The organism is Candidatus Mesenet endosymbiont of Phosphuga atrata (assembly GCF_964020175.1).
Taxonomy (GTDB): Bacteria; Pseudomonadota; Alphaproteobacteria; order Rickettsiales; family Anaplasmataceae; genus Mesenet.
This window is the reverse complement of the sequence record NZ_OZ026541.1, coordinates 1,211,100-1,268,770: the sequence shown is the minus strand read 5'-3', so window position 1 is coordinate 1,268,770 and position 57,671 is coordinate 1,211,100. Positions and strand designations below refer to the sequence as shown.

Below are 57,671 nucleotides of genomic sequence, written 5' to 3'. Positions count from 1 at the left end.
TTGCAGAACTGAAATATAAAGTCCAGATTTTAGATGACAATATAGTTGATCTTTTAAGCCAAAATTTTTTAGTATCATATAATGAAAAATTTAGTAATTTGTTACAACTTGATATAGAGCAAAATTTAGCGAGTAGAATTGTTGGTTTAAAATTTTTAACTTCTGGATTAGATATAATATCTATTTCTGATCAAACGAAAGTACCTCTACTAGAAGTAGGAAAGTTGTATTTTGAATTAAAATCTTGTTTGCATTTCGATCGTATTAAAGATATGGCAAAGCAATCGGAGGTCAATCCTTCATATTGGCAACATATTTCAATCAATAGCCTTCTTGATGATTTGAATATCTATTATCATAAACTAACACTAGAAATAATAAATAATGCAACAAATGTGATAGATAATCACAAAAGATTAGTTGAAGAGTGGTTTAATGAGAATAAAGCTGCTGTGGATTGTTATACAGCTTTCCTGAACAATATAAGTGCTTATAAACTTGATTTAGGTAAATTAGTCCTTATAATTAAACGCTTTGAAGCGCTATTTTGTTGTGGGGAGGTGTAGATGTTTGGCATTGGGCTTTCAGAAGTTTTAACAGTACTCTTAGTTGGATTAATTCTCTGTAAACCTAAAAACTTTCCTCTTGTAATAAAGTATATTAGGTTGTACTATGCTAGTTTTGTAAAAATAAGATATAAAATTACACAGTTATTGGAAGATATCAATATTAATGAAATTTGCAGCAATTCACCTGAAAAAAAACCAACTTATATAATTGGTAATGATGGTAATTTACATGAATCTTATGATACAAAAGATGTAATTAAAGAAAAGAATGGAAACTATGACAGCAAGAGTTCTAGTGGTAGATGATATAGAAGCTAATGTTAATCTTCTAAAAGCCAAGCTTATGGTAGAATATTACGATGTTATTACAGCAAGTAATGGTAAAACAGCAATTGAATTAACAAAAAAAAAAAGCCTGATATAATACTGCTTGATGTTATGATGCCAGTAATGGATGGTTTTCAAGTCTGTAGAGCATTAAAGAATGATCCGACAACTACTTATATTCCTGTAGTTATGATTACAGCACTTCATGATACTTACGATAAGGTTCAAGGTATAAATTCTGGTGCTGATGATTTTTTAAGTAAGCCTATAAATGATATCGCATTATTTGCTAGGATTAGATCGCTTGTGCGTCTTAAAATGTTAATAGATGAACTGCGTTTAAGAGGACAAACAAATTCAGAAATTAGTGGAGTAATTGAGAACCAGGTAATGGATTATTCTAATCAGATTTCTGATGCTTCAATACTAATTATAGATCAAGATGTAACGCAATCTGAAGAAGTATGTACTATTTTAAAAAAATGTTTTAAAAATGTAATTGCATCTTATGATATAAACCATGCTTTAAAAATTGGTATCGAGAATAATTATGATTTAATTATCATAAATGTGCATCTTGCAGGAGAAGAGGGGCTTAAGCTTTGTTCCCAATTCCGTAGTAATGTCGATACCCGTTATACTCCGATTTTGATTTTACTTGATGAGCAAGATGATAATAATAATCTAATAAAAGCCTTTGATATGGGAGTAAATGACTACTTAGTTGTGCCGTTGGATAAAAATGAGTTGAAAGCTAGAGCTAACTTGCAAGTAAAGCGTAAGAGATATCAAGATGCTTTAAGAGCAAATTTATATCATAACATGAAAATGGCAATAAAAGATCCATTAACAAATTGTTACAATAGGTATTATTTTGATATGCATTTAAAAAATATTATGAAGGAATGTTCAGCAAAAGGTAAAGAACTATCGCTCATGATGATAGATGTTGACCATTTTAAAAAGGTAAATGATAGTTTTGGTCATCATGTAGGAGATGAATGTTTAAAGCAGATTCAAAGAAGAATTGGGGAAAATATAAGAGCAGTAGATCTACTTGCCAGATTTGGTGGTGAAGAATTTGTTGTGTTGTTACCAGAGACTAAAATCAATGAAGCACAAGTTATAGCGGAAAGGATAAGATCTATTATTGCTGAGAAATCGTTTGACTTCTTAGATTCTTGTAAAGTAAACCAAACTATTAGTATTGGAGTTGCTCAAATGTCTTGTGGTGACAGCACAAATCAACTTATAGAGAATGCTGATAAGTGTTTATATAGGGCAAAAAATAGTGGTAGAAATAAAGTAGTTGCTCAACCTAACTAAAAAGAAAAGCTGTTGCTAAACCGAGAAACGTTAAGAATGATAAAGTATCAGTAGTAGCACATATTAATATGGATGAAGACACAGCAGGATCAATCCTTAAGCTATTCAATATAATTGGTATCATTGCTCCTGCAGATGTTGCAATAGTGAAGGTTATAATTATTGAAATACCAAATAAAATTTCAAGTTTGATGTTATGAAATCTAAGAATTATAAACATCACTGATATTACAGCTAAGATAATTCCACTAATCAGTCCTGTAAGTAATTCTTTCACTAATAACCTTGCTGTATTTTGTTTTGTAAGCTGCTTAGTAGTTATAGCACGAATGGTAACTGTTACCGCTTGCAATCCTGCATTACCGCCAATAGAAGCTATCATTGGCATTATTATTGATAACTCAATCAGCTGTTTGAGCGTATTGCCGAACAATCCTATAACTAAAGAGCTAAGTGTTGCTGTACATAAATTTATTAATAACCATGGTAAGCGTTTTACAACAGTTCTGTATAAAGAAGAACTAACATCTGTTTTAGATACTCTACTAAGTTTAAATATATCTTCTTCTGTTTCTTGTTGAATGACATTTACCACATCTTCAATTAAAATTGCCCCTATTATACGTCCTTCTTTGTTAACTACAGGAGCAGAAAGCAAAGAGTATTTTTGAAATATGCTTGCGACTTCTTCCTGATCTATTCCGGTTTTGATTACTTTAACATCAGTTTTCATTATATTTTTTATTGATTTATCAACCTGTGCACACAGTATATCACTTAGCTCTACTACTCCCACTGGTTCCAATTTTGGATTAACAACAAAAATTTGATAAAATTTCTTTGGTGCCTTCCTATGATGATGTAAAAACTTCAGTAACTGTTCAACATTCCAATATTCAGGAGCTATTACAATGTCCTTATGTATTAACCTACCAGCACTTTCTTCTGGATATGATAATAGCTCATCTACTGATTTTTTTATAGCTTGTGGTAAAAGCTTGATAATGCTTGTCTTGTCTTTGTTATCTAAGTCTTTCACAATTGCTACTATATCTTCTGCATTAAATGCAGCTAATATCTTAGCAATTCTTCTCATTCCTAATATATTAATAATTTCTACTCTTAGTTCAGGTACTATGTGAATAAAGGCTCTCTCTAATAGATTCTGATCTATTATCTTTATCAATTGACTCCTATGTTCTGCAGTTGAAATTAGTAAAAAATAAGCCAGCTGCACTTCATCTATTTTTTGCGTAATTTGAAGGATAGTGTCTCTATCTTCCTGATCTATAGATTTTGTTAAAAGATCAATTGTTTTTTCATCTAGTTCATAGCTTAAATAATCTGCCATAATGTCTGATATTTTAAGGTTAGCAACTATAGTATATCAACTTTTTAAATGACATTATAGAAGCTTGACTTTTTTTTTTGTTTGAATACTATCAAACGTATCAGTTCATGTTTTTATGATCAAATTTTTGTTTTGTCTATTGTTATTTTTAATAGTATTAAACATGTTAAATTCTAAAGTTTAAATATTATGAAGGAGAGATTAGAGGTTTTTGAGCATTTTAAAAATCTAAGTAGTAACATTTCCATGATTAAGAGGTGTCTTTGACGTAGAGAGTTTAAGTCTCTCTCTTAAGGAATTAGAATCTAAATGTGCAGATGATTCATTATGGCAAGATGTACAGAGGGCACATGAGCTTTTGAGTAAGAAAGCTAAAATTCAGGAGAGCTTAGGTTCATTCCTGAATTTGGAAAGTGAGTATACCAATAATGTTAATCTTTTGGAATTAGCATTAAATGAAAATGATGATAGTTTCTTTTTTGAAATTAAAGATAATTTATTAAAGCTAGAAAAAAGGATTAAAGATAAAGAAATAGAATGCTTATTTACGGAAACAGTAGATAGCAATAATTGTTACATTGAGATTCATTCAGGTGCTGGAGGGACAGAAAGTAATGATTGGGCTAATATGCTCATGCGCATGTATATTAGATGGGCAGAGAATTATCATAACTTTAAAGTTGAAATTGTAGATAAGCTAGATGGTGATGAAGTGGGAATAAGGTCAGTAACTATAAAGGTTGTTGGTGAAAAAGCCTATGGATGGGCAAAGAGCGAGAGTGGTATACATAGATTAGTAAGAATTTCACCTTTTGATGCAAATGCTAAGCGCCATACTAGTTTTGCAAGCATAGGAGTGTCACCGATCATAGATGCAACAATTGAGGTGCAAATAGATGAAAAAGATTTGCGTGTAGATACTTATAAATCTTCTGGTGCTGGTGGTCAACATGTCAATAAGACAGAAAGTGCTATACGAATTACTCATATCCCTACAGGAATTGTAGTGCAGTGTCAAAATGATCGTTCTCAACACAGAAATCGGGATGAGGCGTTTAAGCTACTTAAAGGTCGTCTTTATCAATTGGAGCTGCAGAAGAGAGAACAAAAAATAGCACAGGAGCATGGTAAAAAATCCACTATTGGTTGGGGAAGTCAGATTAGGTCATATGTAATGAGCCCATATCAAATGGTTAAGGACTTAAGAACCGGATATGAGATAGGTAATATTAATGCAGTTTTGGATGGTAATATTGATCCATTTATTATTGCCTTCTTAACAAATAAAGCTTGAAATTGGGTATGTTGTTTTAGAGAACAACCTAAATTTATTTGTTGTTAGGTCTTATACAATAATTGGTTTTATTGAAATATATAAAATACTTTACAGACAAAAACTTACACTATAATTTTAAACAAGAGTAAGTTTAAGTTTATGTCAAGTATCATTGCAGAAAGGATGTTAAATATAAAATCATCACCAATTCTTAGCATTACCGATAAAGCAAATCAATTGAAAGCTAAGGGCTTAAAGTGTTGTGTAATGAGTGCTGGAGAGCCTGATTTTGATATTCCTGAGCATATAAAACAAGCAGCTATTGCAGCAATTAATAATGGAAAAAATAAATATACATCTGTCAGTGGCACTCAAGAATTAAAAGAGGCAATAATAAATAAGTTTGAGAAAGATAATGGCCTTACTTACAAAGCAAGTCAGATTTGTGTTACTGTAGGAGCTAAGCAAGCGCTCTATAATTTGTTTATGTCAACAATAAATAATGGTGATGAAGTTATAATTCCTGCTCCATATTGGGCTTCTTACGTTGATATGGTAGCTATTTCTGGAGGCAAGTCAGTAATTATTGAATGTAAGCAAGAGAATAATTTTAAATTACTTCCTGCTCTATTGGAAGAAAAGATTACCAGTAAGACAAAATGGCTTATGATTAACTCACCAAGTAACCCAACAGGCACTGTATATACATATGACGACTTAAAAGATATTGCACAAGTTTTATTAAAATATCCACACGTAAACATAGTCACAGATGATATATATGAGCATATTATATATAATAATCAAAAGTTCTTTAACATTGCACAAGTGGAGCCAAAATTATACGAGAGGGTTTTTATAATTAATGGCGCTTCAAAAGCCTATTCTATGACTGGATGGCGTATTGGCTATATTGCAGGGAAGAGTGATGTAATTGATGCAGTCTCTACTATACAATCTCAAAGTACTTCTAATCCAAATTCAATTGCTCAAGCAGCTACTGTAGCTGCACTTAATGGTAGTCATGACTTCTTGAAGGAAAGAGTGGAAGTCTTTAGAAGGCGTAGAGATATGGTAATAGGTAAGCTCCGGGAAATTCCCGGATTATCAGTATTTGTTCCAAATGGTGCATTTTATTTATTTATTTCATGTAATGATTTAATGGGTAGGTGTACAAAGAAAGGTAAATTGATAGAAAATGACTTAAATTTTGCAGAATATCTTTTAGATGATTACTTAGTTGCAGTAGTGCCAGGAGTTGCTTTTGGTATGCAGAACTTCATTAGAATTTCTTATGCAGCCTCTGAAGAGCAATTATCTTACGGCTGCGATCAAATAACTAAAGCATGTAAGAGCTTATACAGGTAGTTTAAATATCCATTAGATTAAGAATAGAGAAGCTGGAAGGAGAAATTGCCTAATAGAATAGCAAAATAAATGGCAATAAAGATAGATTGCACCAAAATGTCTTATTACCACTATCAATCTAAAATCTCTAACTTGATATAAAGGGCTATATACAAGGAAATAGGTATTTGTGTATTTTTAGTATACGAAAAATAATTGAAATTTATCATCTTCTTGTGAAGAAGTGAAAAATTTGAAAAATGTAGGATAAATGTTTATATATAGAAAGTAGAATAGGGATAATAAAAGAGAATTGGAATTGTTGATTTTTATAAACCTTCATTAGACCTGCTGCAAAACAATTACAGTAAAAAATGAAAAGAAAGGAAAGAAGATTTGATAAAATCAAAAAAACCATACCTCAAATTGGGAATGTTCTCTGGATTTTCTCACAATCTTTTAACTTGACGCGTATAGTTTGTTGAATATTTCCCACCTTCTCTTAATTTGAGCGAATATCACTCCAGAAACTTTTAACTTTCTTGAAGAAACTTTCACATTGTGGGCTAGAGTTATTGTTACATTCATCTTCAAATTTTTTCAATAGCTCTTTCTGCTTGTCCGTCAAATTTACTGGTGTTTCTACATTAACTTGAATATACATATCCCCAGTTCTGTTGGTTGAGTTCATATGAGGCATACCCTTTTCTTTAAGACGAAGTTTATCCCCTGTTTGGGTTCCAGCAGGTACTTTTACTTTTGCATGTGTTCCATTAATTGTTGGAACTTCGATCTCTCCACCAAGGGTTGCAAGAGTCATTCTTACCGGAACTTTGCAATATATATCAGCACTCTTTCTTGTAAAGAACTTGTGAGAGGCTATACTGATATAAACATATAAATCACCATTGCCTCCTCCTCTAACGCCAGCTTCACCTTTACCATTTACTCTAATACTATAGCCATCTTCTATACCTTTTGGCACTGTCACTGAAATGTTAACTTCTTCTCTAGTTCGCCCATGACCACCACATTTTTTACATTTATTTTGGATTAATTCGCCTTCACCATTACATATATGGCAAGTTCTTTCAATTGTAAAAAAGCCCTGTTGAGACCTCACTCTACCAACACCACCACATGTATTGCACTGTACTGGTTTTGTTGCTCCTTCACTGCCATTACCGTTACAACCTTTGCATTTAACGTTTGTTGAATAGCGTATAGGTGCATTAATTCCTTTAAAAGCCTCTTCTAACGTTACCTTAAGATCATAACGCAAATCTGAGCCACGAACACCGCTTGCGCGTGCTTTTGAGCCACGTTTTCCTTGCCCAAAACCACCACCAAATATGTCATTGAAGATGTCAGTAAAATCTGCTGCTGAACTAAATCCTTGATTAAAGCCAAATCCTCCATTTCCTCCACCACTAAATGCATCATGACCATATTGATCATAAGCTGCTTTTTTTTCTTTATTAGATAAAACTTCGTATGCTTGACTTATCTCTTTAAATTTCTCTTCTGCAGCTTTATCATCTGGATTTCTATCAGGGTGATACTTCATAGCCATCTTACGATATGCCTTCTTTATTTCATCTTCTGCAGCACCCTTACTGATACCTAGTAACTCATAATAGTCTTTTTTACTCATCTTAAACCTGTATGTGCACAATAATTAAAGGTATATACTCAATCCTAAAATTTCAAGTAACCTTATTAACTATATTACTGTAAATTTAAAATCTTTTTATATTGTTTTTGTTTGATGGCTAAAGATATCAACATTCTCCCATCCAAGAAGATCTAGTTCAATACGAGTTTTGAGAAACTCAAAGCAATCAAGTGCAAGTTTTTTCCTGTTTTCACGTTCCAGCATTGCATCCAGTCTATCCTTTATCTTGTGTAGATACAAAACATCGTTAGCAGCATAATTTAACTGATCTTCAGTTAACTCATCTTTTCCCCAATCAGAAGATTGCTGTTGTTTATTTAGTCTAACGCCAAGCAATTCATTACACAGCTCTTTAAGCCCATGATTATCTGTATATGTGCGTACTAAACGCGAAGCGATTTTTGTACAATAACATGGAAAGGCCCAAACCTTTAAGTAATACCTAAGTATTGCTATGTCAAAACGTGCAAAGTGAAATATTTTTACTATATTTTGATCTTCCAGTAACCTCTTTAAATTAGGAGCACTATAGTCATCCTTAAATTTTACCAAATGCACATTACCTTTCTTATCACAAAGCTGCACAACACATAACCTATCTCGATGATTAATCAGCCCCATAGCCTCCGTGTCAATAGCTACAGATTCTTTAAAAAGAACATCATCTGGCAAATCATCATTGTATACAGATATTCTCGTCATCTATTCTTAAAAATTATTACTATATAATTAAATTGTATTAAAGTAAAGATACTAAAATCTTAAAATATTCTTTCAACAATACCATCATTAATCTGGCATGAAACTTTGATTATCCTTACCTGCTCCACTTTCTATACTAAGTGTACTAACAGATGGTGAAGGCGATGTTTCCCTGCTTTCTTTACTGCTATCATTCTTAGTGAATTTACTTTTTATCTTTTTAAATGAAAATGTCTTTTTTTGCTTCTCATCGCCATCTATCAATCCTTCACTTTTTTCTTTTTCAGAAAATGCATCTACCACCTTCTTACCAAAACTTGTTATTTTTTCCTTGAATTTTTTCTTTGGCTTACCAATACTATCTATTGATCCTTGTGACCTCAAAGAGTTTTTACTACTTGATCTGCTAACCGATTGCTTTTGAGCACTTTTCTCTTTTGATTCTGTAGTTACAATATCATCAGTAAAAGTTTCTTCACTAGCTATACCACTACTAGTTGATGGGCTAGGTGAGACTAAAACTTCACTATGTTCGTTTTGAGGTTGAGATGCATTAGAAGTTTCTTTATCAGTAGTAACGTTCTGATTAGTAGGTCCATCTACTTGTATATCTTGGTCGACACTATTTTGATATTCTTGTTTAACCTCTTGTTCTTTATGTATAAGCTGGTCACTAATTAATATGTCTTTTATGGGGAATTTTTTGTTTACAGAGAATCTAATACCTAAGATATAACATTTCTTGATATTAATACATTGTTCCTCCTGCAGTAGCCCTACTCCAAAGTGTTCATATACCATTTTTCCTTCAACAGAAGATAATCCCTGATCATTAGCTGGACAAAATTTTTGTAAAAATCCCAGTACCTTTTTTAAAGATTCTGATAAAATTTCTTTTACATCTAAAAAAATTAAAAAATCATCATTGGCCTTTAGGTTCTTAAAATATTGAGCAACTGGTTTTTCTTCATTTTTTTCCCACCCACTATAGACGTTTAATGTGCTGCAACTTATCTCAATAAATACATCATTTTTTTGCACGCTTTGAAATTTAAAAATGAATTGATAAGAATCTTCTTTCTTACCTTTATCATTAATTTTTTCAACTTTATTAACACTAAAATCTATTGGCTTATATTTATCACCATCATCTATAATGCCATCCTTTGTGCTTTGTATTATTTCTTCTCTATTAGCATCTATCTTCTTATATTTTTTAATTGAGTAACTTTCAGGAAGAGTAATTGCGATAATATTTTCATTTTTACCAAAGTTTTCAACACTTGGTTGTTGACCAGCAAGATTGTGATAGTTATTGGTTTCACTTTCACCATCTTTAACCATTGTACTTTTGATTTTTTCTACTTCATCTCTAACTCCTTCTACTGGAACTATTTCATTGGTTAATCCGTCTGGGCAAGAAACACTAGAACTTAACGGCTGCTGTTTTTCTTCGTTTGTTTCTTCTTTTTTTACTTCTTCATCAAAATTATTTAAACTAATACTAGAACCAGAACGCTCTACCTTATTATGTTCTTTCTTTTCTCTTATGAGAAGCACAGTAGCTACTAGACAAAGCAGTAATACACCTATTGTACAAGCTAATTCTAGATATATTTCCTCTACTTTTTTCTTTTTATTAACTAACTCTACAGTCAACTTAGCTAATAGTATTGTAGAAAGTAGAACAGTACTGGCATTGACACTTAAAGTCTTTCTTCTCATTCACTATCCCCCCAGTTATTACATTCTCTAGTATAGCAAACAATACTATTTTATGCAATATTTTTAATATATTAACCAAATAAAAACTAGTAGTTACACAAAAAAGTTGTTATTAAGTATAATCTTTCCTTGTTAAGTTTATGCTTACAATAATACTGTTTCTTACAAACATCCTGTCCTTAGCTGGATTAGTTCTAATCTATCTGATAAAGAACAAAATGCTAAATGTCGAGAAGGTGAAGAATGCTCATCTTGAAGGTGAGATAATGCTAATGACAAAAATAGAGCAAGAGCTCTTTGAATTAAAACAGAAATTACTAAACAAAGAAGATGAAATATCTAAGCTCATTATCATAAAAACAGAATTAGAAGTAACTTTAAATAAAGAGCGTAGTGAAAAAGAAAGGGAAATAGAATTGCTTAAAAAAGCAGAGGAAAGACTGACAAACTCTTTTAAAGCATTATCATCTGAAGCTCTACAAGTAAACAACAATACTTTTTTAAGCCTAGCTAAGGAAGTAATCGATAGTAGATTAAAGGAGACAGAAAATGATTTAAATAAAAGGCAAGCAAAAATTAACGATATAGTTATTCCTATAAAAGAAAAGCTAGAAAAATTTGACAGTGAAATCAAGGAGTTAGAAAAAGTAAGAGCTGGGGCATATGAGGGGTTAAAAGAGCAAGTATCAGCTTTGATGCAGCAAACGTCAAGTTTAGCTAATGCTCTTAAAAAACCGCATGTTAGAGGCAGGTGGGGAGAAATGCAGTTAAAAAGAGTAGTAGAAATGGCGGGCATGGTTGAACACTGTGACTTTTTAACTCAGCATTCAGTTATTGGTAAAGATGATAATTTACTACGTCCTGATCTAATAATAAATATGCCATCTGGTAGGAAAATCATAGTAGATGCTAAAGTGCCACTAGATTTTTATCTTGATGCAGTAGAGCAGAATGAATTTGAAGCACAAAAAAATAAGTTGAAAGATCACGCGCAATCAGTAAAGAAGCATTTGTTTGATTTAAGTAAAAAAGAATATTGGAACCAGTTTGAGAACACTCCAGAGTTTGTTGTCTTGTTTTTAACAGGGGAAGGAGTTTTTAGCGCTGCTTTAGAATATGAACCATCATTGATAGAAATGGGTGTTGAGAAAAAAGTTCTAATTGCAACACCAATTACGCTTATTGCTCTGCTTAGAGCTGTAGCTTATGGTTGGAAGCAGGAGGTCATTGCCGAGAATGCAAAAAAGATTAGTGAGCTGGGCCATACACTATATGAACGCTTATGTACTATGAGCGAGAATTTTGATCATTTACGCAAAAGTTTAAAAAGCACTGTTGATAATTATAACAAAACTGTAGGTTCACTTGAAGGGCGAGTATTCCCTGCTGCTCGTGAATTTAACAAACTTGGAATATCTTATAAAGAAAAAAGCATAAAACCAGCAGAAGAATTGGATAACCTACCACGTAACCTCTATTCTTCTGAGTTGCAAGAGGAAAATATTTGATTTTTTTCACTCTATATGCTATATTAAATACATAATCATATAGTAAAAACATGTCTGAGTTTGATCATGCAATGCAGGGGCAAAATATAGCAGCTTTGCAATCAATGCGCCATCATCAGGATGCATCCAGTGAAGGTCCAGGAAGTGGCTTTGGGTTTGATAGTAGTTTTGCATGGTTTTTAAAAAGTGGGCTTTATGATTATTCTGCAGCTATAACAGGAAATATTGATAGTGTAATGCAATCATTACTTAACTCCATATTTCCAGAGCAGTGGTTATCAATTTTTAGTCAAGGAAATCCAAATATCACTCTTCTTGGTTTTCCAGTACTAATAAAACCTTCAGAACAAGGTGGTGATGATGGATTTGGCGCAGAAGCTGGTCAAATGCAAGAATCAGATGGTGAGTCTGGCTACGGTTCTGATGATGATGTACGTAGTTTTATGGATGATTATCCAAATGTTAATCACAATATTATGGATACTTTAGGCGGAGATGGTCACGATTTTAGTCATATGCAGTATAGTCCAATGCAGGATTATGATCATGCGCCAATTATGCCGCAGCAAGAGGAAGATAGAGGATATAGTATAAGTTAATCAGAATTTAAGAATATACAGATCAATATCAGACTGTATAAGCGTAAAAATTAACTGTGTTAAAGTCAGGCTTATGATTAAAAAGTCAGTTAAGATAACTAAAACAGCACTTGTTATAAACACATGTAAGCGCTTTTTCAATCTACTTTAACTCTTAAAACCAAAATCTTCTGTTAGATTTGCAAAGTAAGTTTCATTATTATTTTCATCATAAAAAGATATCTTATGTTCATCTAAATCAAGTATAGCAAAACCAAAGCCATGTAAAGTCCTTATCTCTTGAGCCTTTGCACCTTCAAGATCAACTCCATATAAAATAGGTTTTTGGTTTTGTGAGTAGAGCAAGGAACCACCATTCCCAACCATAACCTGTGTTGGTTTTTCCTTCATGAAGATAATTTGCGCAATGTGAACATGACCTGAAATAATTGCTGAAATATTTGCAGAAAACCTACTACCAAACGCTTTCACTTGTGCTATATTGCCATCATGATAAAAAATTGCACTTTTTTTTGCATGACTCCACAAGGGTCTGTGAGTTAAAAACCATGCAGGCTTAGAGTTATTATTCTGAAGTAGAAAATCAAATTGTTCATTGAAAGTTTTTATTTGCTCTTCGGTATAATCACTATCTTTACCGTAGGAAGAGTCAAAAACATCAAGTTGTATTGGTCCAGCATCAAATACCCAACTAGGAATATAGTCTGAACACTTTGCTGATGAAAAATCATTTGGGTCAAAATACCTAAACCATCCTTCATAAGCCCTTGAGCATCCTTCATGATTGCCACGTAAAAATAAAAATGGAGACAGTACTGAGATATCCTTAGCTGGATCAAACCACTCACTGTACCATGCATCACTGCCATAATTATACGCCTGATTACATTTTTGACCACTTTTACAGGTTTTCTCTCGGTAATGATAGTCACCCACATGAACGATCAAATCGGGATTATGAGCTGAGATAGAACTTAAAATTAAGGTAAGTGGCCATTCTTTTGTAGAATTACATGCTTGCTCAACTAAGTTAGTTACTCGACACCCTGTATCACCAATAAATGCAATTTTCTTTATTTGCGCTGAAAGGGTAGGAATTTGATGATCATCGATTATGATTTCCTCTGTCTCTTTGGGTAGAGACAATTCACAAACTTTCTCAGTGAATTTCTTCTCCACAGGTAACGCACGTTCATTCATAAGTATTTCTTCACCATCAACGCATGCGATAGGGCAATCTCTATCATCAACAATAGCACGTACACTTATCATATTACCAGGTATAACCTGAGACCATGAGTAAATAACTTTTGCTTCTAGATGAAAAGGTAGAAGAAAAGCAAATAATATAAAAAAATGATTGGTTAATTTAATCACTTTAATTCCTTGCATTCAAAACAGAAATGGAATATTCATAATAATCTATATTATAGATTTTATACCTTAAGTAAAACTTATTGTTTATTTTATGGCATCATAGCTAAAATGGTAGTTGTAAAATACCTTAAATCTGAGAAATAAATAGTTCCACAGCTTTATAATTATTATTTTAATAATATTTTTAATATATCAAGATTGATTTTAGTTAAAAAATAATATATAATTGTATTATTATTAATAAATAAGCATAAAACATGATATCCCCACAATCACAAAAACTCTTTGATGCCATAAATGCTGTTGATCCCATAGAAAATACAGAAATAAAAGATCTTATAAAAATTTTTAAAGAAGCGTTAGCAGAAGGAGCTGATGTTAATGCTAAAAATGATTATGGTAATACTCCTTTGACCAACATCATAAATCTACTTCCAATTGCTGGTAATAGTGATGAAATATATTATAAGATGATAGATCTACTCTTAGGAGATGAAAGATTAGATCCAAATATTAGGAATAATGATGAAAAAAGTGCTTTAGATCTTGCAGCTATACGTTTTCTAGATAAGGCCGTTAAGAAGTTGTTAGATTGCGAAAGAATTAGTGTTTGTACTAAAGATAGAGCAGTGCAAGAAATAGAGAAGATGCAGCATGAGCAAGCCTCAGCAATAAAAGAACAAATAACAGAAAGTATAGACAAAAATCCATTAATTAGTGCTATTAAGAGCGGTTATTTGCAAAAGGTCAAAGAATTGTTAAATGGCCTTGATAAAAAGCAGAATGATGTAATTGAATATGCACTAATGCAAGCTGCTAGAAAGGGCTATAAAGATATTGTAAATGCATTGATAGAAGCTAAAGCTAATGTCGATGCTCAGAATAAATGTGGTGCAACAGTACTAATGTTTGCTGTTTTTGGTAACAATAAAGACACTGTTAATGTATTGATAAAAGCTGGTTGTGATGTTAATTCTCAGTATGAAGATGGTGCAACAGCACTAATACTTGCTGCTCAAAGTGGCTATACAGCAATTGTAAAAAGGCTAATTGCAGCCGATGCTCAGATAAATGTGCAGAGACAAGATGGTTGGACAGCGCTAATGCTTGCTGCTAAAAAGGGCTATAAAGATACTATAGAAGAGTTAATAAAAGCTGGCGCTGTTATGGATTTACAAAATCAAAGTGGTAAAACAGCGGAAGATATAGCTAATGAAAATAGCCATAAGGAAGTTGCAAAAATTCTACGAAGACAGCGTGTATCTGCTGTATTAAATGAACCAAATGTTACTTTACAACAAGGCTGTCAAGAGAGAGAAAATGCAACTTGCTGTACTATTCTATAATTTTTAATTTCCCTTTTAAAAATTAAGATTTTTACTGCTTTTGAAGGTATTTTATTTATATTTTTTACTATTAAAGGATCAGCTACTTGATTGTTATAGTTGCAGTTGTTTAGATGGTAAGGTATCATTTAATTTTTAAATAGCGGTCGTGGTGGAATTGGTAGACACGCAGCGTTGAGGTCGCTGTGGTTTATAGCCTTGGAAGTTCGAGTCTTCTCGACCGCACAAAATATACCTAAAAATTATGACATTTTACAATAAAGAGAAAAATAGTGTTGAAAGGGCATTAGGTGAAATAAGGCGCGGTATGCCAATAATTATATTTGATCATGACTCTTACATCTTACTTGCTGCTGTTGAGATATTAGAAGAGGATTTATTTGAGAAATATAAAATAATTACAAGCAACATCTATGTTGTAATTACTGCAAATAAATTACAGCATATGACAAAAGATTATGATATTGGCAAAGAAAAATTTTTTCGACTACAGATAGACAATTTTGAAGACTTAAGTGATATTTTAAATTGGCATAAGCAGAAGAATTATCAAATACAGAATATAAAAAAACATAAAGCGCTTGATGAATATGCCATTAGTCTACTGAAAATGACAGAATTACTTCCACTTGCTCTAGCAGTAGATATGGAATTTGAAAACGATATGGCAATGCAGAAATGGTGTAGTGAAAATGATGTAATATGTCTAAAAAAATCTAATATTATAAATTACAAACAAAATAATGATTTGTATGAAGTATGTAAAACACCATTATTGTTAAGTAATTGTAAAGAAGTAAGTGTTATAGTATATAGAACTGTTTGCAATAGTAAGGAACATTACGCAATTATAATTGGTAAGCTAGATTATAGTGAACCTCTAGTGAGGGTGCACTCTTCATGTTATACTGGAGATTTATTAAAAAGCCTCTCATGTGACTGTTATAATCAACTGCATGATGCTATAGCTATGATGGCAAATACGGATGGAGGGATTATATTGTATTTAAATCAAGATGGGAGAGGCATTGGTTTAATTAATAAGTTAAGAGCATATAGCTTGCAGATGAATTACAAATTTGATACTGTAGACGCAAATGCAATATTAGGATTTGATGACGATGAAAGAGATTTTGTACATGCAGCTAATATTCTTAAAAAATTAGATATAGTAAAAATTTACCTACTCACAAATAATCCCAAAAAGGTAATAGAATTGGAAAGATATGGAATTCAGATAATAAAAAGAGTAGAACTTATCACACAGTATAACCAATATAATGATTCGTATATACAAACAAAATTTAAACGTTTAGGTCATATTGAACCTAAGTAAGATTCTAAGTAGGATGCCATGTTCAAGTTTTTTAAAAAAAAGAACGATATAAAAAATAGTGATAACAATACTGAGCATCAGCAAAATAACTGGTATTCAAACCGCTACAATCTAATAGTAATACAGAGGAATGTTTTGCTCCTATTGTTGTTATTATTATTCGGAGTAATAACAACAAGTATTGTAATCATTTTGAAAATCAGTACAAGTAAGACTATAGAACCATTTGTTGTAGAAATAGAAAAGAAGTCCGGTATAGTGACTTTAGTAAATCCAATAACAGTGAAACAATATTCTGCTGATGAAGTTCTAAACAATCACTTTATTGTAGAATACATTAGGACACGTGAGCTTTTCGATCCTAATAATTTTCAATATAATTATCATATAAAAGTTAGGATGTTTTCTACTCAAAAAATTTACACTGAATTTAGAAATTTTATAAATCCAAACAACGCAAATAGTCCCGTTAATCTATATGCAAATGTGAGCGATAGCGAGTTGAAAATTCGTTCTATTCAGAATTTGAGTCCCGGTCAAGTACAAGTAAGATTTACTCTAGAATTTAATGAAAAAAATGGTAATATCATAAAAAAGGATAAAATTGCTATTTTAGCATTTGAATATGTATCTATGGAAATGAATGAGCAGCAAAGATATATTAATCCTTTGGGTTTTCGTATAACTTATTACAGGTCAGATAATGAGTTTTTATAAAATATTATTAAGTTTTTGTCTATTTGTTAGCACAGGTACATCAGCAGCTATAGCTTTAGATCGTGATGTGCCCATTGCAGTAGATAGTAGGGTAAAAACTTTTGTATATAGCCCAAATGAGGTTTTTACAGTAGTTTTAAGTTACGGTTATCACTCTTATATTGAATTTGATGAAGGAGAGTTAGTCCAAACAATTGCTATGGGTGATTCGGTAAGTTGGAAAGTGAGAAATATCGGTAACAGACTTTTTATAATGCCAGTTGAACCAAATGGTAAAACAAACATGATTGTAATTACCAGCAAAAGAAGGAGCTATGTATTTGATATCATATGCAAGGCTGACTTTACTAAGCAGGTAAGTCAAAATTATGATTTTTCTGCAGAAAGGGACTTATCATATATAGTACGCTTTTATTATCCAAAAAATGAAAATGAATTTGATTATGATAAGCCTACAGCTACTACACCAGTGGAGATGCACTACAGTGAAGAAAAATTAGACAAAATAATAGAAATAAACAACACAAAATATAACTACATTTATAATGCAGGAGAAAATAGTGATGATATAGTACCGAATGAATTGTTTGATGATGGGTCTTTAACATATTTTAAATTTAAAGATGATAACATACCAAAAATTTTTATAAAAGATAAAAAGGGTAATGAAGTGCCATGCAAAATGTTATCATTTAATGATTACATTGTAATAAAAGGAGTGCATAAAAGATTACTTATGCGTTATAAAAGTAAATACGTTGAAGTTGTAAATAATAGCTAAAGTGGTTAAGTTATGGTAGATGATAATGATACTAAAAGAGATAGTGAATTACAACAATCAGAAATTGAAAGCAGTGTTAATATTGTTGGTGTAAGTAGGAAAAAAAGAATAGTAATACTAGCCATTATGTTGTTAGCTGGTGGTTTGATATATCATTTGTACTCTGATACTGATAAAGTTCAAGAGGAGCAAAAACAAGATATTAATAAATTAATTGAAGAATCTGAACAAGTTCCACAAGAAATTTTCCCTCCTGTAGTAGTTCCAAATCAGCTACCGGAATTACCACCAATAGTTATGCCTTCAGTAATACCTTCGTTGCCTTCTCCTGTTTTAGAAAAACCTAAAATTCCTAATTTATCTAAAATGTCTGAATCTGCTGGTCAAATTCCTACTCCACCTAAGTCAACAATCACACCTCAAATTTCACATTTACCTCTTGGAACTAGCAGTTATTCACGAGAGAGAAGAGGTACACAAATGCTAGTAATGAGCAATGATAGGTCATTATCGTCAAATAGCAATGAAGATAGCGGTAACAAAAAGAAAGGCACTATTTCACATACTATGCAAAAAACTGCAGCAACACAATCAAGCGCAACAAGTATGGGGCTATTGAATTTTATTATTGCTCAGGGAAAAATAATTGATGCAGTACTAGAAACGTCAGTTAACACCGATTTAACTGGAATGATACGTGCTATAATTAGTCGAGATGTTTATGCTGAAGCAGGAGATATAGTGCTAATTCCTAAGGGATCAAGATTAATAGGGCAGTACTCATTTGACAATCAGCCTGGGCAAAGGCGCATTGATATTATATGGAATAGAATAATGCTGCCTCATGGAGTAGACATTGCAGTGAATTCTCCTGGTATAGATGAACTTGGTAGACAAGGATTATCAGCTATTGTCGATGATAAGATATATGATGCACTAATTTCTACAATACTTTTAGCTGGAGTTTCATTTGGCACAGCTTATTCAGCTTCACAAATAGGGGAAGCAAATCAGGCTATTACAATTGTAACTGACCCTGATGGTAAGCAGAAAACTACTGCTCCTCTTTTAACTCAAACAATATCGCAAGCCATTAATGATGTTTCTAATTCTATAAAAAATATTATTAACAGATATACAAATACAAAGCCAACAGCGTATATTGATCAAGGTACTTTAGTTAAAATATTTGTAAATCAAGATATCTTTTTCCCTCCTGAAGCAATAAAATTAACAAAAATTATACAATGAGTCAAAGTGAAGAAGCATTAAACACATATCTCAAACCGTTAGAGGCAATTTTTAAAGAAGAAGGGGTTAATGAGATCTCAATTAATAAGCCAGGCGAAGTATGGATAGAAAAATATGGTGAGGTAAGATGTGATGCAGTACCAAGCATTGATTTTAATCATCTAAGGCAATTAGGGCAGTTAATAGCACAAAATACTTCTCAGGAAATCAGTGCAGAAAGACCACTTCTTTCTGCAACTTTACCTAATGGTTATCGTATACAAGTGGTATTTCCACCAGCTTGTGAGACAAGTACAATAGTTATGTCTATTAGAGAACCTTCAGCAATGCAGTTAACTCTTGATGAGTATGAAAAAAAAGGAGCATTTTCAAATACTATTACTGAAAATATAGAAGATGGCACTGAAACTGTTTTAAGTTCTTTATTGCAACAGAAGAAAGTAAAAGATTTTTTGCAGTATGCAATAAAGAGTAAAAAAAACATTATAATTAGTGGTGGTACTTCAACTGGTAAAACTACTTTTACTAATGCTGCTTTGCGTACTATTCCACAAAATGAAAGATTAATTACTGTTGAAGATGCAAGAGAAGTTGTACTTAATGATCACCCAAATAGAGTGCATCTTATTGCTTCAAAAGGAGGGCAAGGCAGAGCAAAAGTAACTACACAAGATTTAATAGAAGCATGCTTACGTTTAAGGCCTGATAGGATTATAGTTGGAGAGTTACGTGGGGTTGAAGCGTTTAGTTTTCTACGTGCCATTAATACAGGTCATCCAGGTTCCATATCTACTTTACATGCAGATACCCCAAGAATGGCACTTGAACAATTAAAGCTAATGGTTATGCAAGCAAATATTGGTATTCCACCAGAACAAATAATGGAATATATTATAAATGTAGTTAATATAGTAATTCAATTAAAACGAGCAATCAATGGTATAAGATATGTATCCGAAATATTGTTTACTAGTACTTTACGTCAAAATATTTATAAATAGCTAAGTCAGGATTATACTTATGAGTCAGAAAGGTCAAGGGACAAATCATGTACGTAATATTTTAGCAGCAAGTATAATACTTATTACTGTACTGGAATTTTGTTTTTATATTTCTGGTATATTATTTGTTCTTTTTGTATGGGGTCCCGATTATGTGGATTTTAAAGCTATAAATCCAAGTTTAACTCAATTTCCAGATCGGTTGTGGCCAACAATCCTTGTTTATATTGCGGATGCTTGGAACAATCCAAGCAACTACAGTTTCATGATAAAAGTTAAATTGCTTATATCTGCTACAATTCCATTTTTAATTTTGACCGTAATATTGTGGAACATGAGGGAAACAATAATTGAGTGGAGGTTGTTTAAGAAAAAGGAATCCTTACATGGAGATTCAAAATGGGCATTAGAGAAGGATATACGTAAAGCTGGTTTAAGAAGCAAAAAGGGGATACTTCTTGGTAAAGATAAAAAAGGTTATTTTATTGCAAGTGGGTATCAACATGCACTACTATTTGCGCCAACAGGATCTGGTAAAGGTGTAGGGTTTGTAATTCCAAATTTACTATTTTGGACTGATTCTGTGATTGTACATGATATAAAACTGGAAAACTATGAATTGACAAGTGGATGGAGAAAGCAACAAAAACAAGAAGTTTTTGTCTGGAATCCAGCCCAACCCGATGGGGTTAGCCACTGTTATAATCCCCTAGATTGGATTAGCAGTAAACCAGGACAAATGGTAGATGATGTGCAAAAAATAGCCAATCTTATAATGCCTGAACAAGATTTTTGGCAAAACGAAGCACGTAGTTTATTTGTAGGTGTAGTGCTTTATCTACTTGCTGCTCCAGAAAAAGTTAAATCTTTTGGAGAAGTAGTACGTACAATGCGTAGTGATGATGTTGTGTATAATCTTGCTGTTGTTTTAGACACTATAGGAAAAATAATACACCCTGTAGCATATATGAATATTGCAGCTTTTTTGCAAAAAGCCGATAAAGAAAGATCTGGTGTTGTATCCACTATGAACTCTTCTTTGGAACTTTGGGCAAACCCTTTAATAGATACTGCAACTGCATCAAGTGACTTTAATATTCAAGATTTTAAAAGAAAAAAGGTTTCAGTATATGTTGGCTTAACACCTGATAACTTAAATAGGTTGCGACCGCTAATGCAGGTTTTTTACCAACAAGCAACAGAGTTCTTATGTAGGCGTTTACCTACAGAAGATGAGCCGTATGGAGTATTGTTCTTAATGGATGAGTTCCCAACTCTTGGAAAGATGGAACAATTCCAAACAGGAATAGCATATTTTCGTGGTTATAATGTAAGGTTGTTTTTAATAATTCAAGATACAGAGCAATTAAAAGGGATATATGAAGAAGCAGGAATGAATTCTTTTTTGTCAAATTCTACCTATAGAATAACTTTTGCTGCAAATAATATTGAAACAGCTAATTTAATATCACAATTGATAGGTAATAAGACTGTACAACAGGAATCACTTAATAGACCTAAATTCTTAGACTTAAATCCAGCCTCAAGATCGCTACATATTTCAGACACACAAAGGGCTCTTTTATTACCACAAGAGATTATTATGTTGCCGCGTGATGAGCAGATAGTGCTAGTAGAATCAGCATATCCAATTAAATCTAAGAAAATTCAATACTATTCTGATAAAATGTTCACGCGAAGGTTGTTTAAGAAAACCTTTATCCCTGTGCAAGAGCCTTATGATCCAAATAATTCTTCTTTGAGAGTTAAAGAAAACAAAAAAGATGATGATTCTTTAGTAAAAGATGTTGATGAATTACCACCTTTAGATGAAAAGCAAGAGCAAAATTCTATAGATGAAGATGATCAACTTGAAGATATATATGATGAAGAAAATAGTAATTATGAAGAAGAAGATTATGAAGGTAATATAGAAGAGAGATATGAAAGCGATGATTATATAGAAAATAATGTAGAAGAAGATCACGAATATAGTGAAAAGCCTAAAGAATAGTAAAATACTATGTTGGGTGAGCTTTTAGAGTATATAAATAAAAGGTTAGGGTTATTTCCTGTATTTGGTATTGAACTTGAATTTTATGTAGAAGAAGTAGACCAGAGAAAGATAGATCTTCTCTTTACAAAAGTAAGTGAAAACATGAATGTATCTTTCAACAAAGAGATTTTTGAGCATCAATATGAACTAAAAACTTCTTCCTATACAAAATTAAAAGTTCTAGTACAGCATTTAAATTTAGTAAAAGAAATCATTTTTGAACGAATTGGTAGTTTAAAAGGTAAAGTTAGTTTTGAGGCAAAACCTTATATAAATAAAGCAGGCAGCGCACTAAATGTACATATAAATCTACTAGACTTTAATAATCGTAATGTGTTCGCTGATCCCAATTTGCAGCAAAAGAGTTGCTTCCTATATAGCATTGGTGGACTGTGTGCCTTGATGAAAAAACACATGCTTTGTTTTGCTCCAAATGATAGTTCATATCTTAGATACAAATACCCTGATATCAACACACCCACTACTGTCAGTTGGGGAGGAAACAATAGAACTACTGCAATTAGATTACCATATACTGCAGGTGATAAACAAAAATGTAGATTAGAGCATAGAGTCCCTGGAGCAGATAGTGATGGTGAAACGGTATTTACTGCATTACTTAAAGGTATCATTTATGGAATTGAAGAAAAAGTTAGCCCTCCTTCTAAAGTTTATGGTATTGCTTCTGATCCTCAATATAGTATGGATAAATTACCACTTAGCATAAATGAAGCCATGCTAGATATGTAATAAAAATACTTATTGGTCATGGTAACAACAGTAGTATCAAAAATATGGATTTAGGTTCACAAACAATGTCATCTGTAAAAACATTGATAAAGCAGCAAAAAAATCATCTTAAAGTATTTTTCAAATTAGCTATACATTTAATTCTTAACATACTAAACTTTCAGTAGTTAATTTTATAAAAACATGAGCTTCTGTGCTTTAGATGATAAAAGGTGTGAATCACAAAAAGGTGGTGGTGATTTAAAAATTGAAGCACAACATAAAAAAGGAAAACTCACAGCAAGAGAAAGAATAGATATCTTATTTGATAAAAATTCTTTTCAAGAATACGACGCATTTGCTGAGCATAGGTCAGAAAATTTTGGCATGGCTAAAATCCCAGGAGATGGAGTCATAACTGGTTGTGGTAAAATAAATGGCAGAATTGTTTTTGCTTATGCCCAAGATTTTACAGTGTTTGGCGGTTCTTTAGGTCAAACACACGCAAATAAAATATGTAAAATAATGGACAAGGCACTAAGTGTACGTGCTCCAATTATTGGTTTAAATGATTCAGGTGGTGCTCGTATCCAAGAGGGAATAGATTCTTTATCGGGGTACGGAGAAATTTTTCAAAGAAATGTAGATGCATCGGGAATAATACCTCAAATATCTTTAATTATGGGCCCATGTGCAGGTGGTGCAGTTTACTCCCCAGCTCTAACTGACTTTGTCTTTATGGTAAAGGATACTTCGTACATGTTTGTTACTGGACCTGACGTTGTAAAAAAGGTCACATATGAAGATGTAAGTTATAAAGATCTAGGTGGGGCAAAAGTTCATGAAAATAAAACGGGAATTGCTGACCTTGTGTTTACAAATGATATTGAAGCTTTAATACAAGTACGTCAGTTTTTAAGTTTTTTACCGGACAACAATAGTAAATCCCCAATTTTTAGACCAACCTCAGATCCAGTAGATTATATAGACGACTCCTTAAACACTTTAATCCCATCTAATTGCAATGTACCATATGATATGTACGAACTTATCGAAAAGATTTGTGATGAGAGAGTATTTTGCGAAATAAAACCTAATTTTGCTCGTAACATTATTATTGGGTTTGGTAGAATAGGAGGCAATACTGTAGGAATAGTTGCCAACCAACCCATGCAGCTTGCAGGTTGCTTAGATGTAAATGCATCATGTAAAGCAGCAAGATTTATACGTTTTTGTGATGCATTTAACATTCCAATTATAACCTTAATTGATGTGCCAGGCTTCTTACCGGGAACAAATCAGGAACATAATGGCATAATAAAACATGGCGCTAAATTGCTTTACGCATATGCAGAAGCAACAGTACCAAAGATTAGCGTGATAACACGCAAAGCATATGGTGGCGCTTATATTGTAATGAATTCAAAGCATTTAAGAGGTGATATCAACTACGCTTGGCCTAGTACAGAGATAGCTGTTATGGGATCTGAAGGAGCAGTAGAAATAATCTTTAGGCAAGAAAAAGATCCTGAGAAGATAAAATCACTAGTACAAGAATATCGTACAAAATTTGCCAACCCTTTTCTTGCTGCATCACGTGGGTTTATTGATGATATAATCTACCCAAGTCATACCAGAAACTGTCTATACAATTCCTTAGAGATGCTCAAAAATAAAAAAACTAGCAAGCCTTGGCGCAAGCACGATAATTTACCAATTTAGTCCATAACTTCTAGTTACTTTGGTTGTATGAATCTAACCAGCTTTAAATTAAAGTCTTCACAAAATTTCCATCTCTTGTATGGAGTGACCACGAGTAAAATCATCAACTGTACATGCTTTTTTTCCTTCTATTTGTAAAATTTTAGGAACTAGTATGCTATTACCACTCAACTTTATGTGCATGTTACAGTTTATAATTGTACCTGGTTTTATATCTTGTTTATTATCATCTTCATAATAGCTAGCATCTAATATCTTTACCCGCTTATCACCTAAATAAAAAAAAGCCTTTGGATATAGAGCTTTAATTTTTCGACATGCAACTTCAGCACTATCATACAGATAGATTTTATAATCTTCTATTTTATTTGCATATGATACTCCATTTGTACACTGCTTTTTAGGAATTAATTTATTAATATTACTCAGCACTTGTAAAAGTAACTCACTTCCCAATATCGATAGCTTATTATGTAAAGTTTGGTAATTATCTATTGTATTTATATTAATACTACGCTGCATGAATATTGGACCTGCATCTAGGTGTTCGTCCACCTGCATTATTGTTACTCCAGTTTCTTTATCTCCTGTTAAAATTGCATATTGAATTGGAGCAGCACCACGCCACCTTGGCAATAAAGATGGATGTATATTAATACATCCATACTTTGGAATATTAAAAAGTAATTTAGGCAAAATCAAACCATAAGCAACCACTATGGCTATATCAGAATGTAAATTGCGAAATATTTCTATTTCATCACTTGTTTTAAAAGAAGATGGGATACAAACGTTAATGTTATTTTGATCTGCAATTGTGTGTACAGGAGTTTTAGTAATTTTTTGCCCGCGACCTGCAGATTTAGGAGATTTAGTATAAACGGCAACTATATTATATTTCGCCTCAATTAATGATAATAGCGGAGTAATAGCAAAGTTTGGTGACCCCATGAAAACTATTCTCAATTTATGCTCCAGTATATCAACTAATTAATCCCATTGTTCACAAGTAATAACAACCTTGCCATTTGCACCTTCTTGATATGATAACTTATCACTATTTATACACCCACCTGAACCTGGTATTTTATTGTCATTTGCGATTTTTTTTACCTCGTTACTTTTTATTGAGTTGCTACAGGTTAACGATTCTTTAAAAACATTCATAATATATGGAATTTCGTCTTTCTCTTCCCCACTTTTATATGGCAGCGCTATTTTATCTGACTCATTTGTACCTTTTATTCTCCCTATGAATCTAGTGTATACCAACTTTTCATTAGTTATCGCCGCATTTTGTTTTCTTACACTATTATCTCCCCCACCTGCTATGATTAATTTACTGCAATTTTTTTTATCTTTATTACACATATATACTTCACTGGCATTACCATTATTTTGCTCCAGCTTGCCACCACTACCAACTTTAATTTTAAATATCGGCTGCTCATCACTTACTTTTATTGTTGCTTTTGTATAATCTCCGGCAGCCCCTGAAGTTGATTTAGCTGGTTTTTTTTCATCAATAAAACCAGCACCTCCCCCCCCCCAAGCTTCCATTGTTACAAACTGACACTGCTTTTCTTTTGCATCAAAATAGTGATATTGATCTTCTAAATTATGATCTTTCTTAAGATTAGGATCTTTTTTCAAATCAGAACTAAAGTCTTCTTTAGGGTCGGTATAAGAAATACGCTCAAAATTATCTATACATAAGCCATCAACATATGGATCTTTAGGTCTAAAAAATTCACCTTCTTCATCATTAAGTTCTTCTTTTGTAAGGAAAAAAGGTTTCTCTGTATCTTCATCAATATATTTTGTTGAATATTCTGGATTTGATGGATCATCATTGAAAGACTCACTCTTATGTGCAACATCTTCGTATTTATATACAACCTTATAATTAGCATTACACACTTTACCATCTGTACATCTTTCTCCTTTGCCCACTACGCTTAACGTATTACCATCCTTACACAAACAGCCTTTACAACATATGCTTTTGTCACTGCATATAGGATTATTACTACCGATAGAATAATAACTACCACCAAACCGTTTAATACTATCTAACTCATCTTGCCCCATAGTATTTAAATCTTTTGGGTTTTTACCACATGGTACATATTGATCTTTATCACCAATAGGAACAATTCGATAATCATTAAACTGTTTTCCCAATGATTTTAAATATTTAAATATTCTTCTATTTTCCTTTCTTTTGAGCACATATTCATCGGAACTCCATGATGGTAATGAAAAAAGACATGTAACTTTACCATTATCATTGTTTGCACCAATTATCAAACTTCTATCATCACTAACTTTTGGTTTTCCTAGACTTAATCTTAAACCATTAATATTATATTCCTGACCATAAGCAAGCGTAATTGGATTATGATTATAACCTGGTATTTTTACTTTAACTTTATCTAAATTAATGAGCCTTGGATTTTTAGTTACATCTAACTTTATCTCATTACCTTCTTCATCTAGTGGTATTAACTCAGGTTTGCCTATTTTAGGCATTGGAAAACATTGACTACCAAGCATGATATCTGAACTATTATCATAAAAATCTGCACAAAGTTGATCTTCTTCTTTGTAGGTTTTAAAAGTATATCTTTCTCCATCATATTCAATTGGATAACTATGTTTTCTGCCATCTGTGCTCACATCTAGATTTTGTGTTTGAGATCCGATAATAACTCTAATCTTAGGTTGAAAAAAAGATTGATTACTAGCTGTTACAGGAACTATCCTAATTTCAGGTGATGCCTTAAACTGATCACAAAATGGAGGAGGCCCAGGTGCTAGTGGTATCGGTATGCATTGCGGATCTGCAGTACATTCTTTACTGTAATCTTTATCTAAAGTAGCTAAAACTGCAATTCCCCCTACAAAAAGGGTAGTTGCTGATATTAAACCTTTTGCTAAAGCATCATAACATGTAAAAACCTGACAAGCACATATCTTAGGTTCTTCTGCTTCCCAATCTACATATGCTCTTGCATATGTCATTCCCACTCCTTCGCAATCACCATCAGCCATGTCATCACAATAAGTATAATTACCACGACATACTTTTATTTTGGGATTAAAAAAGCCATCACTAGTATTCATACTACTAGGTGTTTTTGTCCTTATTTTGAACAGATCGCCACTGAAGAAGGCCCCAATATCATCCCAAAATGAAGCATATACATCAAATGGAGTTATAAGGATAATAAATATACAAAGTAATTTTATAACAATCCTAAATTTGACATTTTTCATAAAATTCTGGTAGCCATTTATTAGCCTCATCTCCCTTATTTTGAATTGCATCATACATAAACTCTATAGTTTTGCTATTTGCAGATAATACATGAACCTCTCGCATTTGACTAAGATTAAGTGTAAGGACTATTGATCTATTTCCTTGTTTTAGCAAGAAATGCCTATTATAGGCTGGTATTTGCAATAGCATATCAAATTCTTCTTTAGATAAAGAAAATATTTCTTTATAAAGTTTACTTGCATAAGGATTAGGCATTAAAATTTTTGTATCAACATGTTTTTCAACATAACGTGAAAAAGGACTAATCAAAGCTTCTGATAAATTTTCAGTACTAAATATTACAATTACATTTAGCTCTTTCATCCTATTCATCCAATCATCAAATTCTTCTTCTGTTCTAAAAATACTGCTAATTTTCCAGGCTTCATCTAATAATAATATCGTTGGTGAACCATCAAACTCAATCTCAAGACGGTGTAAAAAGTAATACAATACAACATACATGCATTCTTTTGTTAATTTTCCTATATTAATTCCTAATATTTTCTCCTTCCAATCAAAATTTTCTGAATCGCAGTCAGCAAATATATTTGCAAATTCCCCATCTCCATACCATTTTTTTATGTTGCCACCTAATTGTTCAAGAATCTTAGAGATTTTAGAGATTGATCTATATTCAACCGGTATACTAAATACATAATCGACTATCTTCTTTACTGCGGTATCTATAGGACCTTCTCCTGTAGTTCCTACCATTCTCTTAAATAATTCACATAACATATAACGGTTATTTACGTTATTATCTATTTTTAATGGATTGAATTGTAAACCATCCTTAGGATTTATAGTGTAATATTTACCATTCATGGCTTTTACAAATATAATTGACTTACCACTATTATCAAACAATATTGTCCTTGCATTTAAGTGCCTTGATTCTGATAGTAAGAAATTAATAAGCAAGGTTCTACCTGAGCTTGGTAGCCCTAAGACTATTGTATGTCCACTATTTTTAATGCTATGAAAATTAAAAAAGTAAATATTATCCTTATTTGACAAAAACGTTGTTATTGCCTCTCCCCAACGTCCTCCCTTCATCGTACCAGATATAAAGCTATGTACAGAGCTAAAGCCACATGAATATTTAACAGGTATACTATTTTGCTGTGTAAAAAATACAAAATTTCCAGGAAGCCGTAGCCAAAAATTGTCTTCTAGATGTAGATCATTTCGTATTGTCATAAGCCCAATTGAAGATAAAGCAGACACTGCACTAGATACATTTTTGTTCAATTCTTGTGTACTATCTGCAATAATTGTAAAATTAATTTTATGTTTACAAAACTCCATAGAAAGTGAATTGTTTTCAATTATTTCTTCAAGCCCTGAAGCTCTTCTTAACTCTTCGTCCTCACTAATTCTCAATATGTCATATTTCTCTTGAAATGTTGCTATTGCCTCTTTGTATTTTACAAACCTTATCATTTCTGATATAATAAATTTACAATTCAATTGTAAGCATAGGTCTATGTTATTTAGAGGAATTTCCCTGTATTCCTTAATGCTTAGGATGGCACCAAACCTTTTTTGATTGTTACTTATTACTTGGAATGAGTTATATCCGAAAGCTATTTTTACATCTTTTATACTTTCAAATAAATCTTGTTCAGATATATAGCATTTATTATGAGATAGTGTAATAATGAAGTTAAAAAATTCTAAAATTTCCGAGCGTATTTTACAATCTTGACAAAAAACAAGCCGTAACTTTTTAGCTTGAAAAGGCTCTAAATCCGCAAGAACTAAACTTACTACTTTTTGCAATTCCCTAAATTTATTCTGTAGATATAGCTTATGTTTATCTTTTACATAATTAAATGACAATGCATTAACTATACCATTTAAGTTTTCATTTAAAGAGTCTATTAATATAACAATATACAATGTATTAGCGTACTTTGGTATGCTTTTATCTAATTTATGCCATGAATTATGCAATTCGTCAGAAAAATCACCTGTATTTTCCCAGCTTAAATCAAAATTATTGCACTTTCGTACAGTATGTATCCAAACAGCAAATTCAGAAGTAGCAATATTTCTACTAATAGCGTTTCTAACTTCAGATCTTAAATCCTTCTTTCCTTGTGTTATATCAGCATTATAATCCTCAACTTTTATTACCTGTAGTAAGTTTCCATTTTTTGTTAGTATAGTTGAATCATCATAATGACAAGCATAAGATATAAAATCATTATCTATGGTTTTGATAGATGCAAAATTACCTTTTTGCCTATTTAATTGCTCATGTTTCTTTTCAGTTTTTAGCCCAAACGCATTCTCTAATTTCATACATAAAAATTGTTATTTTGATTATTATTACTTATACTTTCACTTAAATAACTTACTTTCTTTTAGTTAGTAAAACAGTAAGAGACAAGAATTCAACTAAAGTATAACATATATATTATATTTATTTACTAATAGATATAATCTGATTTTAGATTTCTTACTTTAAAACTCATCTTTTATTAAAAATGAACCATAATAATTGACAATTTATTAAATAATTAGTAAACTAATTTAGTATTAGAGGAAATAGATTCTATGGTAGGGGAAAACAATAAGAACATTAATCCAGTTGCTGAATTAAATATTCCCTTAAGTTTATTCAGTTATAAAGATTACAACTCTGACTTCATCATTTCTTGGTACAATGTAGCGAGTAAAATATATAAGCAAATTAATTATTCTAGTGCAGAAAAGCAAAGGTTAAATTTAGCTCTATCAGTTTTAATGTTTCCTTATATAGCTCTTACTGCATTAGGGGTTGTATCATATAAACAAGCTACAAAAAAGAACGGGAAAGATTCTATTCTAAAAGAGAAGAAGACAAATCAAGCAAAAAAACTAGTTTATAATATTCTTACCCTTGCAGTTGTTTGTATTAATGTAGTTATACTAACGGCTTTGCTAATCCCAGCAACAGTGGCACTAGCTATTTTTTATGCTTTGAATAAAGAATTGTCAAAAGACTTAATTACGGTTTTGAAGATTAGTAAAGAAAACAGATATGAGGATCAAAATATCACAGTATCTATTCATGATGAGGAAATAGAAACTTCAAACATTGAGTTTAATATAAAAATTGAGTTCCCTAAGCAATTTCATAGATTAATTCGTGATTTAACTAAAGATAATAATCGGGTCGAAATTATATCTAATAAAAAAGGGAATATAACGCTTAAGCTATCAGCTGGCATTACTTTAAAAGATGGACTTACACCCTTGCGTGGTGAGATCAAAAAATTACTTGAGACTTCCCTTAAGGAATTTACTGCAACTATAGGTAAGCTTATAGCTTTAGAAAAGAAAGATATTACATATGACAAATTAAAAGAGCTGTTAAACGAATTTAGGCTTAAGGTAGTCGATAACATAGACTCCAAAATAATAAGCTATTTAATAGAAGATGCTTACAAAGTTGCGTTTATACAGGCAATCAAAGCTGGAAAGGAAAGAAGAAAAGAAGAATTTATATCAGAGGACAGGTTAAAAGAGGTACTTATAAAGCAAGAATTAAAAAATCAGGGTGAAAAGTTACCAACTGAAAAAGAATTCATAATAAAGGAATTAAATAAACTAAAGGGGAAAAAAATAAATGCGAATGATGTAGATGACAAAATTTATCAAATATTAAAATTAGAATATGAAGATCTTTTATATAAATCAGAGTATGAAGCATTGCCAGGAGAAGAGAGGTTAGAAAAAAAAACAAACATTGATATTTATAGGGAGTATTTTCCTCAAAAGATAGATAGTGCTATATCTAAAGCTGAGAAAAAGATTAGAGAGCTGAAGCAAGAGGGAGAAAAAAGGCATATTGAGACAGAAAATGAGTTGAAAGAAATACATGAAGCTTTAAAAAGAGAAGAAATACCAGATGATGATTTAAGACAAAAATTAAAGGATCTATTTAAACCTAATACTGACAAAAATACTCTTCATAAGAATTTGAGAAGATCACAATTAGATAAAGCTGTAAATTTATTAAAGCACATACCTTGGGATGAAGTTGAAAGTTTAACGAAACATATAGATGATAAAATATATCAAGGCCTGGTCAATAACCATAGAGAATTACATGAGCTAATAGTAGACTACAATGAACGAGTAACTGATGAAGAAATAAATAACCTCATAAATAAGATTGTTGAAGTAATCGCAAAACATAAACTGCAAAGTTTATATGAGCAGCAAAAAGAAAATGGTTTAGAGCTTCTTTCAGAAGATGATAGGAGGTTTTCTAATTCAAAAAAAATTATCGAACCAGAATTGTTTAAAAAAGAAAACGTGTCATTAAATCAGCTAGAAGAGAAAATAGAAGCTAAGTACAAGAATCTCAAAAATGAATATGATAGCATAAAAACAAATTATGATTTGGTAAAAGATCTGATAGATGAGTCTCTAAAAAGTTTAGACTTAGAATTGAAGTCACTATCTCGAGGACAAAACAATAAAAGCATTTGTAAGAAAATAGAAGAGCTCAATAAAATAAGGTACGAGATAAATGATGAAATACAAGAGGAGGAAATAAAGAAAAAAATCGGTATAATTAAGGAAGACATGGATGCATTAGTTAAGCTCTATAAGGAAAAAGTTAGAGTAATTAATACCAATATCCAAAGTGACAAAATCAGATTATTAGATTCAGGTGATAATATATCTATTGCTTCAATTAATAAATTAATTAATCAATGCAAAATTGTTAATAATGAAGTCAACATACAAAACAGACTAAAAAAACAAATGATAGAAACACATTTAAAAAATAGTGAAAAATTTCTAGAATTACTAAAACAATTGAAATTGGAGCAAGAAGAATTAACTATAAATAAAGAAACAGAGAATGCTTATAAAGCAAGATTATTTTCCAATGAAAAAATAAAATTTTCGATAATAGAAGACAAGCTAATTGAATTATTAAAGAAAGAAAATTTTGATAAGATTAAAACTGAAATAAAAACATTGCTGGAGGCAGTAGAGTTAGAATATTGTTTAGCTGACGAATGTATAAAAAATCCTACTGTAGCAATAAAAGATAATGTAAAACACTTTTGTCAGAGTTTACTATCTCCTTTAATAGGTGAGCTCACAATCAATTTTATAAATAATCTGCAAAATGATAAGGATGATGGCTTAGGAAATTGTATTATGAAAAGCTGTAGAATTGTTACAAATTTGGTTCAACTAGGAGCAGGTGCTAATAAATATAAAAACACTAATAATGCAGTAGATCTAGCAAATAAAACTATTAAGGAAGTAGATAAAATTGTTCAATATTTTGAAACAACTTATGAAGAAATGGGAGGACTTATAGGTAACACGTTTTCTGATGAAGGAGAAACGTTTAGAGATGTTGTATGGCCTAGAATAAAAGATAACTTATATGAAATATGGAATAGATTCTTGCAAGATATTGAAATTAAAGTAATACCACCAACTGGAAAAACATTACTTAACCCTAAAGTGAAAGCTAATACAATCCAGAAAATACTTTAAGCTTTGTAACAACTGAAAACTATATTAATAGTAATTATACTAATTGAGTTTATCATTTTATTTATTCTAAAAAGAGAAATATACGCTAGTCAACCAACAATTAATTATTAAGAAGGTAAATGCAATGTTAAACAAGCTGAAATTTATAATATCGTTATTCATTTTAAGCATATTTTCTATTCCGGCTATTTGTATTGCTGGTCAGAATACAATATTTCAGGCATTTCGCAATTTAAATATGGTTGATTCAGACGGCTCTTCTAGTACCGATATAGATACTCCCTCTACTGCTGGTTCGGATATTTTTATCAGTGCTGAAAATCCTTTTTCTTTTTATAATGCTGAATCAGAGGCATTTGACAAAAAAATATTAAGGCTTTGTGGCGCTTTTGGAAGCAAGAAACCTACAAAAGAGCGATTTATAGCAATGCTTAAAGATCCAGAAAATGAAATAATTACTAGAACTATTTATGATGCACTTAACCATGAAGTAATTACTCCAAATGCAAACCTTGATCAATTCGTAGAAGAGTTATCACAGGTTTGGTTTAATAGCAATGGGTTCACACATATTTTTTGTGGTCAACCAAGAAATATAACGCTCGGTGGATTGCATTTTAATCCGAGGTTAGTTGAAGTTTCACAAACTAAACGGGCAAGGATTGTGGAGAAAAAATTAGAACCCGTATATGGTACAGCATATACAGTGAGGGTTGAATTTCTCAATCGCAAAAAAGAAATTCAGCAAAAGGACAAATTAACTCTTGATAAAACTTTGCATGCTAATGATATATTAGCCTATGCAACTCAGGCATTTAAGATGATAGAGGGAAGAGAAGGAGAGCTTTATTATGGTCTAAATGGTTATACAGGAGTATTTATTAAAAGAGATAATGCAATCATAACTTTCTACCCTAAACTTTCGATTCCAGTTGATTCAGATTTCTTAGATTCAGATGATGATATTGAAACTGATTCAGGTCAAATAGCTGGTGCTGAGGTCGATGAATTACCTGGTGATGATTTCTATGAAAAGCTAAAAATACTTATAGAGCAGGTAGAAAAGAAACAGTAATTAAAGAACTAAAAGCAGAGGCGTATTTGCTATTGCCTTTGCTTTCCTGTATATTGAGATGAAATCTCAACTTTACTCTATATTATGAAACTTTCACTATCTTGGCTTTTTGAATTTTTAGAAACTGATTCAACTGCAACAGAGATATCTAATAAGCTAACTAATATAGGGTTGGAAGTAGAAGAAATAACTGACAACACACATCTTAGTAGTTTTGTAGTAGCGCAGGTAAATGAAGTACTAGATCATCCAAATGCTGATAGATTAAAAATTTGTAAAGTCAGCAATGGTAAAGAAATTTTGCAAATAGTCTGTGGTGCAGATAATGTAAAAGTCGGTATGAAAACAGTTCTAGCACAAGTAGGCAGTATTTTACCAATAAGCAATATAACAATTGCCTCTACTAAAATTCGTGGTGTTGCAAGCGATGGCATGCTTTGCTCTGAAGATGAACTTGGACTCTCCAGTAAAAAAAATGCAGGAATAATAGAATTATCAGATGATTATCAAATTGGAGAGAGCTTTTTTCCTTGCAACATAGTAATAGATATAAATGTTACTCCCAACCGTGGAGACTGTTTAAGTGTATATGGGATTGCTCGCGATCTAGCTGCAACTGGTATCGGTAAATTGAAAGTGATAGATGTTCCTAAAATAGAAAGTTCTGCGCTATCTCCTATTACTCTACAGGTTGCAGATGGTGAGAGCTTCATTACTGGTAGGTACATAAATGGTATAAAAAACATAGAAAGTCCCAAGTGGCTTAAAGATAGACTTAAGTCTATAGGACTACGTTCTATTTCTGCTGTAGTTGATATCACTAATTATATAATGATTTCATTTGGCAAGCCACTACATGCGTATGATGCAGATAAGATAAACAGCAAACTTGTTGTGCAAAAGGTTAATGAACAAAGAGAATTTGTTGGTTTAGATGGTAAAAATTATCTACTTGCAGATGGTATAAATATTATTGCTGATGATAAAAATATTCATGGGACAGCTGGTATTATAGGCGCTCAGTGTAGCCAATGTTTACTTGACACTAAAAATATTTTCTTAGAATCAGCGTGGTTTGATCCTATTTCAATAGCTACAACATCTCGCAGCATTGGTTTATCTACTGAAGCTAGTTATCGCTTTGAAAGATTTGTTGATCCTGAATTTGTTATCAACGGTTTAAACATAGCAACAGAGATGATTTTAAGTATATGTGGTGGTATTGCATCTGATGTAGTATCCGCAGGTGAATATGTTGAGCACAAAAATACAATAAATTTTAATTATAGAGAAGTAAGTAAACTAGGCAGTATAGATATATCGCAAGAGGAGATATTTGATATATTAACAGGATTAGGTTTTATAGTTAACAAAAATGATCATGACCTTTGGAGTGTAAACACTCCACCATGGAGATCTGATATTAAGTTACCTATCGACCTGGTTGAAGAAGTAGTGCGGATATATGGTTATGAAAAAATAAAAGAAGAGGAATTACATATACGAGATGTCCAAACACCTGGCACATTGCAGGACAAATTACGTGTATTAATGTCAAGTCGTGGTATGAATGAGGTACTAACTTGGTCATTTATGGATGAAAAAATAGCAGAAAAATTTGGCTATTTCAATAAACAATTTCTAATTGCAAATCCACTGAACAATAATCTAAATATTATGCGGCCAAGTATTATTCCGAATTTATTACAAATAGCTGAAAGTAATATTGCTCGTGGTATATTTGATTTAGCAATTTTTGAGATTGGACCAGTATATAATGATGACTTGGTTTTAGATCAGCAAAAATTCGTTTTAAGTGGGCTGCGTTCTGGACATAATTTACCACGTAATTTATACAAAACTGATCGTGAAATTGATACCTTTGATGTCAAAGCAGATTTTATGTCAGTGCTGCATTTTTTAAATATTGATGATAGTAGTATTTCTATTTCTGAATGTAATATGCCATACTATCACCCAGGAAAATCAGCTACTGTTTATTTCAATAATATAATACTTGGCTACTTTGGTGAGCTGCATCCAAGTATTAAAAATTCATATGAATTTAAACAAGATATTATGTGCTTTGAAATTATATTAAACAGCATTGATAAACTACCAATCCATAGTAAAAAATATATTGATTATCAATACCAAAGTGCAAAACGTGATTTCGCTTTTTTAGTTGATAAAAACGTAGCTATAGGATCTATAATTAATTCTATTAAAAATAGTAATTTAAATATTGTAACTGAAATTTTAGTATTTGATGTATATGATAAGATAGACGATTATCCTAATAAAAAATCCGTTGCTTTATCTGTAACGTTCCATTCTCCTGACCATACTTTGATCGAAGATGAAATCAAAAAAGCATCAGAGATAATAACAGATGCGGTTTATAAAAGCACTGGCGGTGAATTAAGATCAGTTTAATTATAGTGGCAATTTTTTGCAAAAATCTTGCAATTTTCTGCTTCCATAGATTTTAAAGTACTGCTTATAATGGGAATGCCAATCTGGAGAGATTGAGGCTGTAGAGGCGGCCTTTAAAGTGGCAGATGTATAGGAAAAAAAGATCTGAATATATTGAATAAGATCTTTGGCGACCTACTAAATAGTTTTAGCTATTTTAGGCTTTTTTGCTTAAAGTAAGGGTGATATCCTTATAGTTATATGCCTTAAAACGTATAACCATAGCGCTTCCAATTATCAATTGGTAGTCCTTTCATGGTGGGAATCCGTGAAAAGGGCTAAAAACGCTCCTCTCTCTGATGTTGTACACCTCTCCAGATTGGCACTAAATCAACAATAGGTCGGAAAATGAAGTCAAAAATAAATAATTCAGAGAACTATATCACAACTACTTATAAAGATAGAAAGTTTATTTTATATCCGCCACAGCAAGATTCAATATTTCTGATACTGATGATGTCATTTGTACAATCTGTACTGATTTTTCCATACCTATTAAAATAGGTCCTACTGTAGATCCTCCACCTACTTCCTGTAGTAGCTTTGATGATATACTTGCACTGTGCAGTCCAGGCATAATTAAAACATTTGCTGGCCCACTTAACCTACAAAATGGATATAAAGATAACGTATCTTGATTTAGTGCTGCATCAATTGATAGTTCTCCATCATACTCAAAATCTACATTTGAATTATCTAATATTTCAATTGCCTTATGAATTTTTTCTACTCCATTTTTTATTCCATGACTACCAAATGCTGAAAAAGAAATAAATGCTACTTTTGGCTTATGGCCCATTTGTTTTGCTTTAGCAGCAGATTTTATTGCTACTTCAGCTAATTCCCTTTCTGTTAAGGTTTCGTTTATTGCAGTATCAGCAATAAAAAGGGTACTATCTTTTGTAATAACTATAGATAAACCAAAAACTACATTGCTACCAAAGCCAATAATTTTTTGAACATCACTTAAAGAAGAAGCGTAGTCCCTAGTTAGCCCAGTAATTAAGATATCACCTTCTCCACAAGCTAACATGCAAGCTGCAAATACATTGCGATCAGTTTTTACTGCACGAATACAACTTCTGTGCAAGTAACCAAAGCGTTGCAATTTTTTATACATATAGTCTATATATACATCATTGCATTCTGAAACTGCAGCATTTGTAATTTTAATGCCAGATGTATTTTTAATACCAAGTCTTTTCATGTTCTCTATGACTTTATCACTACGTCCAACAAGTATTGGTTCACCATAGTCATTATCACGCCACTCAATAGCTGCTCTTATTGCTCTTTCTTCTTCTCCTTCTGAGAAAATAACTTTCTTAGGGCTAAGTTTAACATGCTCGTAAAGTAAATTTAGTGTATTAAAAGTTGGAGATAAGCGTGACCGTAATTGTTTTTTATATTCATCCCAATCTTTAATTTCTTTCCTTGCAACCCCTGAATCCATAGCAGCTTTCGCTACAGCAGGAGATACAACTGAAATCAACCTAGAATCAAAAGGAGTTGGTACGATATAATCCGGCCCATAACTCATTTTTTTACCACCATAAGCAACAGAAACTTCATAAAGCACTGGTTCCTTAGCTAGTTTAGCAATAGCATATGCTGCAGCTATTTTCATTTCATTATTTATTGCTTTTGCTTGCACATCCAGCGCTCCCCTGAATATATACGGAAAACCCATAACATTATTAATTTGGTTAGGGTAATCGGATCTTCCAGTAGCAATTATCGCATCAGGACGAGCTTTTCTTGCAAGTTCAGGTTTTATTTCTGGATCAGGGTTAGCAAGAGCAAAAATTATAGGATTTTTGTTCATACCAGCAAGCATCTCTTCTGTAAGAACATTTGCTACAGATAAACCTAAGAATACATCTGCACCATTTAATGCATCTTGCAAAGAACGACAAGAAGTATCAGCAGCATACTTTTCCTTCCATTCATTCATTTCAGACCGGCCTTTATATATTACTCCATGTTGATCACATAAGATAATGTTATCACCTTTTACTCCTATAAGTTTCAACATCTCTGTACAAGCAATCCCAGCTGCTCCGGCACCATTTATAACAACTTTAATATCTTTTAATTCTCTTTTAGTAATATCAGCAGCATTAATTATGCCAGCTGCAGTTACTATAGCAGTTCCATGTTGATCATCATGAAAAACTGGTATATCCATTAGCTCGTTTAGACGCTTTTCTATTAAAAAGCACTCTGGAGATTTTATATCCTCTAAGTTTATCCCTCCCCAGCTTGGACCTAAATACCTAACAGCATTTACAAAATCCTCAACATCGCCTGTATCAACTTCTATATCAACTGCATCTATATCAGCAAAGCGTTTAAATAAAACAGCCTTTCCTTCCATAACAGGTTTTGAAGCTAAAGGACCTATATTACCAAGACCTAAAACTGCAGTACCATTTGAAATAACTGCAACATAATTACCTTTTGCTGTATAATCATAAACCTTATCAGGATCGTTTTCTATTTCACGGCATGGCTCTGCAACGCCAGGAGAATAAGCTAAAGACAAATCACTCTGAGTTAATAGGGGCTTTGTAGGTAAAAGAGAAACCTTACCAGGCTTATTATTTTTTTTGTGAAAATCAAGTGCTTCTTGCTTCTTGGTACTTAAATCAATATTGTTCATTTCAATACTACAAACTTACAGTATATTACATCTTACTTACAAGTCAATTTTCTATATTTATGTTAAAGAGCTTATCATAGTATGATAAGCTCTTTAAAAAACTTAACTCTTTATGTAATTAGGTGCTCGCCTTCAGCTTTAGTATTGGACTATTTTAGTATGGATTACAAACACAGCTCTCACAGTACGTTTGATTTAAATTGTACTAAATACAGATATTTACAGGTGAAATAGCAGTAGAGAGATTATCAGAGAAACATGTGCTACAAATTACGTAGATATTGTAACTTACATATTCTATGCCGCCCACTATCCAAGTTAGTACAATATATCAAACCAAGAATTTGAACACTTAAGAAAAAGATATTGGGGCCAGCACCTTTGGGCAATTTGCTGTTACTGTTGGTAATGTAAATTCTACAGACGTACAGAAATATATTGAAAGTTCATAATAAACATTTAACATTTCTGAATTTTTAATCTGCTTTATAAGCGTTACCACCAGCTCTAGCTGGTTGTTATTGATGAATGATTTGAAGAAAAGCTTCAAATAGGGAAATCGCTAAAAATTTGAGCTGGAAGAAAAGTGGGAATTCCCATGGTAGTGAAATCATGGCAAAATAATTGAGAAACTGGCTATTTAAAGTATTCAGATCCGATTAGGCGGATAGTTTATACTACCAATCCAATTGAGGGGTTACACCGACCAAATCAGGAAAAAACCAATTTACCAGTACAAATGCCTTCTGTGCTATAAAAAAGATAGAGCAAAATTGGACTATACCAAATTTGGCTTTTTGATGTTTTCTTTCCTAATAGATTAAAAATTCAGTTGAGTTTTTGACACAGTTTGTTGAATACTCCCAAACGTTTTGATTCAATTTAATAGCGGGAATTTATAATTGGGAACTTTCTATATGAATTTTGAAAGGGGTCTATTCTTAACTTTTCCTCACTTTTGCTGTGGATTCCCTTTATGCTTCTCAAGAATGCAAAAATTTGCTTCCAATTATTTTCTTTTATATATGGTAGTTTTCTTTTGGCTAATTACAGTAAACTACCGCTTTTTTCTACCCCAACAAATTTTGTTCACAGAGTCTAGAACCAAATTCCACAGATTAATGGCATATGTTTCATAAAACCATGCAAATCATCTTTAGAAATATAGTTCTTTGGAAGACATGCAGATTGATGTTGGTTGTGTTCTTACAACGACACAATCAGACAAATATTGCTATGATAAAACGCCAATGCAAACTTTTCTTGATATATTGCTTTTTAGAAAAATATTAGTAGCATAAAAAAAAGATACTGATAGTAGTTTAAATTATTTAAATTCTTCTAATTCTCATTTTTAGATTATGTTCTGTCTAGTACATTTTACGTCAATTTTTAATCCTATTAGCAAATCTATTTCAAATTTTTAATTTCCTATATAGAGCTGACGTGGCCTCCATATTTTGTTTTCTTTGCTATTTTTCATTTCATACCACTGAGCAACCCAACCTGCTGTTCTTGCCAATGCAAAAATCGGTGTAAACATGTTCGTTGGTATTCCCATTGCTCTAAGTATTATGCCGGAATAGAAATCAACATTTGGATATAATTTTCTCTCTATAAAATACTCATCACTTAATGCTATTTTTTCTAACTCCATGGCAACTTCAAACAAATGATTATCATGAGTACCAAGATCGTTTAATACTTTAGTGCAAACCTTTTTTAGCTCACTAGCACGTGGATCATAGTTTTTATAAACGCGATGTCCAAATCCCATGAGTTTAAATTCGCCATCTTTTACTTTTTCGATAAATTGTCCTATATTGCCTGGGTGTTTAATCTCCTCAAGCATGCCAATTACTGCTTCATTTGCCCCACCATGTGCTGATCCCCATAGAGCTGTAATACCAGCTGCAATGCATGCAAATAAATTAGCATTTGTAGATCCAGAAAGCCTAACAGCTGCTGTTGAGGCATTTTGCTCGTGGTCTGCATGCAAGATAAATATTTTATCTAAAGCCTCTACTGAAGTAGCATCACTCCTTGCAGAGATCATCTTAAGGAAGTTCCTGCCGTAGCTAAGCTCATCACTGACTTCAGCAAATTCCTGCTCAGAGATGTGGTTATAAATCATTGCAATGATAATCGGCACCTGTGCTATTGCTGCTATACCAAAACTTAAATCTTCAATGTTATTTCCATGTTGTGCATGATAAGAGGCAGCTAGGCCTGAGAAACAGGCCATCAAAATAGGCATAGGATGAGAGCTTATAGGAAAAGCCTGTATTATATGCTTTATTTCCTTTGGCACTTGCCTAGATAGCACCTGAATTTGTGATGCAAAACTTTTATATTGCTCTTCAGTAGCAAGCTTTCCATAAAGTAGTAGATATACTACTGACAAAAAATCATGCTCTATGAGCTGAGAAATTTCATATCCACGATGCAAAAGCTTTCCTTCCTCACCATCAATGAAAGTAATGGAAGAAGAGCATGCTGCAGTTGAAACAAACCCCGGATCATAAGTAAACAGCCCAGTGTTTTTATATAAGTCTTTTATATCCAGCGCACTTGGGCCACACTTACCCTCAAGTATAGCTAGCTCTACCTCTTTACCATTTTCTAATTTCAATAACGCTTTCTTATTCATGAGGCCATATTATAGCAAAACACCAGAAATGTAAATAAAGTTAGATATAAGAGAAAAAGTAGGATTTTAGCCTTTACTTAAACCGTTGTTGCTTTCTTTCCTTCCTGTTTCTACATTTTCTGTGTATGATGAACTTTGCTTAGAAAATGAAAACTTGCTTGCAAAAGAACCCTTTTTCTCTGCTGCCTTTTCTTCTTTTGCTTGTTTTACTTCAGCTAATTTAGCTTCAAACTTGCCTTCAATTAGATGATCTTTAGCCATCACTGCAGTTGCAATTTTATCAATAGTTGTAATAAATTGTGTATCAATTCCATCCTTATTGATATAATCGCTTTTAAATGTACTATTGCCTTTTTCTACCATTCGATCTAAATCTAAACCTACTTCTTTTGCTGCATACTTTAATGCTGCTATCTTATCGGGATCAAATTTAACCTCAGCTTTCTTACCTGGTTCTTGATCTGGAAAACAATATTTTGTTAAAAACTCCTCTAAGTTTGGGTTTTCAGATGTGACACCAGGTTTATGAGTTGATTTCCACAATTTCTCTAAGTTTGTCTTACCTGGAAATACATCTGCAGCATTTTTAGCACTATGCATAATTCCCTGCCCAGTTTTTTTAAACTCTGCTTTACTTGGAGTAGCAAGTTTAAGCCCACCGATAATAGCGATGGCAAACCCTGCCACGGCAGCAACTGTTGCTAATATTGGCAAGGCTACAATTGCAAGAGGTGCACCTATTGCTATGCCAAACGTACCTAATCCAAACAGTGATTTATCTTTATTACTGAGTTTGTTGAATTTTGTTAATTGTTCTTTGACAAATGATGGGTCATTTTCAATCTTACTCTTTAATTTCTTTTGTCCTTCTGGGCTGAATACTGTTTCTGCAGCTCGATCCACAGCATCTGATATTTTATTTTTGTTTGCACTATTTGAATTTAATATTTCTAATCCACTATTAAAATGCTGTTGAAAATCACTTCCTGTTTCTGAAGATATACCACTATCACTGCTATGCCTTCTTCTCATGTACATATACTCGCCTTCACTATTTAGTGTTAGTGGCGGTTGTGATGATGGCGGTGGAGGTGGTGTGTCATCTCTACTCATACTGCTGTTTCTATTTCGTGGAACATCATATATAGGCTGATTTGACGGCGTTTGATATATGCCAGTATCACCAAATACATCTGCTGCAAAATCTCCAATAATATTTCTACCTTCTGGTGATAATTCACTTGACCTACTCATTAGGTTTTTAGCAGCTTCTTCAATTCCCACTTGATTTGCTAAATCTGATTCATACCCAGACTCATATCCATCTTTTTTATTCCCACTATTACCTTCCATACCATCTCCATTGATAAATATAATATACTAGATTATACATAGAGATAGTTAATTTATTTATAATATGAGTTAATAATAGTACAATATTTATTGATTAAAAAATACTCCTCAGTTTATTTTCAATTTCTAAAGTAGCAGCCTCATCACTACTGCAACCAACTTGTGCTAACGTTTTGCTGCCACCACCATTACTATTTATAACTTTTATTAGCTCAGCCGCGCTTATTCTTTCAGTTAAGTTATCACTTACGCTGACAATTAAAACTGCTTTTTTCCCCTCTACAGCGGCAATTGTAATTATAGTGTTAGTTTTGTGATATTTTTGCTGCTCTATAACAAATTTTCTTACAACGTTTGTAGGAATATCAGTAAAAACGTGACTGAGAAAATTTACGCTGCCAATACTGCTTACTTTTATATTTTCTGACTTTAAAAGCTTTAGATAGAGATTTTCTATCTTTTGTTTTAGCTCCTTATTTTCTTTCTGCAGATTTTGTATGCTTTCAGCTATACTACCCACCGGTACTTTAAGCAGATCCGCAGTTTTTTGCAGAATAATCTCTTTACTATGCACATAGTCAATTGCTGCTTTTTTCGTCACAGCTTCAATTCTACGGATACCAAAAGCTACTGCACTTTCAGAAATGATTTTAAAAAACCCTATCTCTCCACTATATTCGACATGAGTTCCACCACATAACTCTTTTGAGCCACCAATAGTTACAACTCTTACTTCATCTTCATATTTCTCACCAAATAGCGCTGTAGCCCCTTCTCTTATTGCTTCGTCTGTGTTTTGGATTTTAGTTGCAACGGGGTAATTATCTCTAATTATAGAGTTTACTTTATTCTCAATTACAAATATCTCCTCTTCACTGAGCGGGCTGTTATGGCTAAAGTCAAAACGCAGTTTATCTTGTGCAACTAAAGATCCTTTCTGCGCAACATGACCTCCTAAAACTTCCTTCAGCACCTGATGCAACAGGTGAGTTGCTGAATGATTTGCTTTCAAGTTAGATCTTCTTTCCTCATCAATCTTAGCTTTTACTATATCTCCAGCAGCGATCATGCCAGTTTTAACTACACATCTGTGAACGTAGATACTATTTAACATCTTTTGAGTATCCAGCACCTTCACTACGCCACTTTGAGATCCCAATTTGTTTTCTTCTCCTAAAATAACCTCAAGCTCTCCTGTATCACCTTGCTGTCCACCCGATTCTGCATAAAAAGGAGTTTTATTTAAAATAATACTTATTTCCTCACCTTCATTTGCACAATCAATGATTTTTTCTTCTTTTGAGACAATGCATAAAACTTTTGCATCACTTATTTGACTTAACTTATAACCGATAAATTCTGTTCTGCCATGAAGATGAGCAATATTAAACCACACCTTGCTTATTGATTCTTTATCGCCAGTCCAATGGCTTTTTGCTTTTTGCTGTTGCATTGCAGCATCAAAGCCTTCTTGATCGAGTTTCAGTTTTTTCTCTTTTAAAATATCTAAAGTGATATCTAGTGGGAAACCATACGTGTCATAAAGTTTAAACACAACCTCTCCAGATACAACATCACCCTCACTTAAACCAGCTGCGGCTTTCTCAAGAAGATTTACTCCCCTGAGCAAGGTTTCATGGAAATTCTCCTCTTCTGATTTTAAAGTCATTTCTATTAACTCTTTTGCTCTTATTAGCTCTGGGTAGCTATCTGCCATATATGCGCTGCTACTACTATCTATCAGTACGGGAAAAATCTGGTGCAGCAGCGGTTCATTACAGCCCATTTGATGAATGTAACGTGCAGCTCTTCTTATTATTCTACGTAAAACATAACTAGCTCCTTCGTTAGCAGGAGTTACACCTTCTGCTATTAAAAACGCTGCGGCACGCACGTGATCAGCAACAATCCTATGTGCTAATTTATTTACTCTATCTCCAGATTTTTTCTGCGATCTATTAATCAAAGCTAGAAAAATATCAGTTTCATAATTATCACACACACCTTTCATCACTGAAGCTATGCGCTCTAAACCCATACCAGTGTCAATGCATTGTTTTGGCAGTTTATGTAAATCACCTTTTTCATCTTTGTCATACTGCATAAATACTAAATTCCAAATTTCAACGAACCTTTCGCCATCTGCATCTTTGCTACCTGGCAGCCCACCTTCTATTTCTTCACCGTAATCATAAAAAATCTCCGAGCATGGCCCGCATGGCCCAGTGTTACCCATACTCCAAAAATTGTCAGCGGTTGCAATTCTTATAATTTTATCATCGGAAAAACCACTAATTTTCCGCCAAAGTTCGTATGCTTCATCATCGTTATGATAGACTGTTACATATATTCTATTTTTATCTAGCTGTAACTCTTGTGTTATAAACTTCCAAGCTAGCTCTATAGCGTGCTCCTTAAAGTAATCACCAAAGCTGAAGTTACCAAGCATTTCAAAAAACGTATGATGCCGGTTTGTATAGCCAACATTTTCTAGATCATTATGTTTACCACCAGCTCTTAAACATTTTTGACTAGTTGCTACAGTTTTGAGACTACTACTTTCTTTACCGGTAAAAATCTGTTTAAATTGCACCATTCCTGAGTTTGTAAACATAAGTGTTGCATCATTTTGTGGTACAAGCGATGAAGATGGAAGTATTGTATGGTGGTTCTTTGCAAAAAAATCCAAAAATAACTTCCTTATATCGCCAGTGGATAAACCTAGTTTCATTTTTTTAAAATTAAATGCTGACTATATTCTAACCGGTGATTAATCAAAGAAAAGTGAATTATTATCCATAAGATTATCAATAACAACAAGCTAAAGCAGGTGGTAACGTTTATAAAGCAAGTTTTAAAACTCAGAGATGTTTATTATGAAACTTTCAATATACTTCTGTACATCTGAAGAATTTACATTACCAACAGTGACAGCAAATTGCCCATAGATCCAATATCTTTTTTTTAATTGTTCGGATTCTTGTTTTTGATATACTGTTGGATAGTGGGCGGCATAGAATATGTAAGTTACAATATCTACGTAATTTGTAACACATGTTTCTCTGATAGTCTTCCTACTGCTATTTCACCTGTAAATATCTATAAAATAGATCTAATACTAAAGCTCAAGGCGAGCACCTAACTACATAAAAATTAAATTTACATTACTCTGCATCTGATTCCTTTGGAGAAACCAAGTTGTAAAAACTAGAAAGAAGTAAAAAAATATATGGTAAAAAAATTTACTGTAGAATTGTTAATAGAAGAAGAACAAAATATTTTAAAAGAAATGTTGTTGTATGCAATAGAGCAAAAACAAAGTGATGTAGCATTATTGCTTATATGTAATGACGCTGATTATGAAGGATGTAAGGTAAACTCACCAAAAGTGTACTAGACATCACTTAATCTGACAGTGACGAATTAACTGACAGAAGAATTTAAATATACTATCAGAATCCTGATTTAATGTTTTTCGGGAGTATTCAACAAACTGTGTCAAAAACTCAACTGAATTTTTAATCTATTAGGAAAGAAAATATCAAGTTGAGAGATGGTTAAAGCCCAATTTGGTATAGTCCAATTTTGCTCTATCTTTTTTATAGCACAGTATAATTGCTTGTACAAGGCATTTGTACTGGTAAATTGGTTTTTTCCTGATTTGCCTGTGCAGTCCCTCTATGGGATTGGTAGTGTAAACTATCCGCCTAACAGGATCTGAGTACTTAAAATAGCCAGTTTCCCAATTATTTTGCCACTACATTCCCATTTTTCTTCCAGCTCAAATTTTTAGCGATTTCTCTATTTGAAGCTTTTCTTCAAATCATTCATTTTGCTGGATACATATTTTAGTTTATCTGATGCATTATACACAATTGCACTTCTGCGTTGGGAAATACGTTGTTTATGGAAAGCTTTTTAGTCCATCTACACAGGCAACGATTCCACACTTTGAGATCATTTAATACACTAAGCCAGAACTCACTATCAGCCAGATAAAAGCCCAATACTTCTTTTCTGCCATTTTGATCTATACCTAGTATGTTATACATACATTTACTTACGCATCCTCTTTGACTTTAAAAAACATATGAATACTATTGGATATACAGATTGCAGTTACGCCATTCGTTGGTAATAATTTATCGGTAATATTGCTGCTGCTTATGGTCGTTTCGATATTTATAACTTTGCAAACATTTCAAGTTCAGGGTGTAAATTAATTTGTCTTTTTTTTGTGGCTCAAGTCTCTATCTTCAAATGAGTCTGTATCTGTATTTTGAACTTTTCTACGATTCCATTCTCATTTATTTTCTTTCTAAACTTGCTTCTATTGATCAGACTTTGCCATTCTCGGATGGACGATAATATGTTGTTTTCTAACTCTTTATAGTCTACTAATCCACTGGTTTTATTCGATGTTTTTTCGTTCATTCCATGTTTTATATTAATATTTTTCTTGTTTGACATGGTTTGTTGAACGTTCTCTAAGTTTTAAAATTGAACTTTAAGGAAAAATACCCCTTCTATCACTTTAAGTCTTGTATTAATTGGGCTTTGATACCTTCCAGAGTGAAACACACACATTAAAAGTTTGCCATTAATTTTGAATTTTTATTTCTATACCATCAATAAATAGTATATTTGTATTACTTACATCTTCTACATTAAGTAGCGCTATTCCTATATTGTTTATGCTAGAGCATAGCTCACCTATCTCTTGCTGCTTATCATTTGTTACTTTTGTACCAGCAGTTGGTAGCTTATGCTTGCTGGCTACTAAATATATTTTTTTCTTAAGAGGCATTCTATGCATTCTTGCTACAACTTCCTGTCCTATATAACAACCTTTGTTAAAGTCAATACCACTTATCTTATCTATCATAAACTGCAGAGGAAATGACTTATTTTGTATCATATCTTGTGCACCACTTGCGACTAAATTTTGTATACGAACTTGTTCATATTTTTCAAAATTTCCCACTTCTATATTTTCTATTTCATTTTCAACAAGTGATATGATTCTAACTCCAAGCAGTTTATGACGCGGGTCAGCAAAGGTAATAGCGTTTTCAACTTCTTTACTATTATCTAACATCACTCCCACCTTATATTTTTCACTTATATCCCGAATTTTTACTTTTAAGTACGTTTTAAGCAAATTGAGCTTTTCGATTATTTCTAACAAATATTCCTTTTCACATTCTAGCAAAATATTTTTACCTTTTTGAACAAGAAAAAAATCATAAAGGTATCTACCTTGTGAGCTGAGCAGTAGAGAGTAAATAGCCTGTTTATCTTGTAGTTTTGTTATATCATTGGTGATAATACCTTGTAAGAAATCTCTAACATCTGGGCCTTGCAGTAGAATAACACCACGATTCGGTAAAGGTGCGTAAGACATAATTTTTATTTCATGTATATTCATTTTATATGTATACATTATAGTTTTAGGATTATTTCATGCAATATAGGACTCACACTTGCGGAGAATTAAGAGAAAGTCATGTGGAAAATGTTGTTACTTTATCAGGATGGGTGTACCGCAAGCGTGATCATGGTGGAATTATTTTTGTTGATCTAGGTGATTTTTATGGGGTCACACAGCTGGTTTTTAACGAACTTGAAAATATTGAAAATCTAAAATTAGAAAGTGTTATTACTGTCAAAGGCAAGGTAAAACTAAGAACGGAAGATACTATCAACGCCTCGTTAGATACAGGTAGCATAGAAGTTATAGTTGAAAGCATAACTATACTTTCAGAAGCAGATTCATTGCCTATGAACATTTCTGGGGAGCAAGACTATCCTGAAGACATTCGCTTTAAATATAGATTCTTAGATTTAAGACGAGAGAAAGTTCGCAAAAATATAATTTTGCGGTCACAAGTTATTGCAGAACTCAGAAAGCTTATGACTGAGAGTGGATTTATTGAAATTCAAACTCCAATACTTACAGCCTCATCACCTGAAGGTGCACGTGACTATTTAGTACCTAGCAGACTGCACCCTGGAAAGTTTTACGCATTGCCACAAGCACCCCAGCAGTTTAAACAAATCCTAATGGTTTCTGGCTTCGATAAATACTTTCAAATTGCACCTTGTTTTCGTGATGAAGATGCTCGTAGCGATCGCTCCCCTGGAGAATTTTATCAACTTGATCTTGAGATGTCTTTTGTTTCTCAAGAAGATGTATTCAATGTTATTGAACCTGTTTTATATAGTGTGTTTTCTCAATTCTCCAATAAAAAAGTTGATAGAGAGTTCAAACGCATAACATATAGAGAAGCGATGCTAAAATATGGTTCTGACAAACCAGACTTGCGTAATCCACTGTTAATTACTGATGTCACTGAAGTTTTTCGTAATTCAGATTTTAATATTTTCAAAAGAAATATTGACTCAGGTATGGTAGTAAGGGCAATTCCAGCTCCAGGTACTGCAAGTTATCCACGCAGTTTTTTTGATAGTAAAATAGAGTATGCTACCAAAGAACTTGGTGCTCAAGGTTTAGGATATATTATTTTTGATGAATTTTCTGCAAAGGGACCTATAGCAAAATTCCTTGATGAAGATAGACTTGAGCAAATTAGGAATTTAATAAAGCCAGGGGATAGCGTTTTCTTTGCTTCAGATAAAGAGGAAAAAGCTGCAAAAATTGCTGGAGGAATGCGTGAGCTTCTTGGTGAGGAGCTCAATCTAATTGAGCAGGATGTGTTTAAATTTTGCTGGGTTATAGATTTTCCATATTTTACCTATGATGAAAAAGAAAAGAAAATAGACTTTTTTCATAATCCTTTTTCTATGCCTCAAGGAAGTTTATCAGATTTAGAAAAAAAAGACCCTTTAAACATAATTGCTTATCAGTATGATATTGTCTGTAATGGTGTTGAGCTTTCAAGTGGTGCAATTCGCAATAGTAGCTTAGAGATAATGTATAAAGCTTTTGCCATTGCAGGTTATAGCAAAGAAGATGTAGATAGTAAATTTAGTGCACTTGTACGTGCGTTTAAATTTGGTGTGCCACCGCATGGTGGTATAGCTCCTGGAATTGATAGGATAGTTATGCTACTTGCTGATGAACCCAATATTCGAGAAATTATCTGTTTCCCTATGAATCAAAAAGGAGAGGATTTGCTTATGGGTGCACCATCTAAGGTAGAAGAGAGAAATTTACGTGAATTGTCTATCGCTGTAAAGGAAATGAAAAAAGATATTTAAGCTCATAAATATTTAAGTTGACACTAATGTTAAATTAATTAATAATTATATTATTATTTTAAGAGTGATATATGTTAAATAATGAAACTACATCTGTTGAAGAAGGAATGAGGAGTAGTCAAGGATGCAAAATGATAGAAGAACAACCTCAAGAAGCAAAAAGTTTTACATATAATGTAATTAATAAAGGAGTTCTTGGTTTAAAGTATAGTATGAGTGGTGTTTCGTACCTTTCATTTGCTGCCTCATATGCAACTTATTTTGCTTCATATGTACCGTATGGAATATCATATGCCACTGATTTTGCCACAAGTATATCATCCTGTGCATCTTCTTGCTTAGATAAGGGTGAGAAAGGTTATGAGCAAAACATAACTGACCAAGCTATCCTTGGCTTAAAGTATGGTATGGACGGTGTAACTTATACTATGCGTGGTGTTTCATATGTTTTACGTGGTGTTTCACATACTATGTGTAGCGCTTCTTATATTTTAGATAGCACATCAAAGGCTTTGTACAGTAAATCATCCGCTTTAAATAAAGAGAATATAGATTATGCCTGTACTACTGCTGATGAATATGTAGGTAGTTTCAGTAATAAAATTGGTACTATACTAAACTTGGCAAATAATAGTGTACAGAACATCCTGCCATCTATACCAATGATTGTTTAACACTTTACTCTTCTACTACAGTTTACTATAGTATATACTAAAATAAATGATAAACTTCAATAATAGTGTTACCAACAAGAAGAAGAAAGTTGTCATGTTGCTGTATTTTAGATCTGAGCCAGCTTTTAATAGTATGCGAGCAATGCTCAATTGGATTCAAATATGGAGGAAGATGGAGTAAATTGCCTTTTCAATTAATTCTTTTGTTTTAGCAATTTTATTGCATTATCCATAACTACAGTTGTATTAACAGGCAGCTTCGGTAGTGTTCTAACCATGTATTAAATACTTCTTTATCACACCCTCCAGTAAAAGTCATTGGTGCAATAAATTTCCTTCCAATCCAGCCACCTATTATGTTCTCGTCTTTTACCAGTGCATGTATCTTCTCACCTCTTGGCGCCCGCCCATACTCTCTATATAATCTATTATCAATTCCAGCTTCATCTATATATATGACTGGTCTAATTTAGCGATCTTCTCGATAAAATTCTGTCTATCCTCATGATTTCGCTCTCGATACAGTGTGACTTTTTAACGTAATTTTCAGCTGCTATACCAGATTGAGTTTATTCCGAATCCGAGGTTTTGTTTCATCTCTACTAGCTGGATGCTTTTTAACTCAAGCATTTTAGGATTTATTTTTCGGATGAAATTACCATTTTTTGCTGGTTTTAACCAACAGCTTTCTTTTTTAGCCATCTGTACAATTCCTATTTCTAAAAGCTCCACAACTTCAGCCTTTGATTTCCCTTTTTTAACTAAAGATAATCTCTTAAATCTACACTGTATGCCATTTTCCCTCTTCTAAAATTGCTTATTATACCTTTATCATTTACTTTGGGAAGTACTATATCCTATTTCCTTATAAATATCATCAATAGACTTCTTTCGAAACTCGCTTATGGAAGGCAAGTGGTAGGAGCATACGGAGCGGAGAACCGGAGTGTATTGATGAGGATTCGAGCACCGGAGTAACGACACAATTGTTCGCAGAAGTAGAGTTTCAAAAGAATTCTAATCTTCTTTAGAAAGGATACAGCAAAGAGATTTTAAGATCCATTGCTTGTTTATATGACTTTGAAAAGCATCTAAATCTTACGTGCTTCATCTACGAGCATAATGGGTATGCCATCACGAATTGGAAAGGCTAGCCCTGCCTCATCGCTAATTAGTTCGTTACTATTTGCATCATATCGCAAGGGAGTTCTCGTGAGAGGACATACCAATATATTGAGCAATGTTTCTTCAAACACATCTATTTCCATATTCTTCCAATATAGAATAATACTTTGCCTCAGAAATTAAAATGAAATTTTTGTTAGTGACACAAAAAATTTAAAAGCCTTGCTGGATTATAATGGATATGTAGAATGTAAATTATTTTAATAATTTATATCCAATGAAAAGTGGAGATATGAAGTCGAAAGTTTTTGCTGCTTTAGATATCGGTACAACAAAAGTTGTATGCTTGATAGTAAAAACTAATGGTAGTAAAAAAGTAGTTGGTGTTGGATATAATGCCGCGGAAGGTATAAATGGTGGGGTTATTACAAATATTAAACATGCAAGCCGTTCCATACTTTCTGCTATTACAATGGCAAAGCAAGCATCCAAGATAGAAATTGTAGATCAAGCATATGTTAATATATCAGGATGTAACATTTCATCTTTTGAGCTAACTAATGAAATCATTTCAGATCGTCATAAAATTTCCGGTGCAGATATAGCAAATATCGTATCCCAAACCTATGAAAAGTATGACGAAGATGATGTTGTCATTCACAACATACCAATTAGATACAGCCTTGATGATATGCATAACATAAATGAATTACATGGGTTATATGGGGGCAAATTGCGTGCTGACATGCATGTTGTGACAGCATCTCGTCCTGCTTTACTTAACATCGAAAATTGTCTTGTAAATTGTGGAGTAAAAATTGCAGGCTATACTGCATCATCATACGCGTCAGGGTTATCATGCCTTAATAGAGAAGAGAAAGAATTAGGAGCAGCAATTATCGATATTGGCGGAGGATATACTTCCATTGGTTTTTTTGAAAAGGGAAAGTTTGTTCATGCTGATTTTATACCAATAGGTGGTATTCATATAACTCGAGACATTGCCTATGGTCTATGCGTGAGCATAAATGAAGCTGAGCGCATTAAGTTGCTCAGTGACAAGGCAATCTCATCTAATGATATTGACATTTTAGATGATGGAAATCCAAGCATGCAAATAGCCAAGTCAGAAATTACAACGATAATAAAATCAAGATTGGAAGAGATATTAGAGATTTTAGATGATAAGCTTGGCAAGAAAAATAACCTAATAAGAAAAGTAGTTATTACTGGTGGCAGTAGCCAATTATCAAATATAGCAGAAGCTGCAAATTATATATTGAATAGACCAATTCGCATTGCTATGCCTTTCTCTATAGATGGAATTAGTGATAGCCCAGCATTCTCTGCTGCAATAGGTATGGTATCGTTAATTTCTGAAAGTAACAAAAGTGATGTGCAAGATAATGGAATTGATAAGTTATTTGATTGGATTAAAGAAAAAGTTAAAATATGAGTAAATACGTAATAGAAATTTAAAAAACTTTAAATATGTCAATTAAAATTGCAACTTTAACGTCTTATTAAAGCTCATGTTGTACTCATATTGCATGTAATTTATAATTACTTAGTGTGTTAAGCTGATATGATAAAGCAAGTCATAATATTTGGTGGTAGTGGTTTCTTAGGAAAATACATAGTAAAGCACCTAGCAGATTTAGGATATGCGATAAAGATATTCAATAGGAACCAACAAAAGGCACAGAAGCTTAAATTATGTGGCCATCCTGGACAAATAGTGGTGGTTGGTGATTATATCTTAGATGAGTTAGTTATATCAAAGCACATAAAGGGATGTGATATTGTTATAAACTTAATAGGAATCTTAAATGAGTCAAAAACACAGAAGTTTTATACAGTGCATGTGGACATTGCAGAGAAAATCGCAAGAGTAGCAAAAGCAAATAACATATCACTTATGATACATTTTTCTGCCATGGAAGCGGAAGGTAATTGTTCTTCTAAGTACACTCAAAGCAAGCTTCTTGGTGAAGAAGCTGTAACCTCTGCCTTTCCAGAAGCAATAATAATTAGACCTAATTTAGTATTTGGAGAGGAAGATAATTTTTTCAATAAGTTTGCAAAATTAGCTTCTATACTGCCTTTTCTACCGCTAATTAACAATGGCAAAATGAAGCTTCAACCTGTCTATGTAGATGATCTAGCCAAGTTTGTGTGCTATGTGATAAAACTTAAGATTCATGATCAGAAATTGTACCACATTGGTGGTCCTAAGGTGTATTCTATAAAAAACCTTTTGAAATTTATTATAACTATTACAAACAGGAAATGTTTGCTAATTAATATACCCTTGCCAATTGCTAAGTTTATTGCGTTCATTTGTGAGTTTAAAGTCATTTCTGCCTTGCTTAAACCCATTACAGGAAATATTGAACCTTTAATAACTAGAGATCAAATAAAGTTCTTGTGTAATAGTAATAGTCTTGAGCAATCGCATGATTTAGAAAAAGCTAAAATAAGAGCAACACCAATAGAAAGCATTGTTCCAAAGTATTTAAAGATTTATAAAAAAGTTTGAATATATTTTATGAAAACTATAGGTGCTTTACTCAAAAAGAGTATAAACAATCTCTCACTTTGCGGCATTTACACTCCTAGACTTGATAGTGAAATACTAATTAGTCATGTGTTAGGTTTAGAGAGATCCTTTGTTATCGCTAATTATGACTATGAAGTTGAAGAAGAACATGAAAAGTTATTTCTAGAGCTCATCAGTAGAAGATGCAAGAGATATCCTGTAGCACAAATAATAGGCAAACGGGAATTTTGGGGTCTAGATTTTTTAGTAAATCAGCATGTACTAGATCCAAGACCAGACAGTGAAACAATTATTCTGGCAGTGCTTAGGTATTATAGAAATAAAAACAAAAGACTAAGGATTGTTGATTTTGGTACAGGTACAGGTTGTCTTCTAATATCCATATTGCATGAATATAAGTATTCTATCGGTATTGGATTTGAAAGAAATGTCAACTCCCACAGAGTAGCGCTAAATAATGTTAAAAGACATAATTTACTAGGTAGGGTAAAAATTGTTCTTGGTTCTTGGAAAAATAGCAATGGTTTATTTGATTTAATAATCAGCAATCCTCCATACATAAAAAAAAGTATGTTAAAAAAACTACAACCTGAAGTGCAAAATGAACCGAGTATTGCTCTTGATGGCGGCAGCAATGGTTTAAAATGCTATCTCAGCATCTTCCCTGTTTTAAAAAGGAGCCTAAAGAAAGGAGGTTTTGCTATACTAGAGATAGGAGAATCACAGAACAATATCAAAAAAATCATACCTTTTTATGGTTTAATTTTTGTCTCATATGCATATGATTTATCTGGAAATAAACGCTGTATCGTAATAAGACAGCCATAACTTTGTAAATTATGCAAATTACTTCTATATCTATAATTTAACATTCATAACGATATTTTGCGCTACAACCTCAACTGCATGTTTTTATTGTAGAGGTTATGAAATCTATATAACTGCTATTTAGTTACCTGACTCTCAAGTGAGTCTGTATCAAATGATTTTTGATATGAGTTAAAGGGGGAATGCACTACAACATCTGCTGAGACGTTTATGTTATGACCTTCTAACACTGTATTTTCCAAAACCATTGATTTAGAAGCGCTAGGGCCAATTCGTTCTAATAAATCTTCGGAAGACAGGCTTGTAAAACCTGTTATACCAGTATCTGTGCTAACAACGCTTTTTGATTTTCTATGCTTGCCATTTTCTGATGCTATAGAGTTTAGATCATTTATTGATGCTCGTACAGAATTATACATTTCTATCTCTTCTGATGCCAAATCTCGTATAGCCCATACTCCTCGAGGAATATCATAATCTCTTATATCTTCTATTGTAACACTTTCTGTTACAAATTTTTGCATGGTCATATTTGTTTGTACAGATTTTTCTGAACTCCTTGTATCATGACGTATCAATTCCTCTAATACATCTTTATCTTCTATAGAATTATCTACCTGTACAGGTGCGCTTTTTGATTTTGTACAACATTTTATACTACACGATAGGTAATAACATGTAAATCTAAGAAGAAGAGCTATAAATACGGTATAGATGCCCAGAATAGCTGCACTTGTTGTCATTACAGCAGTTACTTTATCAAATGATGCAATTATCATAATTATAATTGCAAATGGTATAATAACAAAAACTAATAACCCGCCAATTATAGGGTAAATATCGATCTTGTGAAAAGATTTTTTCCCATTTTTTTTATCTTCTAGACATAAAAACAAGCTATATCTTTTTATTCCTATGTTTAACATGTTTACTATTTCCCCATTCAATAATTTGGATTATGCTATATCTATAATAATATTTTGTAAAATGTAAATTACCTATAATTTTTTAGTTAATTGTTAGACCTATCATCATGCATTTTATGAATATAAGATGTTGCTTATATGATAGAACTAGCCTAACATCAAGTAACTTAAATATAATTCAGAATAAATATGGGGAAATATAGTGAATTTGTTGGTGGAAGTAGAAGTGTTATGACACCAACAGTAGCTGTACTGGTAGGGCTAGCTTTATTTGGATCATTCAGTAATCAAAATAAATTTATTATTGGCGTTACAGGTTACTTATTGTTTTTTCCTTATGACTATAAACACACCTACAGTTATGATAGTAAGTTAGTTGCGATGCAGTGCTCCTATAATAACTGCTACTATATTAATTGGTATTGGCTTCTTCAGTACAAGTGGTAGTCAAATATTAGAAGCAATAGGTTTTGGTATGGTCTCTGCTACTGCCTTTTTTTGTTGTTACAGTATCATTGATGATATTGTTCTATATACTAAAAACGAATTTGAACAAACT

The 57,671-nt window shown here is 32.5% G+C and carries 41 protein-coding genes, 1 tRNA gene and 2 pseudogenes (1 of these 44 only partly in view); 28 read left to right on the top strand and 16 right to left on the bottom strand.

Annotated features, from left to right (window positions below; translation table 11 throughout):
• The 3 genes and pseudogenes from AACL09_RS06095 to AACL09_RS06085 all read left to right on the top strand — a co-directional run.
• A protein-coding gene (locus AACL09_RS06095) for an NAD-glutamate dehydrogenase (protein WP_339047785.1) crosses the window boundary here: on the top strand, positions 1–566 show its 3' portion. The gene continues 4,171 nt to the left of window position 1, outside the view; the window shows 566 of its 4,737 coding nt (coding positions 4,172–4,737); its start codon lies off the left edge, out of view; it ends in the stop codon at positions 564–566.
• Positions 567–875, top strand: coding sequence for a hypothetical protein (locus tag AACL09_RS06090; RefSeq protein ID WP_339047783.1), 309 nt, complete (start codon positions 567–569; stop codon positions 873–875).
• A pseudogene (locus tag AACL09_RS06085) lies at positions 847–2,222 on the top strand (PleD family two-component system response regulator). Before AACL09_RS06090 ends, AACL09_RS06085 begins: the two are co-directional and overlap by 29 nt.
• Here AACL09_RS06085 and mgtE read toward each other — a convergent pair.
• Positions 2,215–3,573: a magnesium transporter gene (mgtE, locus tag AACL09_RS06080; protein WP_339047781.1), complete on the bottom strand. Its 1,359-nt coding sequence runs from the start codon at positions 3,571–3,573 to the stop codon at positions 2,215–2,217. The pseudogene AACL09_RS06085 and the gene mgtE overlap by 8 nt on opposite strands.
• 189 nt (positions 3,574–3,762) lie before the next feature.
• Here mgtE and prfB point away from each other — a divergent pair.
• Positions 3,763–4,867 (top strand): peptide chain release factor 2 gene (gene prfB / locus AACL09_RS06075; protein ID WP_339047779.1). Its coding sequence is split into 2 segments (ribosomal slippage): positions 3,763–3,837 and positions 3,839–4,867, totalling 1,104 coding nucleotides; the frame shifts between segments, so codons are not numbered across the junction.
• A gap of 141 nt (positions 4,868–5,008) precedes the next feature.
• A complete protein-coding gene (locus AACL09_RS06070) occupies positions 5,009–6,217 on the top strand; it encodes a pyridoxal phosphate-dependent aminotransferase (protein ID WP_339047777.1) in 1,209 nt (402 codons plus the stop codon).
• Between the two features lie 481 nt (positions 6,218–6,698).
• Here AACL09_RS06070 and dnaJ read toward each other — a convergent pair whose 3' ends face one another.
• The 3 genes from dnaJ to AACL09_RS06055 all read right to left on the bottom strand — a co-directional run bounded on the left by dnaJ (position 6,699) and on the right by AACL09_RS06055 (position 10,298).
• Entirely contained in the window at positions 6,699–7,850 is a 1,152-nt protein-coding gene (gene dnaJ / locus AACL09_RS06065) for a molecular chaperone DnaJ (RefSeq protein WP_339047775.1), read from the bottom strand.
• A 96-nt stretch (positions 7,851–7,946) separates the two neighbouring features.
• Complete coding sequence (locus AACL09_RS06060) at positions 7,947–8,573, bottom strand: ribonuclease D (protein WP_339047773.1); 627 nt, start codon at positions 8,571–8,573, stop codon at positions 7,947–7,949.
• A gap of 87 nt (positions 8,574–8,660) precedes the next feature.
• Complete coding sequence (locus AACL09_RS06055) at positions 8,661–10,298, bottom strand: hypothetical protein (RefSeq protein ID WP_339047771.1); 1,638 nt, start codon at positions 10,296–10,298, stop codon at positions 8,661–8,663.
• 218 nt (positions 10,299–10,516) lie between these two features.
• Here AACL09_RS06055 and rmuC point away from each other — a divergent pair, with 218 nt between their 5' ends.
• Together rmuC and AACL09_RS06045 are read left to right on the top strand one after the other, a co-directional pair.
• A complete protein-coding gene (rmuC, locus tag AACL09_RS06050) occupies positions 10,517–11,806 on the top strand; it encodes a DNA recombination protein RmuC (protein WP_410519802.1) in 1,290 nt (429 codons plus the stop codon).
• A 50-nt stretch (positions 11,807–11,856) separates the two neighbouring features.
• Positions 11,857–12,405: a hypothetical protein gene (locus tag AACL09_RS06045; RefSeq protein ID WP_339047769.1), complete on the top strand. Its 549-nt coding sequence runs from the start codon at positions 11,857–11,859 to the stop codon at positions 12,403–12,405.
• Between the two features lie 147 nt (positions 12,406–12,552).
• Here the strand turns inward: AACL09_RS06045 and AACL09_RS06040 are convergent, their stop codons facing one another.
• Positions 12,553–13,782, bottom strand: a complete 1,230-nt coding sequence (locus AACL09_RS06040) for a metallophosphoesterase (RefSeq protein WP_339047767.1) — start codon at positions 13,780–13,782, stop codon at positions 12,553–12,555.
• A gap of 257 nt (positions 13,783–14,039) precedes the next feature.
• Between AACL09_RS06040 and AACL09_RS06035 the strand changes: the two genes are divergently transcribed.
• From AACL09_RS06035 to AACL09_RS05990, 10 genes are all read left to right on the top strand, one after another.
• Positions 14,040–15,128, top strand: a complete 1,089-nt coding sequence (locus tag AACL09_RS06035; protein ID WP_339047765.1) for an ankyrin repeat domain-containing protein — start codon at positions 14,040–14,042, stop codon at positions 15,126–15,128.
• A gap of 142 nt (positions 15,129–15,270) precedes the next feature.
• Positions 15,271–15,353, top strand: a tRNA-Leu gene (locus AACL09_RS06030).
• 19 nt (positions 15,354–15,372) lie between these two features.
• On the top strand, positions 15,373–16,464 hold the full coding sequence (ribA, locus tag AACL09_RS06025) for a GTP cyclohydrolase II RibA (protein ID WP_339047763.1): 1,092 nt from the start codon (positions 15,373–15,375) through the stop codon (positions 16,462–16,464).
• 18 nt (positions 16,465–16,482) lie between these two features.
• Entirely contained in the window at positions 16,483–17,181 is a 699-nt protein-coding gene (locus tag AACL09_RS06020) for a type IV secretion system protein (RefSeq protein WP_339047761.1), read from the top strand.
• On the top strand, positions 17,168–17,962 hold the full coding sequence (gene virB9 / locus AACL09_RS06015; protein ID WP_339047759.1) for a P-type conjugative transfer protein VirB9: 795 nt from the start codon (positions 17,168–17,170) through the stop codon (positions 17,960–17,962). Before AACL09_RS06020 ends, virB9 begins: the two co-directional genes overlap by 14 nt.
• Positions 17,963–17,974: 12 nt before the next feature.
• Complete coding sequence (locus AACL09_RS06010; protein WP_339047757.1) at positions 17,975–19,213, top strand: TrbI/VirB10 family protein; 1,239 nt, start codon at positions 17,975–17,977, stop codon at positions 19,211–19,213.
• Positions 19,210–20,214, top strand: coding sequence for a P-type DNA transfer ATPase VirB11 (virB11, locus tag AACL09_RS06005; RefSeq protein WP_339047755.1), 1,005 nt, complete (start codon positions 19,210–19,212; stop codon positions 20,212–20,214). The genes AACL09_RS06010 and virB11 overlap by 4 nt, the downstream gene beginning before the upstream one ends.
• 19 nt (positions 20,215–20,233) lie before the next feature.
• Positions 20,234–22,228 carry a type IV secretory system conjugative DNA transfer family protein gene (locus AACL09_RS06000; protein ID WP_339047753.1) on the top strand — a complete coding sequence of 665 codons (1,995 nt, stop codon included), beginning with the start codon at positions 20,234–20,236 and terminating at the stop codon, positions 22,226–22,228.
• A gap of 9 nt (positions 22,229–22,237) precedes the next feature.
• The gene (locus AACL09_RS05995; protein ID WP_339047751.1) at positions 22,238–23,020 is read left to right on the top strand and encodes a glutamine synthetase; all 783 of its coding nucleotides are present in this window, start codon (positions 22,238–22,240) and stop codon (positions 23,018–23,020) included.
• Positions 23,021–23,203: 183 nt separating this feature from the next.
• The gene (locus AACL09_RS05990; RefSeq protein ID WP_339047748.1) at positions 23,204–24,721 is read left to right on the top strand and encodes an acyl-CoA carboxylase subunit beta; all 1,518 of its coding nucleotides are present in this window, start codon (positions 23,204–23,206) and stop codon (positions 24,719–24,721) included.
• Positions 24,722–24,778: 57 nt separating this feature from the next.
• On the opposite strand, the gene fmt is transcribed toward AACL09_RS05990, so the two are convergent.
• Genes fmt through AACL09_RS05975 form a run of 3 tightly spaced genes read right to left on the bottom strand, consistent with a single transcriptional unit; the run spans position 24,779 to position 30,353 of the window.
• Positions 24,779–25,687, bottom strand: coding sequence for a methionyl-tRNA formyltransferase (gene fmt, locus AACL09_RS05985; RefSeq protein ID WP_339047746.1), 909 nt, complete (start codon positions 25,685–25,687; stop codon positions 24,779–24,781).
• 24 nt (positions 25,688–25,711) lie between these two features.
• Positions 25,712–28,000 carry a glycine-rich domain-containing protein gene (locus AACL09_RS05980; protein ID WP_339047744.1) on the bottom strand — a complete coding sequence of 763 codons (2,289 nt, stop codon included), beginning with the start codon at positions 27,998–28,000 and terminating at the stop codon, positions 25,712–25,714.
• A complete protein-coding gene (locus AACL09_RS05975) occupies positions 27,981–30,353 on the bottom strand; it encodes a type VI secretion protein (protein WP_339047742.1) in 2,373 nt (790 codons plus the stop codon). Before AACL09_RS05975 ends, AACL09_RS05980 begins: the two co-directional genes overlap by 20 nt.
• 255 nt (positions 30,354–30,608) lie before the next feature.
• Between AACL09_RS05975 and AACL09_RS05970 the strand changes: the two genes are divergently transcribed.
• From AACL09_RS05970 to pheT, 3 genes are all read left to right on the top strand, one after another.
• The gene (locus tag AACL09_RS05970) at positions 30,609–33,563 is read left to right on the top strand and encodes a hypothetical protein (RefSeq protein ID WP_339047740.1); all 2,955 of its coding nucleotides are present in this window, start codon (positions 30,609–30,611) and stop codon (positions 33,561–33,563) included.
• A 124-nt stretch (positions 33,564–33,687) separates the two neighbouring features.
• Entirely contained in the window at positions 33,688–34,638 is a 951-nt protein-coding gene (locus AACL09_RS05965) for an EndoU domain-containing protein (RefSeq protein WP_339047739.1), read from the top strand.
• Positions 34,639–34,722: 84 nt separating this feature from the next.
• Entirely contained in the window at positions 34,723–37,074 is a 2,352-nt protein-coding gene (gene pheT / locus AACL09_RS05960) for a phenylalanine--tRNA ligase subunit beta (protein WP_339047737.1), read from the top strand.
• 448 nt (positions 37,075–37,522) lie between these two features.
• On the opposite strand, the gene AACL09_RS05955 is transcribed toward pheT, so the two are convergent.
• Positions 37,523–39,775: an NADP-dependent malic enzyme gene (locus AACL09_RS05955; RefSeq protein ID WP_339047735.1), complete on the bottom strand. Its 2,253-nt coding sequence runs from the start codon at positions 39,773–39,775 to the stop codon at positions 37,523–37,525.
• A 595-nt stretch (positions 39,776–40,370) separates the two neighbouring features.
• Between AACL09_RS05955 and AACL09_RS05950 the strand changes: the two are divergent.
• Positions 40,371–40,619: pseudogene (locus tag AACL09_RS05950) on the top strand (IS256 family transposase); the annotation flags it as partial.
• 579 nt (positions 40,620–41,198) lie between these two features.
• On the opposite strand, the gene AACL09_RS05945 reads toward AACL09_RS05950, so the two are convergent.
• From AACL09_RS05945 to alaS, 3 genes are all read right to left on the bottom strand, one after another.
• On the bottom strand, positions 41,199–42,425 hold the full coding sequence (locus AACL09_RS05945) for a citrate synthase (RefSeq protein ID WP_339047733.1): 1,227 nt from the start codon (positions 42,423–42,425) through the stop codon (positions 41,199–41,201).
• A gap of 66 nt (positions 42,426–42,491) precedes the next feature.
• Positions 42,492–43,778 carry a hypothetical protein gene (locus AACL09_RS05940; RefSeq protein WP_339047731.1) on the bottom strand — a complete coding sequence of 429 codons (1,287 nt, stop codon included), beginning with the start codon at positions 43,776–43,778 and terminating at the stop codon, positions 42,492–42,494.
• Between the two features lie 94 nt (positions 43,779–43,872).
• Positions 43,873–46,509: an alanine--tRNA ligase gene (gene alaS / locus AACL09_RS05935; RefSeq protein WP_339047729.1), complete on the bottom strand. Its 2,637-nt coding sequence runs from the start codon at positions 46,507–46,509 to the stop codon at positions 43,873–43,875.
• A gap of 498 nt (positions 46,510–47,007) precedes the next feature.
• Between alaS and AACL09_RS05930 the strand changes: the two genes are divergently transcribed.
• Complete coding sequence (locus AACL09_RS05930) at positions 47,008–47,175, top strand: hypothetical protein (RefSeq protein ID WP_339047212.1); 168 nt, start codon at positions 47,008–47,010, stop codon at positions 47,173–47,175.
• A gap of 451 nt (positions 47,176–47,626) precedes the next feature.
• On the opposite strand, the gene AACL09_RS06565 is transcribed toward AACL09_RS05930, so the two are convergent.
• Positions 47,627–47,830: a transposase gene (locus AACL09_RS06565; RefSeq protein WP_410519794.1), complete on the bottom strand. Its 204-nt coding sequence runs from the start codon at positions 47,828–47,830 to the stop codon at positions 47,627–47,629.
• Positions 47,831–48,378: 548 nt separating this feature from the next.
• Positions 48,379–49,206, bottom strand: a complete 828-nt coding sequence (locus tag AACL09_RS05920) for a folate-binding protein (protein WP_339047727.1) — start codon at positions 49,204–49,206, stop codon at positions 48,379–48,381.
• Positions 49,207–49,241: 35 nt separating this feature from the next.
• Between AACL09_RS05920 and aspS the strand changes: the two genes are divergently transcribed.
• Both aspS and AACL09_RS05910 read left to right on the top strand, forming a co-directional pair.
• The gene (gene aspS, locus AACL09_RS05915; RefSeq protein ID WP_339047723.1) at positions 49,242–50,999 is read left to right on the top strand and encodes an aspartate--tRNA ligase; all 1,758 of its coding nucleotides are present in this window, start codon (positions 49,242–49,244) and stop codon (positions 50,997–50,999) included.
• Positions 51,000–51,070: 71 nt separating this feature from the next.
• Positions 51,071–51,673: a hypothetical protein gene (locus AACL09_RS05910; protein WP_339047721.1), complete on the top strand. Its 603-nt coding sequence runs from the start codon at positions 51,071–51,073 to the stop codon at positions 51,671–51,673.
• A 1,091-nt stretch (positions 51,674–52,764) separates the two neighbouring features.
• Here the strand turns inward: AACL09_RS05910 and AACL09_RS05905 are convergent.
• A complete protein-coding gene (locus tag AACL09_RS05905) occupies positions 52,765–52,929 on the bottom strand; it encodes a Trm112 family protein (protein WP_339047719.1) in 165 nt (54 codons plus the stop codon).
• 161 nt (positions 52,930–53,090) lie between these two features.
• Between AACL09_RS05905 and ftsA the strand changes: the two genes are divergently transcribed.
• From ftsA to prmC, 3 genes are all read left to right on the top strand, one after another.
• Complete coding sequence (gene ftsA, locus AACL09_RS05900) at positions 53,091–54,254, top strand: cell division protein FtsA (protein ID WP_339047717.1); 1,164 nt, start codon at positions 53,091–53,093, stop codon at positions 54,252–54,254.
• Between the two features lie 129 nt (positions 54,255–54,383).
• Positions 54,384–55,337: a complex I NDUFA9 subunit family protein gene (locus tag AACL09_RS05895; RefSeq protein WP_339047715.1), complete on the top strand. Its 954-nt coding sequence runs from the start codon at positions 54,384–54,386 to the stop codon at positions 55,335–55,337.
• Positions 55,338–55,346: 9 nt separating this feature from the next.
• Positions 55,347–56,186: a peptide chain release factor N(5)-glutamine methyltransferase gene (gene prmC, locus AACL09_RS05890; protein ID WP_339047713.1), complete on the top strand. Its 840-nt coding sequence runs from the start codon at positions 55,347–55,349 to the stop codon at positions 56,184–56,186.
• 116 nt (positions 56,187–56,302) lie between these two features.
• Here the strand turns inward: prmC and AACL09_RS05885 are convergent, their stop codons facing one another.
• The gene (locus tag AACL09_RS05885) at positions 56,303–57,112 is read right to left on the bottom strand and encodes a hypothetical protein (protein ID WP_339047711.1); all 810 of its coding nucleotides are present in this window, start codon (positions 57,110–57,112) and stop codon (positions 56,303–56,305) included.
• 189 nt (positions 57,113–57,301) lie between these two features.
• Here AACL09_RS05885 and AACL09_RS05880 point away from each other — a divergent pair, with 189 nt between their 5' ends.
• On the top strand, positions 57,302–57,559 hold the full coding sequence (locus AACL09_RS05880) for a hypothetical protein (RefSeq protein WP_339047709.1): 258 nt from the start codon (positions 57,302–57,304) through the stop codon (positions 57,557–57,559).
• Positions 57,560–57,671 lie beyond the last annotated feature (112 nt).

Excerpts from the sequence above, each read along its gene's own strand:
- AACL09_RS06090 (WP_339047783.1), top strand. The coding sequence starts at position 567 with ATGTTTGGCATTGGGCTTTCAGAAGTTTTAACAGTACTCTTAGTTGGA.
- mgtE (WP_339047781.1), bottom strand. The coding sequence starts at position 3,573 with ATGGCAGATTATTTAAGCTATGAACTAGATGAAAAAACAATTGATCTT.
- AACL09_RS06070 (WP_339047777.1), top strand. The coding sequence starts at position 5,009 with ATGTCAAGTATCATTGCAGAAAGGATGTTAAATATAAAATCATCACCA.
- dnaJ (WP_339047775.1), bottom strand. The coding sequence starts at position 7,850 with ATGAGTAAAAAAGACTATTATGAGTTACTAGGTATCAGTAAGGGTGCT.
- AACL09_RS06060 (WP_339047773.1), bottom strand. The coding sequence starts at position 8,573 with ATGACGAGAATATCTGTATACAATGATGATTTGCCAGATGATGTTCTT.
- AACL09_RS06055 (WP_339047771.1), bottom strand. The coding sequence starts at position 10,298 with ATGAGAAGAAAGACTTTAAGTGTCAATGCCAGTACTGTTCTACTTTCT.
- rmuC (WP_410519802.1), top strand. The coding sequence starts at position 10,517 with ATGCTAAATGTCGAGAAGGTGAAGAATGCTCATCTTGAAGGTGAGATA.
- AACL09_RS06045 (WP_339047769.1), top strand. The coding sequence starts at position 11,857 with ATGTCTGAGTTTGATCATGCAATGCAGGGGCAAAATATAGCAGCTTTG.
- AACL09_RS06035 (WP_339047765.1), top strand. The coding sequence starts at position 14,040 with ATGATATCCCCACAATCACAAAAACTCTTTGATGCCATAAATGCTGTT.
- ribA (WP_339047763.1), top strand. The coding sequence starts at position 15,373 with ATGACATTTTACAATAAAGAGAAAAATAGTGTTGAAAGGGCATTAGGT.
- AACL09_RS06020 (WP_339047761.1), top strand. The coding sequence starts at position 16,483 with ATGTTCAAGTTTTTTAAAAAAAAGAACGATATAAAAAATAGTGATAAC.
- virB9 (WP_339047759.1), top strand. The coding sequence starts at position 17,168 with ATGAGTTTTTATAAAATATTATTAAGTTTTTGTCTATTTGTTAGCACA.
- AACL09_RS06010 (WP_339047757.1), top strand. The coding sequence starts at position 17,975 with ATGGTAGATGATAATGATACTAAAAGAGATAGTGAATTACAACAATCA.
- virB11 (WP_339047755.1), top strand. The coding sequence starts at position 19,210 with ATGAGTCAAAGTGAAGAAGCATTAAACACATATCTCAAACCGTTAGAG.
- AACL09_RS06000 (WP_339047753.1), top strand. The coding sequence starts at position 20,234 with ATGAGTCAGAAAGGTCAAGGGACAAATCATGTACGTAATATTTTAGCA.
- AACL09_RS05995 (WP_339047751.1), top strand. The coding sequence starts at position 22,238 with ATGTTGGGTGAGCTTTTAGAGTATATAAATAAAAGGTTAGGGTTATTT.
- AACL09_RS05990 (WP_339047748.1), top strand. The coding sequence starts at position 23,204 with ATGAGCTTCTGTGCTTTAGATGATAAAAGGTGTGAATCACAAAAAGGT.
- AACL09_RS05980 (WP_339047744.1), bottom strand. The coding sequence starts at position 28,000 with ATGAAAAATGTCAAATTTAGGATTGTTATAAAATTACTTTGTATATTT.
- AACL09_RS05975 (WP_339047742.1), bottom strand. The coding sequence starts at position 30,353 with ATGAAATTAGAGAATGCGTTTGGGCTAAAAACTGAAAAGAAACATGAG.
- AACL09_RS05970 (WP_339047740.1), top strand. The coding sequence starts at position 30,609 with ATGGTAGGGGAAAACAATAAGAACATTAATCCAGTTGCTGAATTAAAT.
- AACL09_RS05965 (WP_339047739.1), top strand. The coding sequence starts at position 33,688 with ATGTTAAACAAGCTGAAATTTATAATATCGTTATTCATTTTAAGCATA.
- pheT (WP_339047737.1), top strand. The coding sequence starts at position 34,723 with ATGAAACTTTCACTATCTTGGCTTTTTGAATTTTTAGAAACTGATTCA.
- AACL09_RS05955 (WP_339047735.1), bottom strand. The coding sequence starts at position 39,775 with ATGAACAATATTGATTTAAGTACCAAGAAGCAAGAAGCACTTGATTTT.
- AACL09_RS05945 (WP_339047733.1), bottom strand. The coding sequence starts at position 42,425 with ATGAATAAGAAAGCGTTATTGAAATTAGAAAATGGTAAAGAGGTAGAG.
- AACL09_RS05940 (WP_339047731.1), bottom strand. The coding sequence starts at position 43,778 with ATGGAAGGTAATAGTGGGAATAAAAAAGATGGATATGAGTCTGGGTAT.
- alaS (WP_339047729.1), bottom strand. The coding sequence starts at position 46,509 with ATGAAACTAGGTTTATCCACTGGCGATATAAGGAAGTTATTTTTGGAT.
- AACL09_RS05930 (WP_339047212.1), top strand. The coding sequence starts at position 47,008 with ATGGTAAAAAAATTTACTGTAGAATTGTTAATAGAAGAAGAACAAAAT.
- AACL09_RS06565 (WP_410519794.1), bottom strand. The coding sequence starts at position 47,830 with ATGTATAACATACTAGGTATAGATCAAAATGGCAGAAAAGAAGTATTG.
- AACL09_RS05920 (WP_339047727.1), bottom strand. The coding sequence starts at position 49,206 with ATGAATATACATGAAATAAAAATTATGTCTTACGCACCTTTACCGAAT.
- aspS (WP_339047723.1), top strand. The coding sequence starts at position 49,242 with ATGCAATATAGGACTCACACTTGCGGAGAATTAAGAGAAAGTCATGTG.
- AACL09_RS05910 (WP_339047721.1), top strand. The coding sequence starts at position 51,071 with ATGTTAAATAATGAAACTACATCTGTTGAAGAAGGAATGAGGAGTAGT.
- ftsA (WP_339047717.1), top strand. The coding sequence starts at position 53,091 with ATGAAGTCGAAAGTTTTTGCTGCTTTAGATATCGGTACAACAAAAGTT.
- AACL09_RS05895 (WP_339047715.1), top strand. The coding sequence starts at position 54,384 with ATGATAAAGCAAGTCATAATATTTGGTGGTAGTGGTTTCTTAGGAAAA.
- prmC (WP_339047713.1), top strand. The coding sequence starts at position 55,347 with ATGAAAACTATAGGTGCTTTACTCAAAAAGAGTATAAACAATCTCTCA.
- AACL09_RS05885 (WP_339047711.1), bottom strand. The coding sequence starts at position 57,112 with ATGTTAAACATAGGAATAAAAAGATATAGCTTGTTTTTATGTCTAGAA.
- AACL09_RS05880 (WP_339047709.1), top strand. The coding sequence starts at position 57,302 with ATGGGGAAATATAGTGAATTTGTTGGTGGAAGTAGAAGTGTTATGACA.